Consider the following 57,671-nt stretch of genomic DNA (forward strand, 5'->3'; position numbering starts at 1 on the left):
AGAAACGGCATATTGGCCTGACGCTGTTGCTCGAGATTGCTCGCGAAGGTGGCTGAGATCGTAGGGTCGTAAGGAGTGCCGTGGATGGGGTTTTGTCCGGAGGTCAAAAGCAGCAAAGTGAGGTGGTCAGACTTTGCGACGATGTTGGTAACGGCCTCCCAAATAACCGAAAGCTGCGGTGATTTTTCGTAAGGCTGGTTTTGCAGCACTCGAGCAAAGGTCAGCCCCAACAACTGACGCGTTTCTGGAGTCCAGGTTTGCGCCGGCAGTTTTCCGGTCAACAGTTGGTCATTAAAGGTCCACAGTCCGAGAGAGGCGCGCGAACCCATTTGCCCGTTCAATCCAGCCGCAATGATGTTGGCAACCAGGCGTTGCGTGTTTTCCGCACGCTTCTGCATCGGCGCGGAAGTTTCCACGATAAACAGAAATCGCTCGAGGGCGGGAGCGTTGGTTTCGGTCGTCGGCTGGGCTGGCGCAATCCCGCCAAGCGAAAGCAGGCTTAACCAGACGGCGGAGCGTAGGATTTTGAGCAGTGACATCAACTTTGTCGAAAACGCTTTTGTTCGTTGCGATTATATTGTTTCACATTTTCATTCAAGGTCTGCAATGCGCTTTCCACCATGCCGATGAAATTCAGGCAGGAAACTGTCAAGCCGCCCGAGGCATTCACGGTATCGCGTTCGGCCCGATCGTTCGTCACCACCAGAACTTCACCGTATTCCTGAAACCGGTGCGCCGCGCGCTCGATCAAGTCGTCCGCCGTGCGCCCCCCGCTCGAAAACAAAACTTCCACCGGGTTGGTGGCGTCTTTCGGCGTGTGCGGTGGCGCGCCGCTTCCATCGAAGAAAATCGTCACCGGCGTATTCGCCGCGTCCTGGTACTGGGTCAAAATCCGGATGAGTTCATTCCGGGCGGCGGCCGAATGCGGCGGCTGGCCGCGAATCAGCGTCGGCCAACTGTGCAGCAGACTGTAACCATCAACCAGAATCCGAACCAAAGCCATGCGCCCAGTTTAATCACTGGCGGCGGCGCGGACAACTCCGGCGCCGATGGGCCAGGGGTGGACTGGTCTGGATTCTTGCCGCCGGGATACCGCTGGTCTAGTCTCGGGTCATGGCCGGGCGAATCGAGGTCAAGAAGACTTACAAACTTTACATTGGTGGCAAGTTCCCGCGGAGCGAAAGCGGGCGTTATCTGGCGGCGCGATCGGTTCGCGGCCTGCACCTTGATAATTACAGTCACGCTTCGCGCAAAGACCTGCGGGAAGCCGTCGGGGCGGCGCGTCAGGCGTTGACGGGATGGAGCCGGGCCACCGCCTACAATCGCGGTCAGATTCTCTATCGTGCCGCGGAAATGTTGCAGAATCGGGCGGATGAGCTGGTGACCGAGATTGTGCGGGCGACCTGTTGCCGCCCGGCCGGCGCTCGGCGTGAGGCCACTTTGACGGTTGACCGGTTGGTGCATTTTGCGGGTTGGACGGACAAGTATCAGCAGGTTTTCGGCAGCGTCAATCCCGTGGCCAGTTCGCATTTTAATTTTTCCACACCGGAACCAACCGGGGTGGTGGCACTGCTGGCGCCGGATGAACCGGCGTTGCTGGCGCTGGCTTCGCTGCTGGCGCCCGTAATTTTAAGCGGCAATACGGCCGTCGTAGTGGCTTCAGAAAAATTTCCACTACCCGCCGTGACCTTTAGTGAAATCCTGGCCACCAGCGATGTTCCCGGCGGCGTGATCAACATTCTCACGGGGCGGCGCGATGAATTGGCGCCGCATCTTGCTTCGCACCTGGACATCAACGCGATTGTGGACGGCGCCGGCGACCCGGCGCTGCGTGCGGTTTTGCAAACCGGTCCCGCAGTCAACTTGAAGCGCTATGCCAATCGGGCGTTGCCGACCAAGGCGTGGTTCACTGCGCGCGGCGAGGATGCCTACGCCATTCTGGACACGGTGGAGTTGAAAACCGCGTGGCATCCGATTGGTCTGTAACGATGCGACGGGCACCGCTGAGCGCGATCATTCATGAAACCATTCGCCCCGGAACTGGCGAAAAATCGGCCCGGGCAGAACCGGAAGTTGGAGGCCGGGGTTGCCTTGGATCGGGAAACCATCGCTGGCGTCATTGAATGTTTGCGTCTATAATCGGTCGAAATAACGCCGGGTTCATTCATTTATGCTCAAGTTACGACGATTCAGAGTTTTAGTGGGGTTATTGTTGATGGCGCTCATGCCGTTGGCTGGGGGTTTATTCGCCGATCAGATCGGTCCCGATCCAACGCAAGTCGCTACGAAACTGCTCGCGCCCACGCCGGATGACGGTGAGATCGCCTACATCACCGCCCGCGTGCTGGAACAGGGGCATTACCGCCAACATCCCTTCGACGACACTTATTCGGAAAGATTTCTGCAAATGTATCTGCAGGCGCTTGATCCACAGCGATTGTATTTTACGCAAGCTGATCTCGCGGAATTCGCCCCTTATCGGGATCGGCTGGATAATTTGACCTTGGGTCGGCGTCTGGCGGCAGACACCCGACCGGCTTACCTCATCTTCAATCGGTTCCTGGAGCGACTCGACCAGCGCGTCGCCTACGTGCAGGAATTGTTGAAGACCGAACAGTTCGCCTTCGAGGCGGAGGAAAGCATCGTGGCCAACCGCAAGGAAGAACCGTATCCGGTTGATTTGAATGAGGCGCGGCAGCTTTGGCGGCAGCGGCTGCGGAGTGAGTATTTACAGGAAAAAATCGCCAAATATGCCGAACGGCAGAAAGCCGCGCGCGATGCCAAGAAAAAGACGACGGCAACAAGCTCCGCAACCAACACCAGCACGAACCTGGCGAAAGCTTTCGATGCACCAAAAAAAACCGACGCGGAAGAGATTGTGGAAAAGCTGAACAAGCGTTACACGCGCAACCAACACATCTATCACGAACTGGATGAGCAGGAAGTGTTGGAGTTTTACCTGACGGCTCTGGCGCACGTGTACGATCCGCACTCGGATTATTTCAATCCGCGCCAGGCGGACAATTTCGCCATCGGCATGAACCTGTCCTTATTTGGCATCGGCGCGGTCTTGCAGGCGGATGGCGAAGGGTATTGCAAAATTGCGGACCTAAAGCCCGGTCCGGCTTCCAAGAGCGGCAAGATCAAAGTGGGAGATCGGATTGTCGCCGTCGCGCAAAGCAATGCGCCCCCCGTGGACGTGGTGGACATGAATCTGAACAAAATCGTGCAACTGGTGCGCGGACCGAAAGGCTCGCAAGTCCGCCTTACCATGGTGGGAACCGACAATACTTCGGATCGCTGGGAGGTGACCCTGATTCGCGAAGAAATCAAACTGGACGACCAGGCCGCCAAGGCAAAAATCATTGATCTGCCGAACGCGGACGGCCAGATCGTCCGGATCGGGGTGATTGATCTGCCGTCGTTCTATGTGCCGATGGATTTGGGCAGCAACTCCCGCGGCCCAGCAAAAAACGACGACGCACATTATACCTCGCGCGACGTCGCGCGGCTCCTCACGAAGTTGGAAGCGGAAAATGTTCAGGGGATCATTTTGGATTTGCGACGGAACGGCGGCGGCTCGCTCGAGGAATGTGTCAAATTAACGGGCTTGTTCATCAAGGACGGTCCGGTGGTGCAAGTGCGCGGCCCCGGCGAGGAGCAACCGCCATTCATTGACAAGGACGACGACGCTTCCATGCTCTACGGCGGCCCGTTGATTGTATTGACCAGCCGGTTCAGCGCGTCGGCCTCGGAGATTCTGGCCGGGGCTTTGCAGGATTACAACCGCGCGCTCATTGTGGGCGATTCGTCCACACACGGCAAAGGCACCGTGCAACAGTTGAATCCGTTGCGCATGTTTATTCCGGAAGCCGACATGACCAACAATCCGGGCACGCTGAAGATCACCAAGGCGAAATTTTATCGCGCCAGCGGAGCGTCCACGCAATTGAAAGGAGTCACTTCGGACCTCGTGCTGCCGTCCAAGTTGAATTACGCGAAGGATATCGGCGAAGCGGCGTTGGAGAATGCGCTGCCATGGGATGTCATTCGGAGCGCGCGGTACGAGCGGTTCAATCTGGTGCAACCGTACCTGTCGGAATTACTGGAGCAATCGAGTCAACGGTTAAGCACCAACCAGGAATACATTTACATTCGCGAGGACATCGAACAATTCCGCAAGGCCCAAGCGGCGAACTCCGTTTCCTTGAACGAGAAGCAACGCATTCAGGAATGGGACGAGGACGATGCGCGCCAACGGGCGCGGGACAAAGAACGGCTCGCGCGCCAGACAACTCCGCCGACGGTTTACGAGTTGACGCTCAAGCAAGTTGATCTGCCGGGGTTACCCCCGCCGGTGGTGGCCACCAACCTGACCAGCGCCACCGTGGAAAGTGATTTGGCGGCGGATGAATTGGAGCCGGAAACGCCGCCAGCCATTGACGCGCCGCTGGAAGAGACCCAGCAGATTTTGTTGGATTACATCAAGCTGCTCTCGTCGAAAGACGTGGCGCTGCGCACGCGCAAAGCCAATCCGTGAACCGCATGAGGAGGATACGATGAAAACTTTGATGCTCTCTGGAATGATCATCGGGCTGGTTTACTCCAGCCTGGGGCAGGCGGGACAAGCGCTGCAACGCGCCCGCGAGATTTCCAATCAAAACAACGTGCGTCAGGGCGTGCCGTCTCCGGCGCCTCAGCCGGCCGCGCCGGTTCGCCCGGCTTCGGGCACAAATAGTAATGTTGTAACCCAGGCGCAAAGTCTTGCGGCATTGCAGGCCGATTTGGCTGGATTCAAAACGGGCGCGATCGCCAGCGAGGAACAGAAACAACAGTTTACCATCAACCTGGCCAAAGCGGTGCGCGGCAATAAACCCTCCCTGGCCAGCGTGAAAAAATTGGTGAATTCACTGACGGCTGGATTGGCCAGCGCCACTCTGGCCGATGAATCGCGCAATCGTCTTGCGCTGGACTTGGACGCGGTTCTGAACAGCCGCGGGCAGTCCGCGGCGCAGTTCGATAAAATCATCGCTGACGTGCAGGCGATTTTAGAGGTGGGCACCGTCAAGCGCAGTCAGGCGGTGAGCATCGCTAATGACCTGAAAAAGATCGGCCAGGAAATCCGCCGGTAAATGGGAGAACCATGGCCACGCCCCGGGTCAAATGTCCCACCTGCCGGAAATCTGGCGATTGGTTTGCCGGTCCACATGGTCCGTTTTGTTCGCGCCGCTGCAAATTGATTGACCTCGGCAAATGGTTCGGAGAGGAGCACGTTATCGCCACCCCCTTATCACCCGAGCAGACGGCGAATATCATTCAGGTGACCGCCGACGAAAATCCGAACCAATCAAGCGAACCGGACTTGTAACGCTTGCGTTCGCTTCCTTTCCTTCATGAAATATTGCTTCACTCTGGGTTGGTCGGCGGTGGTGTTTTGCGGAATGATGGGTTGCCGTCCCGATCCGGGGACGCCTTCAATACTGAATATGAAAACGTCTGTTACTTCCAATGTTCCCACGGAATTGGCCACGCTTGGTGGCGGATGCTTCTGGTGTACTGAAGCCGTGTTTCAAATGCTGCCGGGAGTGGTTTCCATTACCAACGGTTACGCGGGCGGCACCACGCCCAATCCCACCTACGAACAAGTTTGCAGCGGAAACACCGGTCATGCGGAAGTCATCCAGATCGCCTTTGATCCCACCCAGGTCAGCTATGAAAAGATTCTGGAAACATTCTGGGAAGCGCACGACCCCACCACGCTAAATCGCCAAGGCAATGACGTGGGGACTCAATATCGTTCCATCATCCTCTATCACGATGCGCGGCAAAAAGCCGAGGCCGAACAATCCAAGGCCAAAGCGCAGCGGCATTTCGAGCAACCCATTTTGACCGAGATTGTTCCGCTCACGAAATTTTACCCCGGCGAGGATTACCACCAGAATTACTATCGCGCGAATCCTGACCAACCTTATTGCCGGGTGGTGATTCGCCCGAAGGTGGAAAAATTCAGTCGGAAATTGGACCAATCTCCACAATAAAAAACCCGCCAAGATGGCGGGTCTATTGAAAATACCACCCGTTACGGCTCGGCAATGATTTCGGCGCGCTGCCGGTGATATTCCTGCGGAGTGATCTGATCCGCTTTGTAACGGTTCAACAGCGCATCCAATTTCTGCTGTTTCGCCGCGGAGAAAGGCGACGGAATCAAATCATTATGAAGGGGCGCGGCCGTGAACCGGGCGGGCGATTGCGTGCTGGCAACGGTCTTGCCCGGACTGGTTCTGGCGGGAGCGGGTTGCGCCGGAGCCGCCGGTTGCGCGGCCATCGCTTGGCGAAGCGCTTCCTCCATTCTGGCGGTGGCATCGTCAGCGCCCGCGTTGGAAACATTGGAGTATTGATTGCTGCTGGGCGGGGTGCTGATGGCTGGTGCTGGAGCTGGCGCGGTAATAACCACTGGCGTGGCAGCGGGTTTAACCACTGTGGCCGCCGTTGGCGATTCAGTGCCCAACGATTGTCGCAGCGCCTCCCGCATTCGCGCGGTATCGGCATCATCCGCCGGTTCGATCCAAACCGGATCAGCAGACTTGTTTTGCATTTTAACCACCGGCGCCTCAACCGGTATCGGCACCACCACCGTTGGCGCGGGGGCTGGCTTGGCTTCTTTGACTGGTGCCGGAGGCGCTGGAGTGACAGCGGGAGCGACTGCACCTGGTTGACCCAAGGCCTGTCGCAGCGCTTCACGCATTTTGGCCTGTTCATCCGTATCCGGTCCGGCCAGCAATGCAGTCGTGGTCAGGCCCATGGCGGCGGCAGATAGAACCGCGAGAAATTTGGTGTTTTGCATACGATTCAACGATCTCAAGATTTTCCTTACGTTTACGTCATATCGGCGCGATGCGCAATAGGTTTCCCGCAGTTTCCCCCGGACATTTTGGCAACGGCGCCGCGCACTCAAGAAAACTTCCCCGTCAAAGCCGCGTAAAAACTTGTGTTTTTAACGCTTTGGCCGTCCCCAAATCCCTCTGACCAAGAATCTCGTGCGCTCACTGACTGAAACCCGCCAAGCTCCGCCAAGCCCCCGCGAACGGGTAGTAAAGAATCGAGTGCGCGACAACCTTTCGCACTTCCGCTCGCGACACTTTAATTCGGGGGTCGGTCAAAATATTTCCGGCGCGCAGTCGCGTCAGGGTTTTTACACCGATGAGAATTGGCCAGGCGCAGGCCAACCGCACCCGCATTTGCGAACGCGGAATGGTGTTGGTGTAATTCCACCCCGCACGTAAATGCGCCTCCGCCTGATCCAACCAATGTTGATACACGCCGCGAAATTTTTCTTCGCTGGTTGGCCGCAGCAGATCGGCTGGCTGCAATTCGGCGCGGGCCAATTGATCGGCAGGCAAATAGCAGCGCCCTTTTTTCAAGTCTGCCGGCAGGTCGCGCAGGATATTGACCAATTGCAACCCTTTGCCGAATTGGACCGCCTGCGCCAGGAATTGCGCGTCGTCCAACGGCGCGTTGGGAAACAAATAGGCGCGGCACATGCCCGTCCAAAATTCGCCGACGCAGCCCGCCACCCGATAGGTGTAATCGTCCAATTCGGCTGCGGTCTGCAACGCGATGATGTTCTCGCGCGCCGCCCCCGCAAAGCGGCGCAGGTCCAGTTCCTGACCGCTGATGATGATTTCCAACACCTGCCGCACCCGGCAGCGGTCCGCGCTGGTCAGATTTTGCAAAGCGCCCAACGCCAGTTCCACTTCCGTCAACAAACGCCGCTCAGCGGGATCACCCTGTGATTGGCTTAGCGTTTCCAGACTCAGCGGAGCTTGATCCGTCGTTAAAATGCGGGCGCGCAATTGTTGCAAGCTTTGCAGGCGTTGCTCCACCGGCACGATTTCCGTATCGGCAATCGTATCCGTGGTGCGCGCCAGTAGATAGGCCAGGCTGATCGGAAAACGGATGGCGCGTGGCAACGCCCGCAAAGTCAAATAAAACGAGCGGGAAGTTTGCTGAAGCAGCGTATTGAACTGTGGCACATCGGCAGCCGTAATCCCAGACACGCCGTGACTATCTTGAATGTGACGGGAAAAATCCAGCGTGGAGCCGGTTCAGTTTCTGACCCTCCATCCGGCGGTCGGGACGGACGCCCGCCGAATTTCGACCCGCGGTCACTTCGGCAGCGATTGAATGAACCGATCAGACTCAGCAATACTGGCGTTCATCTGCTGCAACAATACCTCGATTTGCTGCTGGATGCCCGCCGCCTCGCCCTGCAACGAGCCGATGGCCGCCGCGTTCAAATTGTGTTTCAGGAACAACACATTGTCCTTGAGCTGACTGAGCACCGGCTGCATCGAAGCCTCGGCGGCCCGAACGGTTTGGGCCAATTGGGCGTAACGTTCCCGCGTTTGATGTAATTGCTCGCGACTGGCCGTCGCCAGATTGGGATTGCTGTATTGCTGTAATTCCTTTTCCCACTCGGCAAACATGGATCGGGCGATCTTTTCCATTTTTTCAATGCGCGACCGCACCTCCTCAGCCTGACTTTCACAGCGTTCCGAGGCGGTTTTCATCTTTCCGTAGAACGTTTCCAACTTGCCGCCGTCGAACGCGTACAACGCTTTGATCTGAGTCAGCGCATCCGTGAATTCCTTTTGCGCGTCCTTTTGTTCCGCCTGCAGCGCGGTGACGGATTTTCTGAGCAGCTCACGTTTCTCGTAACCGAAAACATGTTCCATCGTGGTGTTGTAAATGGACGAGCAACCGGGGGTGAGCAGCAATGGCAGGCCGATGAGGCCAAGACCAGCGAGCAGGACACGAAAGTTTCTTTTCATAAATCGGGCCGAACCATTCTGTTCAAACCGCCGCGCCAGTAAAGCGCGATCAACGCGGCCGCCGGTCCACACCATCAGCAAATGGCACATCAACATCTTGAAGTGCAGTGGCCTGCCATCGCTGTTAGGCACCCAACAACTTCCGCCAGCGCGCCCGTTGCTTCGCCATTTCCTCTGTGCTGTCGGAGCGAGAGGCCAGGCAGGGAAGGTCAAAGCGTTACCTCTTGCTGACTGGCTTCGACGGCGTGCTCATATTGCTTTACCAGCCAATCATAACTTAAAAATTTGACGCGCCCGTTAATGTCACAAAACGAGGAATACCGCAGCTTACTCTCGAATTCCTTTCTTCTCTGCTGGTCCGCAACGATAAACATTTCAGTATGAAAATCTCGGAGGTCGTTGAACTTCAGCAGAGAGTTTTGGATGTCTGTGGACTGTTCGATTTCAAAAAAGCGACTGGGCATTTCACGTTGATTAAACCAGATCACATCAATCGTCTCGCTGCGCTTGACCAGCTTGGGATATGAAAAGCCCGGTATCGCGTTAAGAGTTCGCAATGACTCCAAAGAAGTATCAAGAAATCGCTTCCGCTTATCCTGGTTGGGAGACCAGCAACGAAACCCCTTCAGGTTTCCGAGTAATAGCAACAAGCCCTGGTAATAGGAGTGATCCACTTTTTTGACCGTTTCCGATTCCTTGTGGCCACTTTGCGCAATCAATCCTTTGGATTCCAACTCGTTTCGCTTGCTCGCCAACGCATACAGTCCTGGTTTGATTTTCAAAATCTCAGGTCGCAACTGCACAATCCTTCTGATGCTGGCAAACGGCGTCTTTGTACCCCATGCGCAATCTGAAATTTCAGAAACACGCTGGTACAGCTGCCCCAAGGTCGCCACGCCACCGAGCTTTTCCAAAGTGAGGATTACGGCTTCATGCTGTTTCATAGCTCAGATGTTTTCAAACAGCCTGGAGAGCTTGACGTTGAGCGCTTGGGCGAGTTTGGCAAGTCTGTCCAGCGAGATATTTTCCCGACCCCGCTCGATTTCCGAAAGGTAAGGCCAGCTCAAATCCGCTTTCTCCGCCAGTTGCTCCAGCGTCAGACCCGCGTTGGTGCGGCAGGTGCGGATGTTACTCCCCACAATCTCCCGATGTTTGCCAACATGAGCCACTCAACCAGCAAACTCGATTTCGTGCGCCGCCAACATTCGACATATCTAATGTTTAAGCTTGATCCCACTTCACAGATCGGGATCGATCTACATGAATGTCTGGATCGTCCCGGCGAAAGCGCTCGTCTTCCAAGACCGCCAGCAAGAAGCGGCCGGATCAGCGATCTGATCAAAAACTGCGACAAAAACCCCTCTATCGTACAAAGCCACCGAAACCTGCGAGCGCTGGACTTGTCGCCGCCACAACCATCGTTCCGGCGCATTTTGAACTTCGCGAAGACGGTACCATTAATGTCGAACGCAACGACGCGAAGCGCGCTCCGGTTCTGACCTTCACCGATTCCGCTCGCAACGTGTGGCTTTACCAAGGCAACTGCTTTGAATTGCTCGACGCGATTGCCGCCAAATATCCCGAAGGCCGCTTTGACTGCATCTTTGCCGACCCACCATATTTCCTCTCCAACGGTGGCATCACCTGTCACGCGGGGCGCATGGTGAAGGTGGACAAAGGTGATTGGGACAAATCGCAGGGCGCGGACGAAAATCACAACTTCAATCGCGAATGGCTGGCTCGTTGCCAGCGCGTCCTCAAACCCAACGGCACCATTTGGGTGAGCGGCACGCACCACGTCATTTTCTCCATCGGCTTCGCGATGCAGCAACTCGGCTTCAAGATTCTCAACGACATTGCGTGGGAGAAACCCAATCCGCCTCCCAATCTTTCCTGCCGCTACTTTACGCATTCCACAGAAACCGTTCTCTGGGCGGCCAAGAACGAGAAAAGCAAACACGCCTTCAACTATCAGGAGATGCGCAAGGTTACGGGCAAGCAGATGAAAACCGTCTGGCGCCGCGCTGAATTCTCCCGCGACGAAGCTGCTCTTGACGCCATCTGGACGATGACCGCGCCCGGAGGCGATGAAAAAACACACGGCAAACATCCCACGCAAAAACCCGTCGCACTAATCGAGCGATGCCTGCTCGCCTCCACTGGTGAAGGTGATTTGGTGCTTGATCCATTTCTTGGGGGAGGAACAACCGCCGTCGCTTGTGTCAGAAACAAACGCGGCTGCGTCGGCATCGAGATGGATGAAGCACACATGAATCTGTGCGTGAAGCGGATCAAAGCGGAGTCGGCAAAGGGTGAAGGAGAACTGTTTTAGTGGAGCGGAGCGAAGCAGTACAAAGGCTGCGGGCATTGCAAGGTCAAGACTTGCGCCCGCTTGCGGACCGCTACGAAGTCACAGTATGGCGAGCTGATAAAAAGAACAAAGGTTGGGCGGGTCATGTCATTGAACGGTATTTAGGACTTCCCATAAATTCTTCACAGTCGCCAAACTTTGGCTCGTGGGAATTGAAAATGGTTCCACTAAAAATAAACAGCAAGGGCCAGTTGCGGGTTAAGGAGACAATGGCCATTACCATGATTGACAGCTACAACGTCGCCCACACGCCATTCGATCGGAGCCATTTGCTGGCAAAGCTCCGCAAGGCGGTTGTCTGCGCTCGCATTTTTGAATCGCAGGCTGACGAACACAGTTTGCTTGCCCGAGTGGCCACTTTTGATTTGAGTGATCCGGAAATTCTCAACCAGGTCCGCGCAGATTATGAACTCGTTCGTTCTGCCATTCGCACCCGAGGCTTTGAATCATTGACTGGAGCAATGGGCATTCTCGTTCAACCCCGAACCAAAGGGGCCGGGCATGGTAGCACCAGCCGTGCGTTTTACGCCCGAACCCAATTTGTAACGCGAATTCTTGGCCTTGAGCAGCCACGGCAATAGCCTTTGCTCTGCCCGTGCGAAACCAAAGCGCCAGAGGGCTGGCGCACTCCAGGATGCTGGCGCGCGCTTTGAAAGCGGCTCGACAAATGCGAAGCAGTCTTGAACTGCGGTGGCTCTCCACCACTTTTTACACACTCAACAACTTCCGCCAGCGGGTCAGTTGCTTCGTCACTTCCTTCGTGCCGGGGGCGCCGGGAAGATTGCGTTTGGTCATCGCGCGATTCAGATCGAAGATGGTCAACGCATCGCGCTCAAAGGTTTTATCAATGGATTGCAGGTCGGCGAGCGCGAGTTGGTTTAACGCCTTGCCCGTGCCTTCGGCCAGCGCCACCACGGCGCCGACGATGTGATGGGCTTTGCGGAACGGCAGACCCTTTTGCACGAGATAATCGGCAAGGTCGGTCGCGAGCAGCGCGGGGTCGCTCGCGGCGGCACGGCAGACGGATGGATTCACGGTCGTGTTCAGCAGCATGGCGCTCATCAACCGCACGCAGGCGCGCACGGTGTCGGCGGTGTCGAACAACCGTTCCTTGTCCTCCTGCAAATCGCGATTGTAGGTCATGGGCAGGCCCTTGAGCAGCGTGAGCAGCGCCAGCAGGTTGCCGTACACGCGCCCGGTCTTGCCACGCGTCAACTCCGCCACGTCGGGATTTTTCTTCTGCGGCATGAGCGACGAGCCGGTGGTGTAGGCGTCGGCGATCTTGATGAAGTTGAATTCCGCACTGGCCCAGAGAATCACATCCTCTGCGAGGCGCGACAGGTGCATGGCAATCACGGCGGCGGCGGCGCAAAATTCAATGGCGAAATCACGGTCGCTCACGGCGTCCATCGAGTTTTGCGTGAGTTGCACCTTGCCGTCGGTATCCACAAAGCCGAGCAACTTCGCGACGAGCGCACGATCCAGTTTCAGGGTCGAACCAGCAATCGCACCGCTGCCGAGCGGACAGACATTCACGCGCGAATGACAATCCCAAAGCCGCTCGCAATCGCGTTCGAGCATCTCGACGTAGGCCAGCAGATGATGCGCAAAATAGACGGGCTGCGCGCGTTGCAGGTGCGTGTAGCCGGGAATGACGACGGCAGCGTTGGCGGCGCCGAGGGTCACCAGCGTGCGTTGCAGGCCGACGATTTCGCCGAGCAGCGATTTGATTTCGTCGCGCAACCAAAGACGCATATCCAGTGCGACCTGATCATTACGCGAGCGGGCGGTGTGGAGTTTCGCGCCGGCGGGAACACGTTCGGTGAGCGCGGATTCGATGTTCATGTGAACGTCTTCGAGTTCCGGTTTCCACTTGAACGTGCCGGTGGCAATCTCTTTCCCGATTTTGTCCAGCCCGGCGATGATGGCTTTGGCCTCGGCGGCGGTGAGCACACCGATTTTTTGCAACATGGTGGCGTGGGCCATGGAGCCAAGGAGGTCGTGCTCCCACAACCGCCAGTCGAAGGAGATGGATTCGGAGAACGCGGCGACATCCGCGCCCGGCCCGGAGCGGAACCGGCCACTGCGCGACACTGGAGATTTCTTCGTCATAAAAGCGGTCTGAATTTGGGGCGAAATCCGGGCGAAGTCACGCGGGGAATCGCGCGGATGGGTGAATCGTTAAAACGTTGCCGGCCAGGTTGACCGCTCTCCCCAGAATCGAAGGACGCGATCGCCCCCGGTCGCAGCGACGGCCAGCGGCGTCACGGATATTTCTGTCCGCAGCCGGAGGCATTAGGTAATTTGACCTGGGCCGAATGACCGGGATTTGATCATCCGCAGTCCGTACGGCCACCAACCCGCATTATGAGAAAAACCAAGATCATCGCCACTTTGGGGCCAGCCACCAGTTCTGACGAATTGATCGGCGCCTTGATGGAGGCCGGAGTGGATCTCTTCCGCCTCAACATGTCACACGCTTCACATGAATGGACTCGCGACGTGGTGGCCAACATTCGCGCGGGCAGCGCGGCGCGACGGTGTCAGGTGGGGATTTTGATGGATACGCAAGGCCCGGCCATTCGCACCGGCGATCTCTCCGTGCCGCTGCCGTTGCAGCCCGGAGAACACTTCACTCTGACGGTGCGCGGCGAGCGCAGTGAAGAGGAACATTCCGTGGACGTGAACTATGAGAATTTCATCAACGACATCAACGTGGGGGACGTGGTGTTGCTGGACAACGGGATGATTCAGATGAAGGTGCTGGCGAAGGCCGGCAACAAGGTGGAGTGCAAGGTGCTCACTGCGGGAACTTTGGGCAGTCGGCGCCACATCAATCTGCCGGGGGTGAAAGTCAGTCTGCCCGCGTTGACCACCAAGGACATTGCCGACGTCAAACTGGGTCTGGAACTGGGAGTGGATTTCATCGCTCTATCCTTCGTGCGCAAGGTGGAGGATTTGCGGGAGCTAAAAAAACAATTCCCCGCCCGGGGCGCGCAGCCGCAGGTCATTGCCAAAATCGAGGATCAGGAAGCCATCGCCAATCTGGAGGCGATCATTACCGAAGCGGACGGGGTGATGGTGGCGCGCGGAGATCTGGGCATTGAGATTCCGTACGAAGAATTGCCCATTGTCCAGCGGCGCATTGTAAAAACCTGTTTGCGCCACGGCAAACCGGTGATCGTGGCCACGCACATGCTCGAAAGCATGATCAAAATGCCCATGCCCACGCGGGCGGAAGTCACCGACGTGGCCAACGCGGTTTATGAACAAGCCGACGCCATCATGCTCAGCGGAGAAACCACGGTGGGCAAATATCCGGTCAAGTGCGTCCAGGTGTTTGACCGGATTGCGCGACGGATCGAACGCAGCGGCGGCGCGAACTTTCACGAGCTGGCGGCGTTGACGCAGGTGCGGCAGAAGATTGTGAAAAGCGCGGTGGTGATGGCGAATGAGTTGCGTGCGGAAGCCATTCTGGTTTTTACGCGGCACGGCAGCATGGCGCGTTACGCCAGTTGGATGCGACCGCGATTCTCCGTCATTTACGCCCTCTGCGCGCAGGCGGAGGTGGCGCGACACCTCAGCTTAAACTGGGGCATTACTCCGGTGGTGATTCCCTTTGACGTCATCAATCCGCAAAACACCATTGAAGCGGCATTGCGTCATCTCCGCGAGCGGGACTGGCTGCAGACCGGTCAGACGGCGGTGATCATCGGCTCGACGCTATCGGGGGATCAGATCATTGACGCCGTGCAGATGCGGGTGGTGGAGTGAGGACAGCGGGTAAGGTTGATCCCCATTTGAACGATAAAAAGGCTTTTAGGTAGATCGAATAAAAACCATATTTGCGGCCAGTCCGAACCGATTAACATATAAAATCCACCTTGAATGAGTACGACCAAGTTCAATGCCGACATCGGCAATCAAGTGTTCCGGGATAAAGTTGCGGCAATTTATGGCTGGTCCACTAAAACCGGGACGTTGGATCCCCGGCTGATGTATTATCTGCAGTTGGTTGACCAGACAGGCTCGCTGACCGCCGGCAAACATTTGGTGGATTTAGGTCCCGGATTGGCGGCCTTTGGTCCGGTGGCGCGAGCGCTGGGACTGGAGGTCACACTGATTGATGACTTTGCCGGTGGCGGCGGGGTGGATAGGGAACAGCGTGAAAAGGCGATGCAGATCATGGCGGCCTTGCGGGATCAACTTGGCATTCAACTGCTTGAAATGGATTTTTTGCAAACGCCACTGCCTTTGGCTGACGCCAGTGTGGATGTGGTTACCTGCTTTCACAGCTTGGAACATTGGCATCATTCGCCGAAGCGACTTTTTGCCGAGATCACCCGTGTGGTGCGGCCCGGTGGCTTTTTAATTTTGGCCACCCCTAATGCCGTCAATCTCCGCAAGCGCATTTTTGCGCTGCTGGGAAAATCCCCGGTCTCCAGCCTCAAGGGCTGGTATCACGACGGAGATCCCGTCTATCGCGGTCACGTCCGTGAGCCGGTGATTCGCGATCTGCACCAGATCCTGCAATGGAATGGCTTTGACGTGATCAGCACTCAGGGGCGCAATTACATTGGCGGTTACAGTATCGCGCTGCGGTTCCTGCCGTCCAAATGCGTTCGCTTGATTGCGACCGGGGCGAACTATCTGCTACGCGCTTTCCCTTCGCTGTGTTCCGATATTCACGTGATCGGCCAGAAGCGACGTTAACCCGTCCGTACGCGCCGTCATTTGGTTGTTCCAATCATTTAAGGGCGGATGGGAATTGAATCTGACCGCAATTACGTGATTATCTTTGCCGGAATATGGGTACGAAACAATTTGCAGTAGCCGGAGCGGGCTTTGCCGGAGCGGTGATCGCGCGCGAGTTGGCGTTGCACACGAACCGCCGGGTGGTGGTATTCGATGAGCGTCCGCACGTGGCGGGTAATTGCCATACTGAACGGGATGAAGCCACCGGCGTCATGGTGCATCGGTACGGCTCGCATATTTTTCATACGGACCGGCAGGACGTTTGGGATTATGTGAATGCTTTCATGCCGTTTCGTCCGTATGTGCATCGCGTGTTGGCGCAAACTCCGCGGGGATTATTCTGGCTGCCGATTAATTTACTGACCATCAACCAGTTCTTCGGGAAGTCCCTGCAACCGGCCGAAGCCCAAGCCTTTCTGGAAACCTTGGGCGACCAATCGCTCCGAGAACCTCGAAACTTCGAGGAACAGGCGCTGCGGTTTCTGGGGCGGGAGTTATACGATAACTTCTTCCTCGGTTACACCAAGAAACATTGGGGTTGCGAGCCCACGGAAATTCCCGCGTCAGTTTTGAAGCGATTGCCGGTGCGCTTCGACTGCAATGACTGTTATTACAACAGCTCGTTTCAAGGCATTCCGGAACACGGCTACACGGAATTGGTGCGGCGGATTCTGGACCATCCGCAAATCGAAGTGCGGTTGGCTGAAAAATTTGTTCCGGAAGCTTGCGGGGAGTTTGAACACGTCTTCTTCACGGGCCCCATTGACGCGTTTTTCAACTTCCGCCACGGACGGCTGAACTACCGCACGGTCACGTTTAAGCGGCACGAAATAAAAGGGGATTTTCAAGGTACCGCCGTGGTCAATTACACGGACTTCAGCGTGCCCCAGACGCGCATTCACGAATACAAACATTATACTCGCTGGGAACAACATGATCGGACCGTGGCTTTTTCCGAGTACAGTCAGGCGACGGGGGAGGGGGATATTCCGTATTACCCGGTGCGCCGGCCATCGGACAAAACCTTGCTGCGCCAATACTACGATCTGGCGGTAGCGACGCCGTCCATCTCTTTCCTCGGTCGCTTGGCGACCTACCGGTACCTGGACATGCACCAGGTCATTGCCGAATCGCTCGACTTCGCCAAAGTGTTCCTCGCGGATTATCAGGCCAAGGCCAGGTCTCTTCCGAAATTCACGCCGAAAGTGGCGGAGATGATTCAGGCGCAGACGCTATGAGGACTGGCCAGGCGCCGAAGGTGCTGATGATTGCTTATGCCTGTAATCCCGAAGGCACCGGGGAACACTGGCTCGGCTGGGGTTGGGCCGAACAGGCGGCGAAAAATCACCGTGTTTATTTGATCACCACTCCCAATGCGCGCGAGTCGGTTGAACGCAACGCCAAAATTCACGGGATCACTGTGCGCTTCGCCTCAGTTTCCACGCGGTTACGAAAACTCACGGACCGCTGCGGCCGGCTTGGCTCGTGGATGCGAAAAATTGTCTGGGCTTATCAAGTCGAACGCATCGCCGCGGAATGGCATGCGCAGGAGCAGTTCGCTCTGGTTCATCAAACCACGTTTCACTCGTTTCGCTTTCCATTTTTAGCCAATCGGTTGGGCGTTCCCTCGGTCTGGGGACCGATAGCGGGTGGTGAACATGTTCCGAGTGGATTCTCCGGCTACATCCGCCCGGTCTATCTGCCCGAACCGCTGCGCCGGATTGGAAACCGGCTTTGGTTGCTCTGGCCGCCGGTGCAACGAGCGTTGCAGCGGACCGATGTCCTTTTCGTTTCCAATCGTCAGACCTTGAAATTTCTGGGCGCCAAACTGGCGGTCAAGAGCGTGGTCGTCGCTCCGAACGCACTGCGTCCCGAAGACGAAAAAAGCGTGACGCCACCCAACGACTCCCGGCCCGGTTCGCCGGCGCCAGGCGCAGCCGCTGACGACCCGGCGCGCGGTCTGAAATTGCTTTATGTTGGCAATTGTTTGCCTACGCGAGCCATGGCCATGGTGTTCGCGGCACTCGCGCAGGCCGCGCTGAAAAATTGTGAACTGACGATTATTGGCGGGGGTGACGGTTTCAAATTCTGGCAGTCACAGGCGCGCAAGTATGGAGTCAGTGAATCGGTAAAATTCCTTGGCCGGATTCCCCATGCGCAACTGGCGCAATACTATCAGCAAGCTGATTTGCTGGTGTTCCCGGCCTTGCGCGATAGCGGTGGCTCGGCGCTGCTGGAGGCGATGTCCAAAGGGGTTCCGGTCCTTTGCTTTGACTGGGCCGGTCCCGCTGAAATGGTGGATGCGGATTCAGGTGTTAAAATTCCCGTTACCCATCCGCAGGAAACCATCCGCGCGCTTGCGGGCGCGTTGGTTCAACTGGACCAAGATCCGGCGCGGCGCAAACAGCTCGGTCAGCGAGCGCTGATCCATGCGCAAACCCATTTTACCTGGGCGGCCAAACGCGAATTACTGGAGCAAACCTACGAACGCTTATGGGCCGCACAATGAGTTCTCGCCGGGCGCTTCTCGAAGCCTGCTTCCGTTACTTTGATCGGCAGCAAATTCCTTATTGTGTCCAGCGAAACTACGCCGAGCTATTTGACGATCCGACGTCCGATGTGGATTTATTGACCTTGCCCGGACGAGTTGACGACCTCTTGACCGGTTGCATCATCGCGGCAGAACAGGTCGGCCAACGCCTGGTTCAGAAAACGCGGTTCGTCAATCACTCGCTCGTATTTTGGGATGGAACCAGCGGATTCGTCCGGATTGATGTGGACGTCAGCAAACGCTGGCACCGCTACCCCCTGCTGAGAGCGGAGGAGATCCTGCGGGAACGCCGCCGCCAGAACGGTTTTGACGTTCCGTCTCCACGGCACGAGTGTGTCATCGTTCTGATTCAGGCGCTCTGGCAGGGACAATTGAGTGACCGCTATGCGGCACGCCTACAAGAGTTAAAGCGCGAGCGGGCGGATTCAACGGAACTGATCGCCATATTCGAGGCCGCGTTCGGTATCCGTGAAAACCTTCTCGACAAGCTCTCCGATCCGATGCTGGTTCAGCGGTTGCGATGTGCGGTCCGCCGCAACACGTTCTTGCGGCCCACGCGCGCGGCGCGTTTGATTGGCCACGGTTTCGAGGATCTGGCGCGTTTGTATCAGCGTCTTAAAGCTCCGCCGGGCCTCGCGTTGCGAAGCATTGGCGCTGCCGAGGCGCAACTGCTGGAACTGCGCCACCGACTCGCCGTATTGTTCCCGCTGAAAAAGGGCTTCGACGCGGGCAAACCGACGCAACCCGGAAAGTTTCGTAAAGCATTATTCAAGGGAGGTTTGGCGATCGAGTCCTGGCCCAGCTCAGACCGACCGGCGCCAATCATCCGCCGCCGGTGGCTCAACCTCAATCGGAGTTTTGCCGTCCTGCGCGAAGCAAACGGGATTTCCCATTGCATGCACGTGGCGACCGGGGCCATGGCAACAACGGACAATTTTGCCGACGGTCTGGCCGACTTTATCTGTCGGACGCTCGCCAAGTCGCTTTCCGATCAACGACCAAGTGGCCGGGGCGCGTTCCTGGCCCTGGTGGGTCTGGATGGTTCCGGCAAGACTACACTGGCCCGCAATCTGGCGCATCGGGTTACGAGCGATGCGCGGTTTGCGGGCGTGCGGTATTTTCACTGGTTGCCAACCCCCGGTCAGACCGTCGAATTTCCGCTCCCCGAACCGGGGAATCAACCGCGCAACCGGAAGCAGCAACGCGGAGTCTGGGCGGCAATGCTTTCAATCCTGCGCCTGCTGAAAAACCTTATTCGAGTCCGACTGGCTTGGTGGCGAAGCTTGCGTCCGTTACTACGTCGCGGTGGGTTGGTGATGCTTGATCGTTACTACTTTAATTACTACCTGGATCCGGTTTCCGTTAAGTTTTTCGCCTCCAAACGGTGGCTTGACCAGCTCTGCCGATTTTTTCCACGTCCGGATTACGTCATCCTTCTGCGGCCTCCAATGGAAGTCCTGACCCGGCGCAAACAGGAACTATCAGCTGCGGAAATAATTCAGCAAAACACACAACTTGAAGGCATGCGGTTTGATGGCGCGCATATCATTGAGGTGGATGCAACCCAAGCGTCAGAAAAAATCGCCGATTACATCTTGGATACAATCCGGACTTCGACTGAAAGGCATCCGTCTGCGTAAAGTTGCGCCGCTCAAGTCCCGGGTCGCTCGCCGTAATTGATGCTCATGGCGCCGCCAAGAAGATTTTCAATGCGGACGTGGATCAACCCCAGCTCCCGCATGTGCGCGGCAACGCCGCGTTGCGCTGGATATCGTTGCAGCGATTCCAGAATGTAAGCGTAGGCGCTGGGTTTGCCGCAGCTTAACAAACCTAAAATCGGCACGCCGAGGCGCAGGTAGCCAAAGTACAAGGCGCGCCAAAGGGCGTGGTCAGGTTTGCCGAAATCGAGAATCAATAAGCGCCCGCCGGGTCGGGCCACGCGCATCATTTCCGCCAAACCCAATTGCCAACTCGCCAGATTGCGCAAGCCGTATCCGACGGTGACCACGTCGAAGGACTGATCCGCGAAGGGAAGTTTTTGCGCATCGCCTGGTACAAATACCGGGTTCACGGTTTTGGTTCGCGCCTGGCGCGCGGCCGCCACGGCCAGCATTGATCGGTTAAAATCCAGGCCAGTGACTGCAGCGCCGGCTTGCGCCAGCGCAAAGGCCAGATCGCCGGTGCCGCAACAAACATCCAGAGCCTGCTCGCCGGGTTGCAAACGGGCCAAACGAACCAGCCGACGTTTCCAGCGACGGTGCAAGCCCAGGCTTTGCAGGTCGTTGATGAAATCGTAATGAGGCGCAATCGTCGTAAACAGCCGATTGACTTGGGCGGCGCGTTCACGGCCAGGATGATAAAACTCGTTCCCCATGTTGGGCAGAATCGTCCCAATACTGGCCAGAGACATGGCTGGAAGCGACCAAATTCGCCCCGCCATTAGGTCGGATACATAATGCGTCGAACGTCGCGGCATTGGGCCACGCGCGGCGGCGGGTTGTCAGTTCGTTTCCATCGAGCGCGTCGTTCATCGGCACTGGTTTGATTATTGCTCTTTCAGAATCGTTTTGAGGGATTAATGGAATGAACGCGAACAAAAAGAAAATTCTCATTGTGGATGACGATCCGGTTGTGCAACAAGCCATGGCCATCACTCTCAAAACGCGCGGTTACGAGGTGCTCACCGCTTCCGACGCCGCCGAGGGAGTCAACATTGCGCGCACGCAGCGGCCCGACGCCATCTTGCTCGACATCAATTTTCCCAATGATTTTGGCAGCGTTGCCTGGGATGGATTGAGAATTTTGGAATGGCTCAAGCGGATTGATGAAGCCGCAAAAACACCGGTGTTTATCATCACGGCGGGCAACCCGGACAAATACGTCGCTCGCGCTCGTGAGTTGGGCGCGGTGGGTTTCTTTCGCAAGCCAGTGGCGAGCGCGGAATTGGTCGCCGCCCTGGATCGCGCCTTCACCACCGAACCAGCCACCGTTTCCTGAATCCTCCACCGTTATGAGTAATTCCCATGATCCCATTGTCTTGACCCCCAGTCAGGTGGAGACGTTAAACCAACAGCTTTCGATGATGCGCCATTCCGTGAACAACCATCTCTCGCTGGTGATGGCGGCGGTGGAATTGGTGCGGCGCAAACCGGAGGCGGTGGAACGCATGTCCGGCACGCTGACCGAGCAGCCGGATAAAATCGCGGAGGCGATGAAGAAATTTTCGGCAGAATTCGAGCTTGCGTTAGGGATCAAGAATCACCGAATGGTGTAACCCGATTACTGGGCCAGCGTTGAAGCTGCCACCCAGTGCGACTCGAGCGTTCGCGGAGTAACGGATTCAATCAGGCCCGCGGTTTTTGATTCGAGGCGCGCGATTGATCAGACGCCGAACCGGCGCACCGGTGAAAAAAAATTCTGCCCAACTATGCCGGCGCACGAGGTAAATTTTGCCTGTTCAAACGAGCCGCAGCCCAGTGATATCAGCAGGTTTGTTCGTGAATTGAGCAGGTTTCCGAGTCTGAAAATTTATCCCGGAGCTGGCACAGGATTGGCTTGGTTAAGGGCATTACGTGGCGTTTCGACGCGAGAATTTTGATGCCGCGACAACAAAGACAAAAACTATGCAAACAGTAAAATGGTTCGTTATCGGCACGGTGCTGGCAGCTCTGTCTTGGGTGCCGACCCTGCGCGCGCAAGAGACGGAAACGGTTAATTACCGGCCCTTTGGAATAAGTGTGGACGCGAGTTCACTCGGTTTTGGGGTTTCGGCCAATTGGCGTTTCCATGATCACTTTGGCGCGCATGCCGGGATTCAACACTTCGGAATTTCCAAGGATAACAAAAAGATTGAAGGCATTTCATACGATGCCGATTTGCGGCTGCTCTCCGAACCGCTGGCGCTGGATTATTATCCGTGGGCCAGCAATCCCTTCCGCATCTCTGCGGGCATCCTGCTCAATCAAAGTCGTTTGAAGGGCGATGTGCCACAGGACCCCGTAGCGGGTCGGACCATGCTGAACATCGGGGCCAATGTTTATGATTCTTCAGCAATCGGCAATCTGGACTTGAAAATTGATTCGAAGGCCGTCGCTCCGTTTGTCTCCATTGGCACCAGTGTTTACCTGGATGCAGCCAAGCACTGGTCTCTTAACGGCGAATTAGGTATCGCCTACACCGGGTCTCCGGAGGTGATTCTGGGCAACAGTGGTCCGGGCGTCGTGACGCCGCCGGACCTGGCCATGGAAGCCAGCAAAATCAAAGACGACGTCTGGAAGGTTTATCCAATTGTCAGACTCGGCGTGAGTTTTTCCTTCTAACTCCTCAGGTGTTGAAATGAGTTTGAGCGCGGCTTAGTCCAGTTGACGGCCGCGCTCGCTTAACATGCGATCAAAGCTCAAATACATTTTCATCGCGGGAATTGCCCTGGCAATCGTTGAAGGGGTGTTCAAATTTTCCTCGCCGCGTTCGCTGTTTCGTTTCGGTTCAGTGCTGGAAGTGCAACCGCTGCCCGTCCAGGCGAAGGAAACCACGCACACTGCCAGCACGGTCCCGCCACCGGCTGACTCGGCGGAAAATCGCTGGTCCACGCAGATGGGTACCGTACTCACGAGCGAAAATTCTCCCACGGCCAAGGCTATCACGCTGTTGGAACTGTTTCCCAGCCTCCCGCCACAGGCGCAATTGGAGGCGGCGCAGCACACCAGTCACTTGTTGGCGGACGACTACTACGGAGCGCTGGGGGCACAATTAACCAATGCGATGATCACTCCCGCGGCGCGGCGCGTCATCTTTGCCGATCTACTGACGCGCCGACCAACCGTCAAGCTGCCATGGTTGGTCGCTGTGGCCAGCGCGGATCTGGAAGGGGAATCCGCCGAAGCGCTGGCTCTACTCAAGACGGTTTTACGCGAAGATTACGGCACGGATTGGGCAATGTGGCGGGAACAAACCACGGCGTGGTTGACCATGCATCCAGAATGAAGACCTGCAAAATTGCGGATAATCTTCGGTACTCCACGGCGCGAAAATTGATTTGCCGGGAACCATTTTGCGTTATCTTCGACCTACGTTTTACAGAGTAAAATTAAAATCAAATGCACGATAAAATTCCTTATCTCGACCTGCCGGCGCAACTGCGCCCGTTACGCAAAGAAATTGATGCCGTCATCGCCCGCACGATTGATAACTGCTCGTTTTGTCTGGGCCCGGACGTCGCGCAATTCGAGAAAGACTTTGCCCGCTATTGCGGCGCCGAACACTGCGTGGCTTTCAATACCGGCACTTCCGCCCTGCACGTCGCGATGTTGTTGCTCGGCATTGGCGCGGGAGACGAAGTCATCAGCACCCCGCATACGTTTGTGGCCACCAGTTGGGCGATTTCGTACGTGAATGCCAAACCGGTGTATGTGGATATTGACGACGCCACCTTTAATTTGGACCCGCGACTCCTTGAAAAGGCCATCACGCCGCGCACCAAGGCCATCGTGCCAGTGCATCTTTACGGCCATCCGTTCAATCTGGACGGCGTGCTGGCCGTAGCCCGAAAGCATAATTTACCTGTGGTGGAAGACGCCTGTCAGGCGCACGGCGCCAAATACAAAGGCCGCACCATCGGCACGTTCGGCGCCATCTCCTGCTACAGTTTTTATCCCGGAAAGAATCTCGGCGCCGCCGGTGAAGGTGGTGCGTTGGTGACGAACAACGCCGACTTTGCGCGCCGCGCGCGGTCGCTGCGTGAGCATGGTTCTTCGGTACGCTATTATCACGACGAAGTGGGCTTCAACTACCGCATGGAAGGCATCCAAGGCGCGGTGCTGGGCGTGAAATTACCGCATCTGCCCGCGTGGACCGCCGGACGCCAACGAGTTGCCAGGCGGTATGCGGAATTGCTGAAGGACACCCCGCTGCAACTGCCTGTGCAGGCCGACTGGGCGGAGAGCGTCTGGCATTTGTACGTCGTACGGCATCCCCAGCGTGACGCGCTTAAAAAGCATCTCGAAGCGAACGGGGTGGGTTGTGCGTTACACTACCCGTTGCCATTACACCTCCAAAAATGTTACGCAAGCCTCGGCTACCGCGCGGGAGATTTTCCGGTGTCGGAAAAAGCCGCGCGCGAATGTTTGAGTTTGCCGATTTATCCGGAACTGACCGACACGCAAATCGAGCGCGTGGTTGCCGTCATCAAGGATTTCTTCAAGAAAAATTGAGGTTGGTAACGGGCACCAGGCCATTGCGTCGGCAGCGGACGGGCGTACGCTAAAACGTGGTCATTCCCATCCGGCGATCCCGCAGTCACAACTGCGGTGTCTCGACGGCTGCCGTTATGACTTCAAGCTGCGCTGCCACAGCTCCAGATGATATAACGCCACAGTAACGAGCGAGTGATGGATTTGCTTTCCGGCAATCAATCGCGGCAGGTCGGCGAGCGGCACGAGTTTGGTGATCAAGTCTTCCCCCGAATCGAACGCGACAGCCCCGCGCGGTTCGCAATTCTCAACCAGCACCGTGTAACATACGTTGTTCATGATCGCCGGGTTGGGAAAAATTTCGCCGAGAATCCGGGCGTTGGCGCCTTCGTAACCCGTTTCTTCACGCAGTTCCCGCACGCCGGCGGCGACGGGCGAAGCGTCGCTCGTTTCAATCATGCCGCCCGGAATTTCCAATTCCACCGTGTTCGTGCCGTGACGATACTGCTCCACCATGATGAGCTGTTGATCCGGAGTGATGGCGGTGACATTGACCCAGTTACCGGCTTCAATGACGTAAAAATCGTGAGGCTGATGGGTGCGGGGAGAAACTTTGCGGTCGTTGCGAACGGTGAAAATTCGGAAATTACCAACCGACTGAGAGCTGAGTTTGGGCCAAGGTTGAATCATGCGATTTCAGATTTGTGATTTACCAGGGCGTGGATGATTGCGACCCCGCCAAGGCGCAAATCGTAAATCCAACCTCGCCAATTCAGAAGCCCTTTTCTTTCGCCGCCCAGCCTTGCCGCATCAAACCGAGCAAGTGAGTCAGAGCGTCCTCGTAGGAGCGATTTTTCTGCGTTGCCAACTGTTGCGCGCGGCGGTCCAGTTGCAGTGCCATTTCCTCGGCCCGATCAGTGGGGCACCCGAGCGAAACCAAAAGCTGCGCGAGTTGTCCCGAGTTCATAACCCACAAAATACCGCCAATCCCGCTTCGCTCGTCCAGCTCTCCGTGTCCACCGGTGCTGCCTCAAGCCGCTGCTGGCACAATCGAAATACTTTCGATGTGCATTCGTGTCACCGGACGATCTCCCGGCGCAGTCTGGGTCGTGGCGATTTTTTCCAGCACTTCGTCGCCCTTGATCAACTGACCAAACGCGGTGTATTGCCGATCCAGGAATCGCGCGTCGGCGTGACAAATGAAAAACTGCGAGCCAGCCGAATTGGGATCGCTGGAGCGCGCCATCGAAAGCACGCCGCGCACATGCGGTTTGTCGTTGAACTCGGCTTTGATTTGATAACCGGGGCCGCCCGTGCCCCACCGGCGCTGCTGGCTTTCCTCCTTGGTCAACGGATCCCCACCCTGGATCATGAAATTTTTGATCACCCGATGGAAACATGTGCCGTCGTAAAAGCCTTGTTGGGCCAGTTTTTTGAAATTCTCGACGTGACCGGGCGCGACGTCCGACCAAAATTTCAAGTGAATTTCTCCTTCGGAGGTTTTGATGATGGCAATTTCGTCCATGACAAAAGCGGATGGGTTGCGGGTTATTTGATGGAATCGGCCGGGACGATGGTAATGCTTTCGATGTTCGCGCGTTTGATCGGGCGATCCGGACCTTCGGTCGGTGTGGTGGCGATTTTATCGAGCACGTCCTCACCTTTGATCAACTTGCCAAAAACAGTGTATTGGTGATCCAACTGTCGTGGGCTGCCGTGACAGATGAAGAATTGCGAGCCGGCCGAGTTGGGATCGGGTGTGCGGGCCATGGACAACGTGCCGCGCACATGCGGCTTGTCGTTGAATTCGGCATTGATGGTGTATCCCGGGCCGCCTTGCCCCCAAAGACTCTTCTTGCTCTCGTCCTTGGAATTCGGATCCCCCGCCTGGATCATGAATCCCTTGATCACCCGGTGGAAGCATTGGCCGTCATAAAATTTTTCCTTGGCGAGTTTCTTAAAATTCTCCACGTGCTTCGGGGCGACCTCGGGAAAAAATTCCACCACCATGACGCCTTCGCTGGTGGTGATAACGCCCACTTCTTTGACGGGGGCCGCTTCCTTTTTGGTTTCCGTTGGCGCGGCGGCACTATTGGTTTCCGCCGCGGTTACCAAGGAGGCGCTCAGGAACAAGGCGAGCGCGCCGCAGAACACATTTTTCATAGCGGCGGGAGAATTTCACGAATGTTCCGCAAAGTCACGCGCAGAATTAGGTTCAATTGAGTGCGTCATGCCCGCCCGGCGGCAGGTGGTGCTGGGACCGAGCGTGTTAAAACAAGTTGCCCGCCAGGATGCCCAGGACGCTCAGCGGTCCCTGGTCTTCCAAGCCTTCCGTCATCTTGTCCACTTTCTGCAACGTGAGCTTGGCGTTGCGATAAAATTCCTGGTCGTTGACCAGTTTGCCGATCGTGCCCTGGCCCTGGTTTATTTTTTGCAGAATTTCCTTCAGGTTCACCATGGACGCAGTGGTTTCGTTGTAGAGCGCTTCGTCTTTGACCAGTTTGCCAATCGTGCCCTGACCGGCGTTCACGTCCTGGATGATCTTGTTGGCATCGCCCAACGCGGACTTAATTTCGTCGCCGGTGGATTGCAGGTTGGAAACCGTGTTGAGCGCGGTGGTGTAAAGGGTTTCATCGAAGATCAACTTGCCAACGGTGCCGTGGCCGGAAGCGATTTGCGCGGAGGTTTCGCTCAGGTTGGAAATGGCTTTGGTCATGGGTTCGCGATTGTCCTGAATGAAGCCGATGAGCGGTCCGAACAAGCTGTCAATTTTATCGCCGGTGAAGCTCTTGGTCAGATTCTCCACGCCGGAAGCCACGTTATCGAGTTTTTGCATGATGGCGCTCAAGTCCGGTTGCTCGACCGTGGTGAGTTGCGTGCCGTCAGTGGCCAGCGGCGCGTTTTCCGAACCGAATTGCAGTGCCACATAATTCTGTCCCATCAAACCGGCAAATTGGATGCGCGCGATCGTGTCCGTTTTCACCGGAACATTGGGGTGCAATCGCATGATGACGCGCACCTTGTTTTGCTGCGGGTCCAGGGTGATTTTTTCAACCTTGCCAACCTCGACGCCGGCCATTTTGACGCGCTCGCCCAATTTGAGTTCCTGGACGGATTTGAACAGCGCCTCCACGCGGATGCCGCCGCTGAATTTTTCAAAGCCGCCGAGAATGAACATGATGATGAAGGCCGCCACGACAATGAGCGCGACGAACAGGCCGAGGCGGGTTTCCAAAGAATTTTTCATAGGTTGGTTCGTTCAAGTTTGAAGTCTGCGTTGAGAAAATTGCGAACAATCGGTTGCGAACTGGCTTTGATTTCGTCGGGGACCCCGAGCGCCACAATGCGACCATCGTTGATGATGGCGATCCGGTGACCGATCCCAAACGCGAGGTCACGATCATGCGTGACCACGATCGAGGTTACGCCCGTGCGTTGGTTGAGCTTCAAAATTTCCTCGCCGACGACGACCGATGACACCGGGTCCAGTTCGCTGGTGGGTTCGTCGTACAGAATGAGTTGTGGCTCGATGATCAGCGCCCGCGCAATGGCCACGCGCTTTTTCATGCCGCCGGACAGCTCACTGGGCATTTTGTCTTCTGTTCCCCTCAAACCGACCACGGCCAGCTTCTCGGCCACAATCCGGGCGATTTCCGCCGGCGACCGGAGCCGATGTTCCTGGAGATAGAGGCCCACGTTTTCTCCGACGGTCAGGGAGTTCAACAACGCGCCGGATTGAAACACCATGGCCATGCGGTATTGATCCGCCACCTCGGGAGTTTGAATGGATTCGCCATTGATCAGGATCTCGCCAGCATCAGGCCGTTCCAAGCCGATCAGGTGCCGCAGTAAAACGCTTTTGCCGCTGCCGCTGGGGCCCATGATGACGAAAATTTCACCGGCCAGCACGTCCAGGTCAATTTTCTTGAGCACCTCCTGCGTGCCGAAACTGCGGCACAAGCCGCGCACCTGCACGGCGACTCCCGGTTGAATAGATGCGGTTGCGCTCATTTCAGAATGCCGAAGCTGCTCAAAACCACGAAGAATCGAGTTAAGGCAAAGTCCGAGATCACAATCAACACGATGGCATTGACGACCGCTTTGGTGACCGAGCGGCCAATGCCCCGCGGCCCACCGCGCGTGATCAGGCCTTGATGACAAGCCACGATGCCAACGATCCATGCGAAGCAAAAGCCTTTGAAAATGCCGTGGGCAATGTCTTCCAACTCCACCATGGCTTTGAGGTTTTCAAAAAAGGATTGAATGGGGATGTCAATTTCCGCCGTCAGGCGGGCGACGACCGCGCCCCCCAGCCAGGCCACCAGAATCGAGAACGTCACCAACATGGGCAGAGCCACCGTGATCGCGACGAGTCGCGGCAGCACCAAATAATGCACGGGATTGATGTTCATGGTGCGCAACGCGTCAATTTCCTGATAGACCCGCATCGAGCCAATTTCCGCCGCCATGGCGGAGCCGATGCGACCGGCGATTAAAATCGCCATCATGATGGGTGCGAGTTCGCGCGCGACGGAGAAACCCACGATGCCGCCGACATAATTGCCCAGTCCGCGTTCGACCATGGTGGGACCGGTTTGCAGGGTGAGGACGCCGCCAATGAAAAAGGAAAGCACCGTGACCATGAGCAAACTGGCATTGCCAATTTCGAAAAACTGGTCAAAGACCTTTGCGCGCTGCCGCCAGGTCAAAGGCAACGCGCGGATCGTCTGCCAGAAAAGCAGCACTATTTCACCGATGTTCTGAAACATACGCGGATACGGTCGAGGATGCGTTTCGAGGTAGATAAAAGAATCGCCACCGCCGGTTCGCCCCGGTGGATTCATACTGAAAAAGACCGAAAAGGAGCGAGACTTTTTTGGTCGGCGGCTCAAATGGCGTCACCGGTGGCAGCGCCAACTCGGCGGGCGCGGGGTCCGCGGCGGCCAGGGTCGAGAAAGCCGAAAGGAAATTTCCCGCCGACATCGGTGCCGGTGGGGGTGCGGGGTCCTCAGCAACCGGTGCCGGCACCACCTCGCGACGATAAAGATTCCACAGGAACGATTGCGAACTCGCGCCGGTCACGGGGTTTTCCTCAGAGCGCCATAGACTCCATAGCGGCGAATAATTTCGTTCGATGCTTTTGCTGGCGGGCAGGATCGGCTCGAGCGGCGCGAGCCATTGCCGTCGCGTGCGCCCCTGCCAATCCTGTTGTTGCGTGAAGAAGGGCCAGAGATCGGTGCGGGTGCGGGTCTGACCCGTCTCCCGGTTTTGTTCTTCCGTGTGCGAAAACAAAAAGAAGAAGGAGCGTGTCCGCTGGCGGTCCAGCGCCGCTTCAAAAGTGCGCTTATACGTGTAAGCCGGCCAGAGATAGAAATTACTTTCCAGGGTTTTGGTGTGCGCCTGGCTGAACAACGGCCAGACGCGCCGCGTGGTTTTCCCTTCGCCCCAGGCGAAGACGATGAGCGGCCAGGGGCAATCCACTTCGCGATATCCGCGCTCGCGATCATCGGTCAGAGCCAACCCGAATGGCGTCAGGTAGCCGGTGGAATCGCGCAGCGGTGAACGCAAGCGATGGTAGAACGGAAAACAAAGTAACTCCGTCGCCGGATTCGCGCCGCCAATGTCGCGGTGCTGAAATTCATAAAAGGGCCAGAGGATGAATTGTTTGTCGTGACCGGGAATTTGTTCCACCTCATTCCAGTCGTTGGTGAGGAACGAAATGTCCTTGTGCTCGGTGCCGAACAACGGCCAGAACTGCCAGCCGAACAACGCGTCGCCATATCGCAGATGGAAGAACGGAGCGAGGAAATTGAACGTCGTAATATCGCCTTGCCGCGCTTGAAACCATTGGAACGGGGGATTGGGGAACAAGCGCGAACTTGATACGGCGAGCGAGCGGCGTTTGACGGTTTTGACGTAAAGCGGCCAGAGCGCGAAATCCATTTCACTGCGAAACAAGCGGCCCTTCAGATGGCCGTAGAACGGAAACAGCGCGGTGTAGTTTTGATTGGTGTCCGGCGAGCGTTGTTGGAAATAGAGTGGAAAGATCGTGAACCGGTGCCGCGGTTCGTCGGTCTGAGTCTGGCCGCCGGAGAAGTTGAACAACTGCAATACTTGCCAGCGGTATTCTTCGCCGTAGCGGTCGTAGGTCAGGAGGGGATACCCGAAATCATATTCGGTGGCGTGCCCGTCAACCCAGTCGGTGTAGGAAAAAAACGGCGGCGCCGCCCAGGTGTGGGCAAGTTCGCCGTGGTGCTCGTAATACAGCGGACCGACGGCTTCGGTGCGAAAACCGGATTCCAACGTCAACGCCGAGCGATCGAAAGCAAAGCCCGCGTGCAGGAGATTTTCCTGCCCGATCCCCGTGCCGACGAAACCGAAGATCAGCGCCATCAATCCGGCTTTGCACCCGCCGAGGCAGCGGTGCCGGGCGCTGGAAATTCCCAACCGGCCCGCGCCGGTTTCATCAGAATTAAATTGAGCGTGGCGTTGACTTCGAGGCGCGCTCATTTAGTCTTTTTCCTGCGCTGGCAAGGTCGGCGTAGAGTTGATTCTTTCATCTCGGTTCCTCTCGACCCAGTGGTGATTGTGCATTGTCGCCACTGGGTTGATTCTTGTCCGTGGTTCGTCGGAGTAACAGGGTTAATACGGCGGGCAGAAAGGTCAATGCCACAATCATGCAAGCCGCCACACCGATGGCCATGACCAGGCCCAGACTGGCGATGCCGCGATGTTGGGCGACCATCAAACTGCCGAAACCGGCAATCGTGGTCAGTCCCGATACCAGGACCGCCTTGCCAGTGCTCTTGCCAAGAATGCTGGGCGTGTGCTCCTCGGCAAAGCGATTCAGGATGTGGATGCCGTTCGTCACGCCAATTCCCAACACCAATGGCAGCAGCATGATGTTGGCGGGATTCAACGAAAGGTGGAAACCGCCCATCACTCCGGCCAACCAAAGACTGCCGATCGCCACCGGCAGCAACGCCAGAATCACCGAACCGATACTGCGGAAATGAATCAGGATGAGCAGCGCGATGGCGCCCAGCGAATAAAGCGCGGCGTGTTCGTAACTCTCCTTCAACAAAGTGATGTATTCCAGCAATTGCACCGGGGTGCCCGTAACGTCCGGGTCGAGCGTGCGCAGGTCTTCGACAAATTGCTTTTGATTGTCGTGCTGCCAGACATCTTTCTGAGGATAGACCTGCAGCAGAAATTTCCGGCCGTTGACGCTGACGAAACGGTCGCGAATGGTTTCCGGCAAATCGGCAATGCGCAGGCGGCCACGGTTATCCTGCTGCTTCAGGGCGTCGAAGGTGTCGCGCAGATCGTCAAACAGAGCGCGCTGATAATTTCCGAGCTTGAGGGCGGCCTGGGTCTGGTCTTCGGATGAACCGCGCAGCATCTCGACCCGCAGTCTTTCAATCGCCCGACCGAGTGAGGTCAACTGCTGACTGGTTTCCGAGTGGGGATCGTTGATTTGTTGGACCGCCAATTTTGCGAACCCGCCCAAGGCGAACAGGCTGCGACTCAGATCCGCCAGTTGCGCCGGATTCGGATCGGTCGCCTGAAAATTGAGCGACTGCACTGCGGCTTTGATTTCGCCGATGAGCTGAAGTTTTCGCGTGGCTTCATCAGCCAACAGCGGAGCAATGGATTCCACGCGTGCCACGGAGCCCAGTTGCTCCACGCGATGTTGCAAGGCCACCGCGTTGGTAAGGGAATCGGTGACCATGACCGCGAACAACACCGAACGTCCCGACTCGTTGGTGTTGGTTGTCGAGCCCGTGGGCTTGGAAGTCGCGTGCAGCAATTTTTCCTGAAATTCCACCGCGGGCAAACCCGCGCTCTGCATGTGAAGCAGGTTGTAATCAAAAAAGACTTTCGGCACCTGAGTCAAACCAGCCACGGAAAGACAACCGATCACGACGATCGTGCCCAGGGGCCGCTGCAACCAAAACCGTTCCAGATGTGCGCGCCGCTCCGGTTGATTGGCATGAGCGTGATCAATCACATTCTGCCGCCCCCGCAACAACCACACCGGCAACAGCGTGGTCATCGGAATCAAACACACCAACAGACCGCCGCCGCAGATGATGCCCATTTCCTGAATGCCGCGAAAATCCGTGAATGCCATGGCCAGAAACGCGCCCGCCGTGGTGAAAGCGCCGGTGAAAATGCCTTGTCCGGTAAAGACCAACGCCAACGTGATCGCCGCTTCCGGTGATTTGCCGTGCCGCAGTTCCTCCTCGTATCGCGTAACCAGATGCACGCCAAAATCAATCGCCAGGCCAATAAGAATGGGCACGAACGTGATGGTGAGAATGTTCAAGTGGCCAATGACCAGCGTAGTGAAACCCAGGGTGTAACCGATGCCCACGATCAAACACGCGGTGGCTTTCAGTGGCCGCCCGGTTTGGTGATAGCCGTAAATAAAAATCAACGCGCAGACAATGAGCGAGATGATGCTGGCCACCGTGGTGTCTTGTTGTGATTGCCGCAACTCATCCAGTTCGAGCACCGATTCACCCGTGAGACCGACGTTGACTCCGGGGACTTCCAGTTTGGTTTCAGCGATCAACTCGCGCAGACGCTGAATGGCTTCGTGGTTCAAATCCTCCGTCAGTGGTTGGGCCGTCAGCAGGTAAATCTGTCCGTCCGCATAGGTGAGATAGATGCTCTGTTCCGCCTCCGGGCTGGCGTCGAACAACGCAAACACGCCCGGAGAAGGCGGTACGCCGCCGCGCTGTAATGAGGCGGTGGCTTGCGCGATGATTCGTTCCAGCGCCGGCAGCGCCTTGACCAAGGCATCGTTCTCCGCACTGGCTTCCGGCTTGGCGTTGGCAAACCGCCGATTGATCAGGTTGATAAGCGAAACCAGATTGGAGGTCTGCGTGAACGGCTGAATGAGCGGACGGTATTCCTCGATGGTTTCCTGTAGCCCCACCAACTTGTCCTCGGCAACGAACAGCAGCGCCTTGTTGCCGAGCAGTTTCAGATCGCCCTTGTAGAAAATCCGCGTGTACAGGTTGGTGGCGCGGGTTTCCAGCGCGCCGGGACTGATCGGAAGGGCGATGGTGGCCGCTTCAACCTTGGCGCCCAGGCGTTCGACGAATTGCCGGTTTTTTTCGGGATTATCGCTTTCGACGATCACCGCCAGATCGTCCCGCACGGCGAAGTCTTTTTTGTATTGGAGAAAATTGTGATGGTAGCGTTTGTTCGCGCCAACCAACGTGCTGCGGTTGGTGTCAAACTGCAGATGCGTGGCGGTGTAAAAGATGCAGGCGACGAACAATCCCAACTGGGGAATGACAAACCAGCGGGGCCGCTGAATCACCCGCCGTGCCCACCCCGTCAAAAACCGGGCGAACAACGTCTCGGGAGCGGAAGGATTCATGCCAACGCGGCGCAATGGTTACATGGGGACGCCCGCTTCCACCACCACCGCCGTTCCATAGCAAATGACCTCGGTAATGCCCGATCCGATTTCGGTGGCGTCATAACGCACCCCGATCACGGCGTTGGCGCCCAACGCCCCGGCGTGCGCCAACATGATGTTGAACGCCTCTTCACGCGTCCGCTCGCACAAGTCGGTGTAAATCGTGATGTTGCCGCCAAACAACGTCTGGATGCTCGCGCCGAAATTACCGATCACCGAGCGCGAACGCACCACGACCCCGCGCACGACGCCCAGCGATTTCGCCGTGCGAAAGCCGGGCAGGTCGAAGGCCGTCGTCGTCAATGGATGGGTTTGGTTCATAGCCATCCTGATTCAACACGAGTTGCGCTCGCAGCGAAAGAATCTTTTATAATTCCGAACGGCTGAACAGCTTGCCGGTTCGCGCGCCGAACGTCCGGGCGTGACTATTTGATGGGTTGTGGATCACGCCAGACGTGACCGGCCTGCGCCAGCAGTTCTTCCGCGGCAATTGGTCCCCAGGTGCCGGCGGCGTAAAACTCGCGGTTCGACAGTGGTTTGCCATCCCAGGTCTGCCGGATGGAATCCACAATTTGCCAGGCGGCTTCCACTTCGTCGCGGCGAATAAACAGCGTTGCATCGCCAACGATGGCTTCCAAGAGCAGCCGTTCGTAGGCTTCCGGCGTGTACGCGCCGAATTCCGAATCGTAGCTGAAGTGCATCCGCACGGGGCGCGCGCCGACGCGAGGTCCAGGAATTTTCCCGTTGAACCGCAGCGTGATGCCTTCGTTTGGTTGCAGCCGCAGCGTCAGCGAGTTTGGATCGAGCATCCCGTTACTGGCGGCGGAAAACAGCACGTTGGGCGTGGGACGAAATTGCACCCGCACTTCGCTCGCTCCCAGCGGCAGGCATTTGCCGGTGCGCAGATAAAATGGCACGCCGCTCCAGCGCCAATTATCAATGAACAATTTGGCGGCCACGTAGGTTTCCACGTTGGAATCCGGTTTGACTTTGGCTTCCTGCCGATAGCCCACCTGGGGTTTTCCTTCGATCACTCCCGCAAAGTATTGTCCGCGCACCACCTGGCGCGCGACGCTTTCCGGCGTGAACGGGCGAATGGATTTGAGCAGCTTGACCTTCTCGTCGCGAATGGCCTCGGCTTCCAGCGAAACGGGGGGCTCCATGGCCACGAGCGATAATACCTGGAGCATGTGGTTTTGCAGCATGTCGCGCATGGCTCCCGCTTCCTCGTAGTAACCGCCGCGCGTGCCGACGGCGTGTTGCTCACTGACGGTAATTTGGACGTGATCAACGGAATCACGACTCCAGAGGCGTTCAAAAATGGAGTTGGAAAAGCGGAACATCAAAATGTTTTGCACCGTTTCCTTACCAAGATAGTGATCAATGCGAAAAACCTGCGCCTCGTGCGCGTAACGGGTCAATTCATTGTTCAATGCGTGGGCTGAAGCCAGGTCGTGGCCGAAGGGTTTTTCCACGACAATACGTTGCCAGCCGCCGGGACCGGGGGGTTTGAGCATGCCGGTCTGATGCAGATTTTCCACCGCTTCACCGAATTGGCTGGGCGAAATGGCGAGGTAAAAGAGGAGATTATTCCGCAACTCGGCGGGATTGAAGGAAGCCAGTTGCCGTTCGAGCTTCCGATAGGCTTCCCGATCCGTCAAATCACCCCGGCAATAGAAAATATGTTCGGCGAACGCCGCCCAAACCTCATCATCCACCGGTTTCGTGCGGGAAAATACGTCGAGCGCTTCCCTCAATTCAGCTCGGAAGGAGGCATCGGTCTTGTCCCGGCGCGCAAAACCGACGATCCGGAAGGCCGCTGACAGTTGGTGTTCTTTAAACAGATGGTAAAACGCGGGGACAAGCTTGCGGGCGGTCAAGTCACCGCTCGCCCCAAAAATCACGATGGAACACGGGTCCACCACTTTGCGTTGACTGTCCAGACGGTTGGCGGCGGGATTCTCCAATTCGACACTATTCACAGCCTCCAAGCATGAGAGATGCGCGATTCAAAGACAATTCCAGAGGTGCATAACTTTAATAAACCGGCAATTGACAGTTTCGCTCTTACTTGTTTAATCTTCTCAAGATAGTCGAAACAAACGGATTTATATGCTGATGCGGATTAGTCTGATCGTGGCCATCATCGCCGGACTGGCGGCGGGTGGCTTGGGTTTCGTTAAGGTCAAAGAAAAAATTGACGGCGTGGTGGCCGAGCGTAACGACTGGAACCACCGGTTCGTCCAGACCGATGCCGAATTGACGGAAACCAAGGGCACGCTGGCCAAAACGGAAAAGGAACTGGGCACCACCAAGGATGCGTTAGTCAAGTCAGAACAGGAACGCACCGCCGCCGTGGCCGAAGTTGATGTCCTGACCAAGAAATCCAGTGAGTTGACCGAAAAGCTGGCGCAGACCATCCGTGAGCGCGACGATGCCAGCGCGAAGCTCGCCTCCTACGAAGCCACCGGTTTTACGCCACCGCAAGTGCTGGCGTTGGGCAAACAATTGCAGGAAGCCCGCCTGGAATACGAAGTTTCGTTGACGGAGAAGAGAATTATCCAGAGCGAGTTGGATAAGACCCAGGAAAGGCTGGCCAAGCTGATTGATCCTGATCATGTAGTGCGCATGAAAGCCGATATGCGCGGCAAGGTGCTGGTGGCCGATCCGAAGTGGGAATTTGTCGTACTCGATGTCGGTGAGGCTGAAGGTGCCAAACTAGATGGTGAATTGTTGGTCAGTCGGGGCGGCCGCCTGGTCGCCAAGGTGATCATTCGGGAAGTGCAGAAAGATCGGGCGATTGCGAACCTGTTGCCGGGGTGGAAATTGGCGGATGTTGCGGAAGGCGATCAGGTGATTCCCGCCAACCCAGAGTCGTGAAGGTTCGGAAAATTTCTTACTGCGGCGCGAGCATCCTGCTTTTGCTCGCCTTGATGCTGCCCCTTACGGGTTGCAGAACAGTTGATCCAGACAACTCGTCCGTTCGACCATGGAATGCGCCGCAGGGATGGGAAAACGGATTGCCCAGCGGAATGATGGAAGGACGTTGAAGCGGTTTATCGGCTTGGCGCTGCGCCATTCAGGGTGGCAAAATCATTTGGCAACTTCAATGCACCGGACTTCCCGGATGACGGTGACCCGAATCTGTCCCGGATATTGCAGTTCGGCTTCAATTTTTCCAGCAATGCGCCGCGCCAGACTGAAAGCTTGTTCGTCACTGATATTCTGCGGCTGCACGAACACCCGCAACTCTCGTCCCGCCTGTAGCGCAAAACATTTTTCAACGCCGGAAAAGCCGAGACCGATCTGCTCCAGTTCTTCGATCCGCTTGAGGTAAGTGGTCAGACTTTCTGATCGCGCTCCCGGGCGGGAAGCGCTGATTGCATCCGCCGCACTGACCAACAGTCCCCACGGACCAATCGGAGCAATGTCGTTATGGTGCGAAGCGACGCAGTTCACAATGACGGGACTTTCACCATAGCGTTGGATCAGATCAGCGCCCACGATGGCATGCGGTCCTTCGACTTCATGCGTCAACGCCTTGCCAATATCGTGCAGCAACCCCGCGCGGCGAGCGGTCGGCGCGTCCAGACCCAACTCCGCCGCCATCAGGCCGGCCAACTGCGCAACCTCGACGGAATGATCAAGTTGATTTTGCGCGTAGCTTTGCCGGAAGAAAAGTTTGCCAAGGTACTTGGTCAGTTCGGGGTTCAGCAAAGTGACCCCGGCCCGCGCCGCCGCTTCTTCGCCCTTGCGGATAATGGTATCCTCCATCTCCGACTTGACCTCTTGCACGACTTCCTCAATGCGGGTGGGATGAATGCGTCCGTCTTGGATCAATCGCGCCATCGCCTCACGCGCGATTTCACGGCGCACCGGATCAAACGCGGACAACGTCACCGCTCCCGCCTCGTCATCAATCAACACGGTGACGCCAGTGGCGTTTTCAAAAGCGCGAATGTTTCGACCTTCACGCCCGATGATGCGGCCCTTAATGTCTGAGCTTTGCAGGATGATGGTGGCCGAGGAACATTCAATGGCCTGATTCCCCGCATAGCGTTGGACGGCCGTGATGATGATTTTCCGCGCCTTTTCCTCGGCGTGAGCCTTGGCGTCTTCCAAAATGTGCCGGGAAATATTGGCCGCATCGGCCAGGGATTCTTGCTCCACCTCCTTGAGAAATTGAGCCCGGGCGGCTTCACCGCTGACGCCGGAAAGTTTTTCCAATTGCTGGCGCCGCTGTTCCGTAAGCTGCCGCAGCCCGGCCTGGCTCTGCTCCAACTGAGCTTGCTTCTGGTCCAAGAGCTCCCGCTGTTGTTTGGCCTGCTCCTCGGATTGAAGCACTCGATTCAACTGGGTGTTGAGCAGAGATTCGCGTTCGGCCAGATATTTCTCGCGCTGATCCAGTTCCTGGCGCCGCGTAACGGCGTCCTGATTGGTTTGCGTCTGGATTTGAACGATTTCCTGTCGCGCCGTCGCGCGCTCCTTTTCCAATGCGGCCACCGCTTCACGCTGGTGTTGGGCCAGCCGTTGACGATTCCTGGAGATAAGAATCATCGCGCTCAAAGCCGCGCCCGCGGCGCCGCCGGCCAGTACTGCCAATATATTCCAGACCAAGCTCATTTCAGAACCGACGCGGCTCAGGTCTTAATCCAGCGCGTCGGCGTTAAGATGCAATCCAATCCAACGTCGTGAGGTCCAACTGGGACGGCGGGAACAATCTGCTCATCGAAGGCCACGCCGCATTTTATGCCTCGCGCGCGTGCCAACAGCCGATCGTAAAAACCTTTGCCACGACCCAGCCGGTGGCCTTGCGCGTCAAAAGCTACTCCAGGCACCAAGAGCAAGTCCAGATGGTTCAGCGGAATTTCTGGACAATGGACGGCACATTCCCGAATGCCGAATTTTCCAATGACCAAATCGGACGCGGGATCAACAACGCGCCGCGCCAGATAACCCTGCAGCTGGGAAGCGTAACCCGGCAAGGCGCAGACCTTTTTTTCAGCAAGCGCCAAATCCAATAACGGCCAGATATTCGGCTCGTCGGGTAACGGAGCAAAAAACAACACGGCTTGCGCGCGTTGCCACACGTCAGCTCGCTTGAGCGGATCGCACCATGCGTCCGGCCATTGGCTGGAGGCCGACGGTCCGAACTGCCGGGTGCGCATCTGTTCCCGTAGGGTCGCTTTTGCTTGTAGTAGATCGTTCCTCATGCTCGCGCGGTGCGGCGGATATTATTTTCAAGGTCGGCCCGGGTCTTTCCTGCATTGCCAAGTTGCGGCAAAAACCGCTAGAAATATCGTGATGTCAACGGTTGCTGAACAATTACGCACCGCGCGCGAAGCTCGGAATCTTTCGATCAACGAGGTGGCGGAAATAACCAAAATCCGCACCGATCATATTCGCGCGCTCGAAGAAGGCAACTTTGATGTCTTCGTCGCGCCGGTTTATATCCGCGGTTTTACCCGGACTTACGCGACTCTATTGAAACTGGAGGTGCCGGCGGTGATCAAGGCGCTGGAGGTGGAGTTGAGTCGCACCGAAAAATTCGCCGAGCCGCCGTCGTTATCGGATACTGATAAAAGCGTCGTCAATTTCCTCACGCTCCAACTCTCGAAATTGAATCTGCACCGGCGCGAACTGTTGGTGGGCGTGGGAATTGTCGTTGCTGTGATGGTGGTCATCTTTGTGTTGCGCCAACAACGCAAGCCGGCAACGCAACCGGTGGTGCCGCCGGCGCGCGTGCAAACAGCGCCGCAGAATTCCGGACAAACCTTGCCGCTGCCCGATCGCGCTCCCGCGCGACGCTGAGGCTCACATATCGTTCAAGTAAAGCTGCCGGTTCCGCCAGAGATAAAGGATGCCTGAGGTTGCCGTCAGCAGCACGGTCAACCAGAGCACGGCCAACGCAAAGAACGGAGTCCACGGACTGAATAAGTTGTGCAACCAGGGCCACCATTCACCGTAGGCATCCATCACCAGCAGGGCGATAATCGCGGCGATTTGCGAAATCGTTTTGTGTTTGCCATAACCCTCAGCCGCCAGCACGACATTCTTGGATGCCGCCAATAATCGTAATCCGGTAATCCCCAATTCCCGCGCGACAATGATGATGACCATCCAAGCCTCAACCTTGGCGTAAATGGGATGATTACCGATGGTGAATACGGCGGGCAGATCGCCATGCACCAGGCTGTAAGCATGTCGCTCGGCCAACGCGATGAACGCGGAGCAGGTTAAAATTTTATCGGCCAACGGGTCCATCAGCACCCCGAAGTTGGTGATTAAGTTGCGGGCGCGGGCAATGCGGCCATCAAGAAAATCGGTGAGGCTGGCAATGCAAAAGAAAATCAGTGCCAAGGTGTCGTTCAATGCCGAACGCGAAAGCATCGCCCACAAAAACGCGCCCGTGAGCACGAACCGCGAGATGGTTAATTTATTCGGCAGGTTCATGCGGGTTGCGCGATGAGATCGTAATCGGTGTGGCCGACGATTTTTACTGAAGCGAATTCGCCAATTGGGAGTTCACCGCGAATATAAACGCGTCCGTCAATGTCCGGAGCGTCCGCTTCTCCGCGCGCCACCAGGAATTCGCCCGTTGATAATTTTACGCCGCTGGTATCGTGCTCACGAATCAAGCCGTGCTCCCATGAGCTGACGTTGGCTGTCGCCAGTTGTTTTGCGCTGGCTTTGCTTTCAATCAACACCTTGAGGGTGCGGCCGACAAATGCTTCTGAAACTTCTCGGGCAATTTTGTGTTGTGCCGCCATGGCGAGTTTGCGGCGCTGTTGTTTGAGCCGGGTTGGAATCTGCCCCGCCATCGCCCCGGCGCGCGTTCCAGTTTGTTGGGAATACGCAAAGACGCCCAGCCGCTCAAATTTGGTTTCAGTGATAAACTGCACCAGTTCATCAAAGTAAGCTTTGGTTTCACCGGGAAAGCCAACGATAAAAGTTGTGCGCAACGCGATGCCGGGAATGCCCGCACGGATGCGTTGGAGCAGATCCATGATAAACTGTTTGGAAGTTTCACGCCGCATACGTTCCAGCATGTTGTCGTGAATGTGCTGTAGTGGAATATCCACGTAACGAGCCACTTTGGGACATTCACGAATGGTCTGGATCAACTCGTCGGTCCAGTGCGCGGGATGGGTGTAAAGCAAGCGAATCCAGAAATCACCAGGCAGGGCGTTGAGTTCGCGAAGCAATGTGCAAATTGTGGTGGCGTTCGCAGGAAGTGTTTTTGCCACGGAACTGAATTTTTCCGGCGATGAGATGGCGCGACTATGGTTTGGACGCAGATCCAGACCGTAGTAGGTCGAGTCTTGCGAAATCAAATTCAGCTCTTTTACGCCGCTGGCCAAAAGCGCCCGGGCTTCCGCCACAATATCACTTTGTGAACGACTGCGATGCGAACCACGCATCCGTGGAATCAAACAAAAGCTGCAGGGATGGTTGCAGCCCTCGGCGATTTTCACATAAGCAAAGTGCCGGGGCGTCAAACGGAAGCGGGGGGTCGCGTAATCCGGAATGTAGGTTGGGCGGGCCGTGACCTCCAAGATGGGCGCGGCCGCCGACGTGAAGTATTGTTTGGTTTTATTCAGTCCGACGACCGTTTTCGTATGGCCAAATTGGTCAGTGCCGCGGATGGCAGGTTCATCGCCATGTCGAGCCTGCTCCGACTGATTTTCAAATTTCGCCAGTTGCGCAGTAATCTTGGATTTTCGAACCCGGCTCGCTGGGCGCAATCCATTGATCTTTTCTTTCCGATGTTGATGCGCCTGCCGGACGATTTGTGTAACTTGGGTGACTTGGTCAATACCCATGAACACGTCAACTTCCGGGAATAGTTCGGGCAATTCATTGCGGAACCGCTGTGAAAGACACCCGGACACGATCAGTCCTTGCTGGCGATTGCCGGCTTCGCGCACCTCGGCGGATTCGAGAATGGCATCCACACTCTCCTCCTGCGCAGAATCAATGAAGGAACAAGTATTGACGATCACCACGTCGGCCTGTACCGGATCGTTAGTGACTTCAACGCCATCTTTGAGGAGTGCGCCAAGCATAATCTCGGCATCCACCAGATTTTTTGCGCAACCGAGTGAAATCAGTCCGACTTTGAGTGGGTTGGCAGGTTTTATCGTCTCCGTCACTTTAGGAAGCGTATGTCAAAAAATTCTGAGTGGCAATCTTGGCGACGATCACGCGTTTAGCGTATTGTCGGAATGTCGAGTAATCGCCAAAACACCATTTTGATACTTGATGGGCTTAAGATGAAGGTATCGGTAATTGGTTGATGTGTGTAACAATTTGAAGTTGGCAAAGCCAATCAAGATCAGTGAACTCATCAAGCGCAACGTATTAGTACTTTTTATGATTAAATTCAGAAGTTGGCTTGAACAATGGGATCAAGACAAATACTAAAGCATGATTTTTGTTAATATGTGAACGTGAATAGCTTAAGGAACGTAATTTAAAATCACAACCATCTTTCACAATTTAAGAGCAGTCATCCTCATAATACTTTCATGTTCGATTACCAAAAAGCGTATGATGTAATTGTCGTCGGTGCTGGACACGCTGGAATTGAAGCTTCGCTTGCGGCTTCGAGGATCGGGGCACAGGTATTATTGCTTACATCGAATGTTGATACGATCGGCCAAATGTCTTGCAATCCATCTATTGGCGGATCAGCAAAAAGCCATTTAGTCCGTGAAATAGATGCTCTCGGCGGCGAAATGGGAAGGACTACTGATCTCACCGGAATTCAGTTTAGAACCTTAAATAAAAGTAAAGGGCCGGCAATTTGGGCAACTCGAGCACAATGTGATAAAAAGGCTTATCAATTGAGGATGAAATGGATCTGTGAGAGACAACCAAATCTCGACTTAAAACAGGAACAGGTAACGTCCATAGAGATTAAAGACGGAAAGGTTGTAGGTATCACGACTGCGAACCAGACAAGATATCGCGGTAGGACGATTATCATTACTACGGGTACATTTTTGCATGGCTTGATCCATATTGGGAAAAGCCAGCATAGCGGAGGGCGCTCAGGAGAATTGGCGTCTGTAGGAATATCTGAATCATTACGCGGAATAGGTCTCAAGCTAAAGCGCCTGAAAACTGGCACACCACCAAGAATTCTCCGTCGGTTTATTGATTTCGGCGTCACTGAAGAGCAACTAGGAGATACTCCGATTCCGTTATTTAGTTTTTGGCCTTATGAATTGTTCCATGTGGAACAAGGCGCGCATAATTCAAAAGAGGCTAGAACTAATAGTGAGTTTCCAATAGGCTCAATTCTTCAAAGAAATGGCTGTCAATTAAGCTGCCATCTGACGCAAACAACAAGCAAAACCAAGGAGATTCTTAAAAAGAATCTACACTTGTCTCCGATGTATTGCGGGCAAATTGAAGGGGTAGGTCCTAGGTATTGCCCATCTATTGAAGATAAAATTGTTAAATTTTCGGATAAGGAAACGCACCACATATTTCTTGAACCGGAAGGGATAGAGACGGATGAGTTTTACCTAAACGGGCTTTCTACTTCGCTACCATACGAAGTTCAGATCCAGCTAGTCAGATCAGTCATTGGTCTTGAAAATGCAGAAATACTACGTCCGGCTTACGCAGTAGAATACGACTTCACTCCGCCCGACCAGATTTTTCCATCGTTAGAAAGTAAAGTTTGCGAGAATCTCTTTCTAGCTGGCCAAATTAACGGCACTTCCGGATATGAGGAAGCCGCAGCCCAAGGATTGATAGCCGGTGTAAATGCAGCAAGACGGTGTGCAAACAAATCGTCAATCATCTTTAAGCGAAATGAGGCCTATATCGGGGTCATGATTGATGACTTGATTAACGTAGAGGTCAAGGAGCCGTATCGCGTTTTTACTTCGAGGGCTGAATATCGCCTGTTACTCAGACAAGATAATGCCGACCTTCGACTGTGCGACACGGGGTACGAAATTGGTTTACTGCCCCGAAAAAATTATGAAATGTTTCTGCGAAAACGTGAACTAATTAGCGACGAACTTCACCGGCTGCGAACAAATCGCTCGGGATCACTAACGCTGGCTCAGTTGCTTCGACGACCGGAGATCACGTATCACAGTTTACCAGATCGTAACGACTCATTGCCAAAAGAAGCCATAGACGCGGTCGAAGTCGAAATTAAGTACGAAGGTTATATCGAAAGGCAAAATCTAGAGGTACAAAAACTTAGAAACGTCGAAAGCAAGCAAATTCCAGGCGGATTTAATTATGAATCTGTTCTAGGCTTAAGCAATGAGGCTCGACAAAACCTGCAGAAAGTGCGCCCACTATCGGTTGGTCAAGCCGCACGCGTTCCTGGAGTGACATCCACTGACCTCGGCCTGATAGCCATCTGGCTCAAACGCGGTGAAGCGACGGCTAAAGTAAATTGTGATTGATGCCTATACAGCAAACCAAATGAAGTAATGATTTCTACCCTTGATGATCCTCAATCAAGTAATGAGCTTGTTTCGCTGACTAAGCAGATATTTTCCGAGACGGGCGTGCTAGCCAAGGCCAGCAATTTTGAATATCGCCCCGAGCAACAGCAGATGGCGATAGCGGTCGCCAAGGCTTTGAATGCTTGCGAGCATCTAGCAGTGGAAGCCGGAACTGGTGTCGGTAAATCGCTGGCCTACCTCATTCCCGCAATACTTTTTGCCGTCGGCCATAAGAAAAAAGCCATTATCTCCACCCACACAATCAATTTGCAGGAGCAGCTTATTGACAAGGACTTGCCAATGATCGCGGCAGTACTTGATTTACTGCCGAACCCGGTTCATTTCACTTACACCATGCTCAAAGGCCGTGCAAATTACCTTTGTACGCGCCGACTTCAAAAAGCGATCCAGCAAAGTAAAAATCTGTTCACCTCATCGGAAGCTCAAGAATTGCAGCGCATCTATGAGTGGTCGAAGGAAACGGACGACGGCAGTTTATCGGACTTCAAGATCGAGCCGGATCCAAAAGTGTGGGCTCAAGTTTGTTCGGAGCGCGGCCTTTGTTCGCCAAAAATTTGCGGTTACCAATCCGATTTTGCCAAGGACCACGAGCTGTGTTTTTTTCAAAAGGCTCGCAGTCGCATTCTATCCTCCGACGTTTTGATTCTAAACCACACGCTTTTTTTCACGCTGCTTGGTGGTATTGATGAGGAAAACGATGAAGGTATTTTGTTTAAGAACGACTTTGTGATCTTTGACGAGGCGCACACGATCGGGCACGTCGCCTCGAAGCATATTGGATTGAGCGTTTCAAGCGGGCAAATCCGTTGGTCACTTAATCGTTTGTGGAATCCCAAAACAGGAAAAGGCCTGCTGGCCACCTTGCGACAAGGTAAAGCCGTCGAACTCGTGGATGAGACACTCAACGCCGCAGACCGTTTCTTTGAGCATGTCGAGGCCGCCTGTGAAAAGCTGCACCAAAGCCCTCGACGAGGCCCGACCACGAAATCCGGAGCATCGCGCGGATGGACTGAGCTGCGGATCCGGAAAACAGAATTGGTGGATGACAACCTGACGTTGCCAATCCAGCGCTTGCGTGAGTCCGTCAGCGACCTCGTCAAAATGAGCGAGGACAAGGAAATCGGGCAAGAGCTGATCGAGTGCAACCGTCGCCTCGGTGAAATTAAATTGGAACTCTCAGAGTTTCTGAATCACCACGCCGACGATCAGGTTTATTGGGTCGAGCGCTCGGGGAAAGCGCAGCGAAATCTCTGTCTCAATGCTGCTCCCATTGACATCGCTCCGTACCTGCGCCGCCGACTATTCGAGAGCAACACGAGCGTTATTCTGACCAGCGCGACCTTGGCCACAACCAACAAAACCAATTCCGAATCGAAGCGCACCGGAAACTCGGCTCGTCACGGTGGCGCAACTCATTCTCAACCAGATAGTTGCCGCGCTGATTTGAGTTATTTCACCCGGCGTGTTGGCGCGGAATCCGCCGTTCAGATGCAGCTAGGTGCGCCGTTTGATTATCAGCGGCAAATCAAACTGTTTGTTGTACGAAAAATTCCCGATCCCCGTGAAGCCGGATTTTCAGAAGCGTTGGAACATTGGATCAAACACTTCATCCGCCAGACGCACGGCAAGGCGTTTGTCTTGTTCACCAATTTTAAGCTGATGCAAACCCTGGGCGAGCGCATGCAATCCTTCTTCGATGAATTGGGGATCGCGCTTTTCGTGCAGGGGACCGGCATGCCGCGCTCGACCATGTTGGAAAAATTCAAGGACGACGTGGATTCCGTCTTGTTCGGCACGGACAGTTTCTGGCAAGGCGTGGACGTGCCCGGCGTGGCGTTGAGTAATGTCATCATTACGCGACTTCCGTTTGCCGTGCCCGACCATCCCTTGATTGAAGCGCGCATTGAAGCGATTGAAGCGCGCGGCGGTAATTCGTTCAGTGAATTTTCCCTGCCGGAAGCGATCCTGAAATTTCGCCAGGGTTTCGGACGTTTGATCCGAACCAAAACCGACACGGGGATTGTCGTCGTCCTCGATAACCGGGTCCTTGGCAAAAAATACGGTCAAGCCTTTCTGGATGCCTTGCCGGAGTGCCCGATGGAAATCGTATAATCAGAGGTCAAGCCAATCCCAGATTCCGCATCACCTGCAACGTGGCTGCGGCTTTATTCAACGTGTAAAAGTGCAATCCAGGAACTCCTGCCCGCAGCAATTCCTCACACTGTTTGGTGCAATACTCAATGCCGAATTCTGCGGCAGCGGCGTCACTATCGCCCAACGCATCCAGTCTGGTTGCCAGCGCGGCGGGAATCTTCGCGCCACAAGTCTGCGCAAACCGGCGAATCCCCGAAGCGCTCACAATCGAGATCATTCCCGGAATCAATGGCACGGTGACGCCAAGCCGCGTCAAATGATCGCGAAACTCAAAATAATCATGGTTATCGAAGAACAACTGGGTGATCACAAAATCCGCGCCGGCATCAACCTTCGCTTTTAGATGCTTCCAGTCCGTGTGTTTACCGGCCTTGCAAGCCACATGCCCTTCCGGAAAACCCGCGCAGCCGATGCTGAAGCCACCCTGCGAGCGGATGAAGGTGATCAACTCGGAAGAAAACTCGAAGCCGCCCGGTGTGGCCTTGAACTCACCGCCGCCCGGAGGATCACCGCGTAACGCCAGAATATTTTTACAGTCGGCGTTACGAATTTTCTGGAGCAACTCCTCCAGTTGTTCGCGGGTATGATTCACGCACGTCAGATGCGCCAGCGTGGTCAATTGATGTTCACGTTGCAGGCGGGCCACGATTTGCAACGTCTTATCGCGCGTGCTGCCACCCGCACCGTAGGTCACGGAACAAAAATCCGGTTTTAGCGCGGCCAACGCCGGAACGTGCTTCTCAAATAACGCAACATCGCCCTCGACCGTTTTTGGCGGAAAAAATTCCAGCGAAATCACTGGTTTGCCAACTTGGCGTTTGGCGTCGTAAATGTCGCGAATCAACTGCATGGCCGCGCACTATGCCTGAAGCACCACCGAAAACCAAGTCCGGGGAAATGCCGAGCCGTCCAGCCAGAGCGCGCAAGCTTTGTTTGGGGAACGCGCCCGCCCCGGGCGCAGTTTTCCGCGCCCTCGCGGAAAACCACGAACGGGCAAGCCGGGTTCAAGCGTTCCGGTTTGGTTCGCGCGTACCCACCAGCAGCAAGGCGATGATGTAGTAAAAGCCCGGAGCCATAATTTAATCCGACCGCGAATGGAAACGCCTGAACTTCATTACCGACAGCCTAAGCCGACGGCAAGCCGCAGTTGTCATGGTTTTGCAAAATCCGTTCTCCAGCGATTCCTTTGCCGAACATTCTCTTGCCCGAACCGGGAAAATAAAAGGCAAGGGAAGGTTCGGCAGGGGAATAATTTATCCGGATGGTTTTGTTCCCTGACTGCGGGCGAAAGTTCACTCGTGACGCAACGCCTCGACCGGGTCCATCTGCGCGGCGCGGCGGGCGGGATAAATTCCGAAAATGACTCCGACGAACGCGGAAATCGTAAAGGCGACCAGCGGCGACCAGAAGGTGATGATCGTTTTCATGCCGGCGACGTGGCTGACGATGAACGGAATCGTAATGCCGAGCAGAACGCCGATGACGCCGCCCACCCCGGCCAGCAAAACGGTTTCAATCAAAAACTGGAGTACAATGTCCCGACGGCGCGCGCCCAAGGCGCGACGAATGCCAATTTCACGGGTGCGCTCAGTGACACTGGCCAGCATGATGTTCATGATGCCAATGCCGCCGACCAGCAGTGAAATCGCGGCAATCGAACCAAGCACGATATTGAAGATGCGCTTGGTTTCTTCGGCGCGCTTCAACAATTCCAATGGCACCACCACGTCGTAATCTTTCTTGCGATGATTGTGCTTCAACACCTGCTTGATCGCTTCGGCGACGGGGCGCACGCGGTCCAGCGCCTCAACTTTTACCGTCACTTCGTGCAGTTGCACCCGTTCCGCCTCAAAGCTGCCGCTGCGCCGCCGGGCGAGGATTTCGCCGTAACGCATCCGGGCCGTTTCCAATGGGATAAACATCCGATGGTTGGCCAGTTTTTCGGTCGCCTCGCCGCCGGAAGCCTCGGTGGGAGTGGTCACCGGCGACATGATTCCGATCACCTGGTAGTAATCGCCACCAACGCGCACATGCCGGCCCAGCGGTGATTCCAGAGGGAACAGCGCGCGCACCAGACCCGCCCCCAGCACGCAAACACTGGCCTGGCGGTCCATGTCGAGATCATTGAAAAATCGCCCGACGGATACCTGCTGGTTGCGCATTTGTGGATACCACGGAACGGTGCCCACGATTTCGCAATCTACTCTCCGACTGGTGTTCCAGACGTAATCGCGGATGTTGCGCTCCGGCAACACCACCATGACGCCGGGAATCGTGGCGCGGATTTGTTTGGCGTCGGTGTAGGTCAGTCCGTATTGCAGCACATAACTTTGCGATGCCTTGTCGGAGACTTTTTGTTCCTCGGGCGGCTTGATGCTGCGCAGAATAATATTCTGACTACCCAGGCTTTTGATCTGCTCCTGCGCGTTGAAACTCGCCCCCTCACCGATCGCGAGCATGGCGATGACGGAGCACACGCCGAAAACAATACCCAATACCGTCAACAGCGAACGCAACCGATGCAGCCAAAGGCTCTTGAACCCCAGTCGCACGCTGCGGCGCAAATGCTCGGCGGTCAGTCCGGCGAAAACCGGGCGAGCGGTACTGGAATTATTGGCGGACATCACTTTCAATTTCTCCATCTCGCAGGCGGAGCGCGCGCCGGGAACGCTGCCCCACGCTGGTGTCATGCGTGACCAGAATCAGCGTCTTTCCGGCGGCATTAAGCTCGTCGAACAATTTCAAAATCTCCGTTCCCGAAGTCGAATCGAGATTGCCGGTGGGTTCATCAGCCAGAATCACCAATGGATCATTAACCAGCGCCCGCGCGATGGCGACGCGCTGTTGTTGCCCGCCGGAAAGCTCAAAGGGCTTGTGCTCCAGCCGATGTTCCAAACCCACGCGCGCGGCAAACGCCCGAGCTTTGACGCGGCTCTCACTTTCAGAAAGTCCTTGGTAATACAGTGGGATTTCAATGTTTTCAACCACGGTGAGCTGTTGAATCAAATTGTAGGACTGGAAGACGAACCCCAGTCGCGCGCCACGAATTGAAGACAGATCGTCGTCGTTCATCTGCGACACGTCGGCATCGCCAAGTAGATAGCGTCCCGCAGTCGGGCGATCGAGACAGCCCAGCAGGTTCAACAACGTGGATTTGCCGCAACCCGACGGCCCCATGATGCTGAGATATTCGCCGGCGTTGATTTGGAAATTGATGTCGCGCAACGCGGGGACGGTGACCGGGCCCATCTGGTAGGTCTTGCAGACGTTTTCAAATCGCACGATGGGCTGATCGGGCTGGTCCATGCGGATCAGGCTTTGGTGGGTTTGACTGGAACTTCCGCAGCCCGGTCCGCCGCGCCCGGCTCACTTGCGGGAGCGTCAGGCGGTTGCGGCCCGATCGCACCAGGCGTGGTCAGTTGCCCTTCCGGCGGACTGAGCAATACTTTTTCGCCAAGCGCCAAACCTTTTTTAATTTCGATGAACTCGTCATTGAAGTCGCCGATCTCGACCTCGCGCCGCTCCGGTTTGAACGCGCCGGCGACATAACACACTTGCTTGCCGTTATCCGGAATGATGGCTTGCACCGGCACATAAACGACGTCGGCGAGGTGGTTGACAAAAATCTCCACCTTGGCGCTCATCCCCGGTTTGACCCAATCGTGCGAGCCGTCAATTTCGACGGTGGTCAAATACACTTTCAGATCGGGGTTCATCCATCGGTTTTGCGAATCCGGTAACACCGCCACTTTGGTCACTTCGCCGGTCAGAACTTCATCTGGAAACGCGTCCACGGTGATTTTGGCTTTCAACCCCTTCTTGATTTTTTTGATGTAGCTCTCGTGGATTTTTACGTTGACCGCCATACGGGTGAGATCCGGGATGGTGATGATGGCCTGCCGCTCGCGCACGGTGGCACCTTCACGAATCGGCTCCTGATTGCCATAAAAAACCTCCTGATCGCGACCACTTCCGTACACCACCAACCCCTGGCGTTCCGCGCGCATCGTGCATTTTTCAAGTTGTTCCTGGAGATCGTGGCGCTGCCGCGATTGGACGTCATACTGGCCCTTGGCCGAGTTCAATTTCGCCCGGGCCTGGGCCAGTTTGGAAATGGCCACCCGTCGCGCCTTGTCCAGCTCCCGGGCGGCTTCCGCAAACGCGGACATGGACTGCTCCGCGGATTTCACAAATTCGTACTTTAGATAAAGCGCTTGGGCCGTCTCCGCGCTCTGCACTTTCAACCGCGCGCTTTCAAAGGAAATTTCGTCACGCGTCACCTCGGTCTGCGGCACGAAGCCCTTGGCGAACAACCGCCGCGTGCCTTCCAAAGTGGTGCTGGCCTGGCCGCCTTCTTTTTGCGCCACCCGCAAGTCATCTTCCAATTGCCGGAGTTTTTGTTTGGCCTCGCCGTCACCGAGAATTTCGATGTCGGCATACTTCATAAAATCAATCCGCGGCAGCTTTATCATTGGGGACTCGATCGGTTCTTCGGTTGGCTCGGACGACGGCGGATTTCGAGTCGCAGCCAATGGCGCGGCAATTTCCGGCGTCAACGCCACCGGTAATCCGCCCGCCGCCGGCATCACTTGGGGCGCGGCCTTGCGTGGCTCGCCGGGAGTCATTGATATGGCTGGCGCGTCTGGCGGCACGGCTGGTTCTGCGACCTTGGTTGTGGTCAAGTCGTTGGTGCTGATTTGCTCCAAATAGTGATCCAGTCCCAACTCTGTGATGATTTGCTCGGTTACCCGGTCGCCCAGGAATTTGTCAAAATCCATCCGGGCGAAGCGCGCCTTTTGTTCCGCCGCTTTCACGTCGCTCTGATTCTGGCTGATCTGGATCTCGTAATTTTGTTCGGCATCGGTCAGACTGGCGGCGGCGGATTGATACTGAATTTCTTGCTGAACAATTTGTTTCTGCAAATCGGAGGAATCCAGTTCACACAACACTTTTCCATTTTTCACATCGGCTTCCGTGACCAGATAACCTTCATCCACGATCTTCAGAATTTTTGTGCCTTGATAGCCCACCCGCACCTCGCACTTGAGTTCTTGAAATTCCAAAGCTTGCAAGCTGCCGCCTTCCAGCACCGTGATATCCAGCGGCCCGCGCCGCGCGGTAAAAGTCGGGGCGTTGTGACTCGTCTGGTTGCCGTGGCTCCACCAAAACAGCCCCACGAGCAGCGCCACCAGCAGCCCCCATAACCAACGATGGCGCGCGGGATGAACCGCACGCCAGATTTCATTCAATTTTTTCATTTGGGTTCTCCTCCCATTGTCCGTTGTCCTTGATGTACAAAATACCCATGTTGTTCCAGAACTGCAGTCGGGCGATGGTATGCGTGACCAACGCCCGCGTGCGCTCGTTCTTGGAATCAATCAGCGCATTTTGTGCGTCCACCTGATCCTGCGCCTTGGCACGACCCACTTCCGCCAATAAATCCTGCTCCTCGACGCGCCGCTCGGCGAGCTTCACGCCGATCTCGCTGATCTCGAAACTGCGCTTGGCCTGATCCAGTGTGCGCCAACTTTCGCGCACCTGGAGTTTGATTTGATCCTCCTGTTGCGCCACCGCGCGCGACGCGCGCTCCCGGTTGATCAAGGCGCCGCGATAAGAGTTGCGCTCCGCCTTGCGATCCAAACCCGGGTCCAATTGCAGACCGGCGTTCCAGCGATACCGGTCCCACTCGGGAAACTCGAAGTGCCCATTCTTGCCGGGGTTGCTGTCCACCGCGACGGCGGCGGTCAAATCGAGCCGGGGGCGCAACATATTTTCCGCCAGCTCCACCTTGCGTTGTGCATCGTCAAATTCGTCCTTGAAATTAAGGAAATCCAGCCGCCCCGCGAGTGCGACCGCAATGGAATCTTCCACGCTGAGGTCGGGATGACGCACGGTCAACGCTTCCAGCTCATGGTCATCAAGAACGATGTTGGCTTCCACGCTCAAGCCGAGCTGAAATTTGAAATTATCGAGCGATTGCTGGTAATTGCGGACGGCGTTCACCCAGACACTTTCGGCGCTCAGTTCCTGCTGCTCGTAACGCCCCAGGTCGGCGGTGGTGATGCGGCCTTCCTGCACCATGGCCCGGGTGCGCTCGGCATTCTTCCGGGAGCTGCCCAAATTGAGAAAACTGTTGCGCGCCTGATCGCGATTCCCCAGCACCCCATAGTAAGCCGTGGCGATCTGCACGCTGAAATCCTTTCGGAATTGCGCGAAGTCCCGCATGTCGTAAAGCACCTGGCGCTCGGTTTGGATCAACGCCTCCTGTTCCTGCTTGAACGCCGCGTCACGCAGCAACGGACGCAGAAAGGTCGCGCTTAGTTGAGAGGACGACGTGACGCGCGAATCGCCGGTCACGTAGCGCAGAATATCCCCGGTGAAAGCGGTGGTGACGCGGCCCAAATCGCGAATCAGCCAACTGGCATTCACCATCCCGGACCCGCTGACGTGATGGGTTTCAACCAGATTGTCACTGGTGATGACCGTGGGATTTCCAGTGATCGGATCAATACCCACGGCCGTTGCCTGCGCGGTTTGCACGGCATAAGTAGCGCTGCCGTTGCCGGAAAAAATCGGGACAAAATTATGCCGTGTGAGCGTCAGGGCGAGCGCGGACAGATAAAGCTGTTCCTTGCGGTTTTGATAAGTTCGGCTGTGATGCACGGCAAGGTCCAACGCATCCTCCAGACGAAGGATGTGCGCGTTTTGCTCGCGGGCACTGTCGGGACCGAGATAATTCGCCGCGTGGGCCACCGTTGGGTAGGCTTCCAGCGAAATCTGATTCGTCTGCGTGATGGAGAAGTGGCCGTCCATGTTGCGAACTGATGGCGTTTTGTCCGCGATGACTTGATAAGCTTCGCGATCCGCCGAGCGGCGGTAATAACCGTTGGTGCAGCCAGCCAATAACAGCGCCAAGAGGCTGCTGATATATTTACCGCCGCTAAAAGTCCGGTTCATGTCTATGAATCGCATTTTCGACCCAGTAATTGCGCTGGCGTTCATTTTCCGTGTTCAGCGGAAGCGTTCGTCCTGCGGATTTTAACCCCGCCACTGCCGTCTGGCACACGTATCTGCGTCGCGATTCTCGTCATTAGCAATTTGGAATCGCCATTATTCGACCCCGCAAAATCAAAAAGGTCACGCACAAATTCGTGGAAATCAGCGAACCCAACGACGGCAGGTAAATTTTTGTGATGAATTGAAGGCAATCAAGCCTCATCCACGGCAAAGAGTGCGGTGTCACCCACACCTTTGGGAACGTCCCGAGCAAACTTGGGCGTGTTGGCAACAAAAGATTGACGGAAAAGTCTGGCAATTCCGGGCGGCCACAGGTGAATATCAACGCCATGAGCACACGCAAAAAATCCCAATCCCCTCAAACCGCTGCCGCCATCAGTCGGCGCACGTTTCTTGCCGGTACCGGCGCATCCGTGCTGGCGTTCACGGTGGTTCGACCACAAATAGTCCGCGGCGCAGAAGCAAACGATAAAATCGCCATCGGGTTGATCGGTTGTGGCGGGCGCGGGCGATGGATTGCCAACTTGTTTCAAAAACACGGCGGCTACCAATTGGTAGCGGCAGCGGATTATTTTCAGGATCAGGTGGACGCCGTCGGGGAACAATTCCAACTGCCAGCGAATCGGCGTTTCACCGGGCTTTCCGGTTATCGCCGGCTGTTGGAACAAAAACTGGATGCCGTCGTAATCGAAAGTCCGCCGTATTTCCACCCCGAACAGGCGGCAGCCGCAGTGGCCGCGGGGAAGCACGTTTATCTGGCCAAGCCAGTCGCGGTGGATGTGCCGGGTTGCCTGACCATTGAAGATTGTGGCCGTCAGGCGACGGCAAAAAAACTCTGCTTTCTCGTGGATTTTCAGACCCGCGCCAACCAGCTCTATCAGGACGCGGCCAAACGAGTGCAGGCAGGTGAGTTGGGGAAAATTGCGCTGGTCGAGGCGAACTATCAGTGTGGCCCAACATTTACGGAGCGGGACCGGTTGCTGCGCGCAAATCCCAATAACCCCGAAGTCCGTCTCCGCGCGTGGGGAGTGGATCCGATTTATTCAGGCGAGGTGATCGTGGAGCAAAACATTCATGCATTGGATGTGGCGTGCTGGATGTTGAATGCTCATCCGATCAGCGCCTTCGGCACCGGTGGTCGGGTGCGGGAATTCGTTGGGGCCTGTCTGGATCATTACGCGGTGGTATTTCAGTTTCCTGATGGTGTCATCACCAGCTTCAACTCCCACCAATACGGATTCGCCTACGACGATATTCTGTGCCGGGTGTACGGATTGACCGGCACGGTGGATACGCACTACTTCGGCAAAGTGACGTTCAAGTCCACGGAGTTTTCCAGTTCGGGCGAGGTCGGGAATCTCTACCAGACCGGCGCGGAGGCCAACATCGCCACGTTCCACGAACGGATTCGCAAAGGCGAACACGACAACCCGACGGTGGCGGAAAGTGTACGCAGCACCCTGACCGCGATTCTGGGTCGCACGGCCGCCTATCAAAAGGGTGCGTACGCCACCTGGCAGGACATGATGCGCAAGCAGGAAAAATTCGAGGCAGATCTTAAAGGTTTGAAAGCCTGAGCCAAAAGCGTGTATGCACCACCAGGAAACCCATTTCCAGTTGACGCGCCGGCAAATGTTCCGTCGCGCGGCCATGGTTGTCGGCGGGCTGGCGCTTACGCCAAGTTTCACGCAGCGGCTGACCGCCGCCGAGCGGCACCGAATTAAAATCGGCGCCTGCGATTGGTCCATTGGAAAACTGGCGGATCCGGGAGCGTTCGCCGTCGCGAAGGACATCGACTTGGACGGCGTGCAAGTGAGTCTCGGCACGCTGGCGAACGACATGCACCTGCGCCGTGCCGAAGTGCAAGAACAGTACAAGGCGGCGGCGCGGGCGAGCGGGGTGGAGATCGCCTCGCTGGCCATTGGCGAGTTGAACGAAGTGCCGTACAAACGCGATCCGCGCACCGTGGCGTGGGTCAGTGACGCCATTGACGTTTGCACCACATTGGGAGTGCGCGTGGTTTTGTTGGCATTTTTTGGCGCGGGTGATTTACGCGACGACCCGTCGGGAGTGGATGAGGTCGTGCGGCGACTCAAGGCGGTCGCACCGAAAGCCGAAAAAGCCGGCGTCATTCTTGGTCTCGAAAGCTGGCTGAGCGCCGAGGCGCATGAGAAAATCATGGACCGCGTGGGCTCGCCAGCCGTGCAGGTCTATTACGACGTCTGCAACTCGAATGATCGGGGCTATGACATTTACGCGGAAATTCGTCGGCTCGGGAAGCGGATCTGTGAAGTACACGCCAAGGAAAACGGTGCATTACTTGGCCAAGGTAAAGTCAACTTTCCCAAAGTGCGCGCAGCACTCGACGCAATCGGCTATTCAGGTTGGATTCAGATCGAAGGTGCCGTACCACCAGGCAAGCCGATGCTGGAAAGTTACCGCGCGAATCGAGAGTTTCTGAGCCGGACCCTCGCCTAGCTGCTGGCGACCGATGTTCGGTTACCAGGGATGCACCCGAAACTGCTCCGCTGCCAATACGCCGCCCGTGAACCGGTCCCGGCACGCGCTTCACCGACTATGCCGACGAACTGTTCAAGGGCTACGCCACTTTGTTGATTGAATAAATCCCACCACCAGGATCACGACGCCCACCGCTTTTCCTAAAATTGGTTTGGGGAAAAAGGAGAACACATTCGGACAGTTTTTGTCCCAGCGCTTCCGGCAAACTTGCGCTTGTGAACAAAATGTCATGGTCCGCGCGTGGCGCAGCGAGCAATCCGGCGAATCGTTTCGAGCCGATTCATCTGGAGCGCGACGCGGATTGGAATCCCGACGAGGACGCGCTGCCAACAACAAAATTTTTCCATGACCGTACCCAGACGATTCTCAATCGTAACGACAGCCCGGACATCGGCTTCACCTACAGCCTCAATCCCTATCGCGGTTGCGAGCACGGCTGCATTTACTGCTACGCGCGACCGTTCCACGAATATCTCGGTTTTTCCGCCGGACTGGATTTCGAGACGCGCATCATGGTGAAGACGGACGCGCCGCAATTGTTACGCGAAGAATTGTCATCACCCAAGTGGCAGCCGCAAACCATCGCCATGAGCGGCGTGACGGACTGCTATCAGCCCGTGGAGCGAAAATTGAAACTCACGCGTGGCTGTCTCGAAGTGCTGGCGGAATTTCGGCAACCCGTCGGCATCGTCACAAAAAACCAACTCATCACGCGCGACGTGGATTTGCTGGTCGAACTCGCGCGGCATCAGGCGGTGGTGGTGTGCGTTTCCGTGACCACGCTCGACACGGATTTGCGCAAAGTCATGGAGCCGCGCACCACGCCGCCCGCCGCGCGACTGGCGACGATTCGCAAACTGGCGGACGCGGGCGTGCCCGTGGGCGTGATGGTCGCACCGATGATTCCGGGGCTGACGGATCATGAGATTCCCAATCTTGTCGCGGCGGCGACGGATGCGGGCGCGAAATTTGTCGGTCACACCGTGCTGCGCCTGCCGTATGCGGTCGCGCCATTATTCGAGCAATGGTTGGAACGACATTTCCCCGATCGGAAAGAAAAAGTGCTCCACCGACTGCGGGCGCTACGCGGCGGAAAACTTTATGATGCGCGCTTCGGTCAGCGCATGACGGGTGAGGGTATTTTTGCGGCGCAAATCGAGCAGATGTTCAACGTCGCCTGCCGCCGTGCGGGCATCGCGGACAATCACGTTCAACTTTCCACAGCGGCATTCCGGCGCCCGGGGGGACGGCAGTTGAGCTTGTTTGAAACCGGTCCGGGTTGATCGGGGGCGATTTCAAAATTTAGAGCCGACTCACGTCGGCTGCTTCAGTTGGAGCGGGGCAGCGGG

General features: G+C 56.1%; 53 protein-coding genes (1 of these 53 running past the window's edge). 24 read left to right on the forward strand and 29 right to left on the reverse strand.

The genetic code is table 11. The annotated features are described in order from the left end of the window. Nucleotides 1-539 carry the 5' portion of a hypothetical protein gene (locus M9920_06525; GenBank protein MCO5051939.1) on the reverse strand. Its footprint begins 535 nt before the window's first position, so 539 of the gene's 1,074 nt are visible here — the first part of the coding sequence; the start codon lies at nt 537-539; the stop codon falls past the left edge of the window. Next, nucleotides 539-1,003, reverse strand: coding sequence for an NYN domain-containing protein (locus tag M9920_06530; GenBank protein ID MCO5051940.1), 465 nt, complete (start codon nt 1,001-1,003; stop codon nt 539-541). The genes M9920_06525 and M9920_06530 overlap by 1 nt, the downstream gene beginning before the upstream one ends. A 110-nt stretch (nt 1,004-1,113) precedes the next feature. Between M9920_06530 and M9920_06535 the strand changes: the two genes are divergently transcribed. The 5 genes from M9920_06535 to msrA all read left to right on the forward strand — a co-directional run bounded on the left by M9920_06535 (nt 1,114) and on the right by msrA (nt 6,038). Beyond that, a complete protein-coding gene (locus M9920_06535) occupies nt 1,114-1,986 on the forward strand; it encodes an aldehyde dehydrogenase family protein (GenBank protein MCO5051941.1) in 873 nt (290 codons plus the stop codon). Nucleotides 1,987-2,170: 184 nt separating this feature from the next. After that, on the forward strand, nt 2,171-4,540 hold the full coding sequence (locus tag M9920_06540; GenBank protein ID MCO5051942.1) for a carboxy terminal-processing peptidase: 2,370 nt from the start codon (nt 2,171-2,173) through the stop codon (nt 4,538-4,540). 28 nt (nt 4,541-4,568) lie between these two features. Then, a complete protein-coding gene (locus M9920_06545; protein ID MCO5051943.1) occupies nt 4,569-5,132 on the forward strand; it encodes a hypothetical protein in 564 nt (187 codons plus the stop codon). A gap of 11 nt (nt 5,133-5,143) precedes the next feature. Continuing rightward, nucleotides 5,144-5,368, forward strand: coding sequence for a DNA gyrase inhibitor YacG (locus M9920_06550; protein ID MCO5051944.1), 225 nt, complete (start codon nt 5,144-5,146; stop codon nt 5,366-5,368). Between the two features lie 118 nt (nt 5,369-5,486). Beyond that, nucleotides 5,487-6,038 (forward strand): peptide-methionine (S)-S-oxide reductase MsrA, encoded by a 552-nt coding sequence (gene msrA / locus M9920_06555; GenBank protein MCO5051945.1) that lies wholly within the window; start codon nt 5,487-5,489, stop codon nt 6,036-6,038. 41 nt (nt 6,039-6,079) lie between these two features. Here the strand turns inward: msrA and M9920_06560 are convergent, their stop codons facing one another. From M9920_06560 to M9920_06580, 5 genes are all read right to left on the reverse strand, one after another. Continuing rightward, complete coding sequence (locus tag M9920_06560) at nt 6,080-6,844, reverse strand: hypothetical protein (GenBank protein ID MCO5051946.1); 765 nt, start codon at nt 6,842-6,844, stop codon at nt 6,080-6,082. Nucleotides 6,845-7,043: 199 nt separating this feature from the next. Then, nucleotides 7,044-8,057, reverse strand: coding sequence for a squalene/phytoene synthase family protein (locus M9920_06565; GenBank protein ID MCO5051947.1), 1,014 nt, complete (start codon nt 8,055-8,057; stop codon nt 7,044-7,046). A 108-nt stretch (nt 8,058-8,165) separates the two neighbouring features. After that, a complete protein-coding gene (locus M9920_06570; protein ID MCO5051948.1) occupies nt 8,166-8,831 on the reverse strand; it encodes a DUF2959 domain-containing protein in 666 nt (221 codons plus the stop codon). 209 nt (nt 8,832-9,040) lie between these two features. Next, entirely contained in the window at nt 9,041-9,775 is a 735-nt protein-coding gene (locus tag M9920_06575) for a hypothetical protein (GenBank protein MCO5051949.1), read from the reverse strand. 3 nt (nt 9,776-9,778) lie between these two features. After that, nucleotides 9,779-10,000 carry a helix-turn-helix domain-containing protein gene (locus M9920_06580; protein MCO5051950.1) on the reverse strand — a complete coding sequence of 74 codons (222 nt, stop codon included), beginning with the start codon at nt 9,998-10,000 and terminating at the stop codon, nt 9,779-9,781. A gap of 95 nt (nt 10,001-10,095) precedes the next feature. Here M9920_06580 and M9920_06585 point away from each other — a divergent pair, with 95 nt between their 5' ends. Further along, on the forward strand, nt 10,096-11,163 hold the full coding sequence (locus M9920_06585; GenBank protein MCO5051951.1) for a site-specific DNA-methyltransferase: 1,068 nt from the start codon (nt 10,096-10,098) through the stop codon (nt 11,161-11,163). Next, nucleotides 11,163-11,783 carry an MvaI/BcnI family restriction endonuclease gene (locus M9920_06590; protein ID MCO5051952.1) on the forward strand — a complete coding sequence of 207 codons (621 nt, stop codon included), beginning with the start codon at nt 11,163-11,165 and terminating at the stop codon, nt 11,781-11,783. The genes M9920_06585 and M9920_06590 overlap by 1 nt, the downstream gene beginning before the upstream one ends. A 127-nt stretch (nt 11,784-11,910) precedes the next feature. On the opposite strand, the gene argH is transcribed toward M9920_06590, so the two are convergent. Beyond that, nucleotides 11,911-13,314 (reverse strand): argininosuccinate lyase, encoded by a 1,404-nt coding sequence (gene argH, locus M9920_06595; protein MCO5051953.1) that lies wholly within the window; start codon nt 13,312-13,314, stop codon nt 11,911-11,913. A gap of 255 nt (nt 13,315-13,569) precedes the next feature. Here argH and pyk point away from each other — a divergent pair, with 255 nt between their 5' ends. From pyk to M9920_06620, 5 genes are all read left to right on the forward strand, one after another. Next, nucleotides 13,570-14,976: a pyruvate kinase gene (gene pyk / locus M9920_06600; GenBank protein ID MCO5051954.1), complete on the forward strand. Its 1,407-nt coding sequence runs from the start codon at nt 13,570-13,572 to the stop codon at nt 14,974-14,976. Nucleotides 14,977-15,090: 114 nt separating this feature from the next. Further along, nucleotides 15,091-15,915: a methyltransferase domain-containing protein gene (locus M9920_06605; protein MCO5051955.1), complete on the forward strand. Its 825-nt coding sequence runs from the start codon at nt 15,091-15,093 to the stop codon at nt 15,913-15,915. Nucleotides 15,916-16,010: 95 nt separating this feature from the next. Further along, a complete protein-coding gene (gene glf / locus M9920_06610) occupies nt 16,011-17,195 on the forward strand; it encodes a UDP-galactopyranose mutase (protein ID MCO5051956.1) in 1,185 nt (394 codons plus the stop codon). Continuing rightward, the gene (locus M9920_06615; GenBank protein ID MCO5051957.1) at nt 17,192-18,466 is read left to right on the forward strand and encodes a glycosyltransferase; all 1,275 of its coding nucleotides are present in this window, start codon (nt 17,192-17,194) and stop codon (nt 18,464-18,466) included. The genes glf and M9920_06615 overlap by 4 nt, the downstream gene beginning before the upstream one ends. After that, entirely contained in the window at nt 18,463-20,148 is a 1,686-nt protein-coding gene (locus M9920_06620; GenBank protein MCO5051958.1) for a hypothetical protein, read from the forward strand. The genes M9920_06615 and M9920_06620 overlap by 4 nt, the downstream gene beginning before the upstream one ends. Nucleotides 20,149-20,159: 11 nt before the next feature. Here the strand turns inward: M9920_06620 and M9920_06625 are convergent, their stop codons facing one another. After that, entirely contained in the window at nt 20,160-20,918 is a 759-nt protein-coding gene (locus M9920_06625) for a ubiquinone/menaquinone biosynthesis methyltransferase (GenBank protein MCO5051959.1), read from the reverse strand. Between the two features lie 173 nt (nt 20,919-21,091). On the opposite strand from M9920_06625, the gene M9920_06630 reads away from it, so the two are divergent. The 5 genes from M9920_06630 (at nt 21,092) to M9920_06650 (ending at nt 24,717) form a co-directional block, all read left to right on the forward strand. Continuing rightward, entirely contained in the window at nt 21,092-21,505 is a 414-nt protein-coding gene (locus M9920_06630) for a response regulator (protein MCO5051960.1), read from the forward strand. Nucleotides 21,506-21,518: 13 nt separating this feature from the next. Next, a complete protein-coding gene (locus tag M9920_06635; GenBank protein ID MCO5051961.1) occupies nt 21,519-21,782 on the forward strand; it encodes a hypothetical protein in 264 nt (87 codons plus the stop codon). A 349-nt stretch (nt 21,783-22,131) separates the two neighbouring features. Then, complete coding sequence (locus M9920_06640) at nt 22,132-22,827, forward strand: hypothetical protein (GenBank protein MCO5051962.1); 696 nt, start codon at nt 22,132-22,134, stop codon at nt 22,825-22,827. Between the two features lie 64 nt (nt 22,828-22,891). After that, nucleotides 22,892-23,491 carry a hypothetical protein gene (locus tag M9920_06645; GenBank protein MCO5051963.1) on the forward strand — a complete coding sequence of 200 codons (600 nt, stop codon included), beginning with the start codon at nt 22,892-22,894 and terminating at the stop codon, nt 23,489-23,491. Nucleotides 23,492-23,604: 113 nt separating this feature from the next. Next, nucleotides 23,605-24,717 carry a DegT/DnrJ/EryC1/StrS family aminotransferase gene (locus M9920_06650; protein MCO5051964.1) on the forward strand — a complete coding sequence of 371 codons (1,113 nt, stop codon included), beginning with the start codon at nt 23,605-23,607 and terminating at the stop codon, nt 24,715-24,717. 114 nt (nt 24,718-24,831) lie between these two features. Here M9920_06650 and M9920_06655 read toward each other — a convergent pair whose 3' ends face one another. The 11 genes from M9920_06655 to zwf all read right to left on the reverse strand — a co-directional run bounded on the left by M9920_06655 (nt 24,832) and on the right by zwf (nt 36,114). After that, on the reverse strand, nt 24,832-25,386 hold the full coding sequence (locus tag M9920_06655; GenBank protein ID MCO5051965.1) for an NUDIX hydrolase: 555 nt from the start codon (nt 25,384-25,386) through the stop codon (nt 24,832-24,834). A gap of 82 nt (nt 25,387-25,468) precedes the next feature. Next, on the reverse strand, nt 25,469-25,663 hold the full coding sequence (locus M9920_06660) for a hypothetical protein (protein MCO5051966.1): 195 nt from the start codon (nt 25,661-25,663) through the stop codon (nt 25,469-25,471). A 63-nt stretch (nt 25,664-25,726) separates the two neighbouring features. After that, nucleotides 25,727-26,221: a peptidylprolyl isomerase gene (locus M9920_06665; protein MCO5051967.1), complete on the reverse strand. Its 495-nt coding sequence runs from the start codon at nt 26,219-26,221 to the stop codon at nt 25,727-25,729. Between the two features lie 23 nt (nt 26,222-26,244). Then, nucleotides 26,245-26,706 (reverse strand): peptidylprolyl isomerase, encoded by a 462-nt coding sequence (locus M9920_06670; GenBank protein ID MCO5051968.1) that lies wholly within the window; start codon nt 26,704-26,706, stop codon nt 26,245-26,247. A 259-nt stretch (nt 26,707-26,965) separates the two neighbouring features. Next, entirely contained in the window at nt 26,966-27,943 is a 978-nt protein-coding gene (locus tag M9920_06675) for an MlaD family protein (protein MCO5051969.1), read from the reverse strand. Then, nucleotides 27,940-28,707 carry an ABC transporter ATP-binding protein gene (locus tag M9920_06680; protein ID MCO5051970.1) on the reverse strand — a complete coding sequence of 256 codons (768 nt, stop codon included), beginning with the start codon at nt 28,705-28,707 and terminating at the stop codon, nt 27,940-27,942. Before M9920_06680 ends, M9920_06675 begins: the two co-directional genes overlap by 4 nt. Then, nucleotides 28,704-29,465 carry an ABC transporter permease gene (locus tag M9920_06685; GenBank protein MCO5051971.1) on the reverse strand — a complete coding sequence of 254 codons (762 nt, stop codon included), beginning with the start codon at nt 29,463-29,465 and terminating at the stop codon, nt 28,704-28,706. Before M9920_06685 ends, M9920_06680 begins: the two co-directional genes overlap by 4 nt. Then, on the reverse strand, nt 29,446-31,206 hold the full coding sequence (locus M9920_06690; GenBank protein ID MCO5051972.1) for a hypothetical protein: 1,761 nt from the start codon (nt 31,204-31,206) through the stop codon (nt 29,446-29,448). Before M9920_06690 ends, M9920_06685 begins: the two co-directional genes overlap by 20 nt. A gap of 46 nt (nt 31,207-31,252) precedes the next feature. Then, nucleotides 31,253-34,090, reverse strand: coding sequence for an MMPL family transporter (locus tag M9920_06695; protein ID MCO5051973.1), 2,838 nt, complete (start codon nt 34,088-34,090; stop codon nt 31,253-31,255). Nucleotides 34,091-34,108: 18 nt separating this feature from the next. Next, nucleotides 34,109-34,453, reverse strand: a complete 345-nt coding sequence (locus M9920_06700; GenBank protein ID MCO5051974.1) for a YbjQ family protein — start codon at nt 34,451-34,453, stop codon at nt 34,109-34,111. A 104-nt stretch (nt 34,454-34,557) separates the two neighbouring features. Continuing rightward, complete coding sequence (gene zwf / locus M9920_06705; protein MCO5051975.1) at nt 34,558-36,114, reverse strand: glucose-6-phosphate dehydrogenase; 1,557 nt, start codon at nt 36,112-36,114, stop codon at nt 34,558-34,560. A 136-nt stretch (nt 36,115-36,250) separates the two neighbouring features. Here zwf and M9920_06710 point away from each other — a divergent pair, with 136 nt between their 5' ends. After that, nucleotides 36,251-37,012, forward strand: a complete 762-nt coding sequence (locus tag M9920_06710; GenBank protein ID MCO5051976.1) for a hypothetical protein — start codon at nt 36,251-36,253, stop codon at nt 37,010-37,012. A gap of 213 nt (nt 37,013-37,225) precedes the next feature. On the opposite strand, the gene rny is transcribed toward M9920_06710, so the two are convergent. Next, on the reverse strand, nt 37,226-38,755 hold the full coding sequence (rny, locus tag M9920_06715; protein ID MCO5051977.1) for a ribonuclease Y: 1,530 nt from the start codon (nt 38,753-38,755) through the stop codon (nt 37,226-37,228). Nucleotides 38,756-38,772: 17 nt separating this feature from the next. Further along, nucleotides 38,773-39,345, reverse strand: coding sequence for a 5-formyltetrahydrofolate cyclo-ligase (locus M9920_06720; protein MCO5051978.1), 573 nt, complete (start codon nt 39,343-39,345; stop codon nt 38,773-38,775). Between the two features lie 91 nt (nt 39,346-39,436). Here M9920_06720 and M9920_06725 point away from each other — a divergent pair, with 91 nt between their 5' ends. Beyond that, nucleotides 39,437-39,943: a helix-turn-helix domain-containing protein gene (locus tag M9920_06725; protein ID MCO5051979.1), complete on the forward strand. Its 507-nt coding sequence runs from the start codon at nt 39,437-39,439 to the stop codon at nt 39,941-39,943. A 3-nt stretch (nt 39,944-39,946) separates the two neighbouring features. Here the strand turns inward: M9920_06725 and pgsA are convergent, their stop codons facing one another. Together pgsA and rimO are read right to left on the reverse strand one after the other, a co-directional pair. Then, nucleotides 39,947-40,585 (reverse strand): CDP-diacylglycerol--glycerol-3-phosphate 3-phosphatidyltransferase, encoded by a 639-nt coding sequence (gene pgsA, locus M9920_06730; GenBank protein MCO5051980.1) that lies wholly within the window; start codon nt 40,583-40,585, stop codon nt 39,947-39,949. Beyond that, on the reverse strand, nt 40,582-42,198 hold the full coding sequence (gene rimO, locus M9920_06735; GenBank protein ID MCO5051981.1) for a 30S ribosomal protein S12 methylthiotransferase RimO: 1,617 nt from the start codon (nt 42,196-42,198) through the stop codon (nt 40,582-40,584). Before rimO ends, pgsA begins: the two co-directional genes overlap by 4 nt. A gap of 462 nt (nt 42,199-42,660) precedes the next feature. Between rimO and M9920_06740 the strand changes: the two genes are divergently transcribed. Both M9920_06740 and M9920_06745 read left to right on the forward strand, forming a co-directional pair. Then, nucleotides 42,661-44,568, forward strand: coding sequence for a tRNA uridine-5-carboxymethylaminomethyl(34) synthesis enzyme MnmG (locus tag M9920_06740; GenBank protein ID MCO5051982.1), 1,908 nt, complete (start codon nt 42,661-42,663; stop codon nt 44,566-44,568). A gap of 27 nt (nt 44,569-44,595) precedes the next feature. Further along, nucleotides 44,596-46,743 carry a DEAD/DEAH box helicase family protein gene (locus M9920_06745; GenBank protein ID MCO5051983.1) on the forward strand — a complete coding sequence of 716 codons (2,148 nt, stop codon included), beginning with the start codon at nt 44,596-44,598 and terminating at the stop codon, nt 46,741-46,743. Nucleotides 46,744-46,750: 7 nt separating this feature from the next. Here the strand turns inward: M9920_06745 and metF are convergent, their stop codons facing one another. The 5 genes from metF to M9920_06770 form a co-directional block, all read right to left on the reverse strand. Beyond that, entirely contained in the window at nt 46,751-47,635 is an 885-nt protein-coding gene (gene metF, locus M9920_06750; protein ID MCO5051984.1) for a methylenetetrahydrofolate reductase [NAD(P)H], read from the reverse strand. 442 nt (nt 47,636-48,077) lie between these two features. Continuing rightward, nucleotides 48,078-49,409 (reverse strand): ABC transporter permease, encoded by a 1,332-nt coding sequence (locus M9920_06755; GenBank protein ID MCO5051985.1) that lies wholly within the window; start codon nt 49,407-49,409, stop codon nt 48,078-48,080. Next, on the reverse strand, nt 49,396-50,091 hold the full coding sequence (locus M9920_06760; GenBank protein ID MCO5051986.1) for an ABC transporter ATP-binding protein: 696 nt from the start codon (nt 50,089-50,091) through the stop codon (nt 49,396-49,398). Before M9920_06760 ends, M9920_06755 begins: the two co-directional genes overlap by 14 nt. Before the next feature lie 5 nt (nt 50,092-50,096). After that, on the reverse strand, nt 50,097-52,043 hold the full coding sequence (locus tag M9920_06765) for an efflux RND transporter periplasmic adaptor subunit (protein ID MCO5051987.1): 1,947 nt from the start codon (nt 52,041-52,043) through the stop codon (nt 50,097-50,099). Beyond that, nucleotides 52,027-53,742, reverse strand: a complete 1,716-nt coding sequence (locus tag M9920_06770) for a TolC family protein (protein ID MCO5051988.1) — start codon at nt 53,740-53,742, stop codon at nt 52,027-52,029. The genes M9920_06765 and M9920_06770 overlap by 17 nt, the downstream gene beginning before the upstream one ends. A gap of 389 nt (nt 53,743-54,131) precedes the next feature. Here M9920_06770 and M9920_06775 point away from each other — a divergent pair, with 389 nt between their 5' ends. The 3 genes from M9920_06775 (at nt 54,132) to M9920_06785 (ending at nt 57,605) form a co-directional block, all read left to right on the forward strand. After that, on the forward strand, nt 54,132-55,379 hold the full coding sequence (locus tag M9920_06775; protein MCO5051989.1) for a Gfo/Idh/MocA family oxidoreductase: 1,248 nt from the start codon (nt 54,132-54,134) through the stop codon (nt 55,377-55,379). 13 nt (nt 55,380-55,392) lie between these two features. Continuing rightward, the gene (locus tag M9920_06780) at nt 55,393-56,280 is read left to right on the forward strand and encodes a sugar phosphate isomerase/epimerase (GenBank protein MCO5051990.1); all 888 of its coding nucleotides are present in this window, start codon (nt 55,393-55,395) and stop codon (nt 56,278-56,280) included. A gap of 266 nt (nt 56,281-56,546) precedes the next feature. Further along, entirely contained in the window at nt 56,547-57,605 is a 1,059-nt protein-coding gene (locus M9920_06785; GenBank protein ID MCO5051991.1) for a PA0069 family radical SAM protein, read from the forward strand. The last annotated feature ends 66 nt before the right edge of the window (nt 57,606-57,671 follow it).

Source organism: Verrucomicrobiia bacterium (assembly GCA_023953615.1).
In the GTDB taxonomy this organism is placed as follows: Bacteria; Verrucomicrobiota; Verrucomicrobiia; order Limisphaerales; family JADLHS01; genus JADLHS01.

Excerpts from the sequence above, each read along its gene's own strand:
- M9920_06530 (MCO5051940.1), bottom strand. The coding sequence starts at position 1,003 with ATGGCTTTGGTTCGGATTCTGGTTGATGGTTACAGTCTGCTGCACAGT.
- M9920_06535 (MCO5051941.1), top strand. The coding sequence starts at position 1,114 with ATGGCCGGGCGAATCGAGGTCAAGAAGACTTACAAACTTTACATTGGT.
- M9920_06540 (MCO5051942.1), top strand. The coding sequence starts at position 2,171 with ATGCTCAAGTTACGACGATTCAGAGTTTTAGTGGGGTTATTGTTGATG.
- M9920_06550 (MCO5051944.1), top strand. The coding sequence starts at position 5,144 with ATGGCCACGCCCCGGGTCAAATGTCCCACCTGCCGGAAATCTGGCGAT.
- msrA (MCO5051945.1), top strand. The coding sequence starts at position 5,487 with ATGAAAACGTCTGTTACTTCCAATGTTCCCACGGAATTGGCCACGCTT.
- M9920_06560 (MCO5051946.1), bottom strand. The coding sequence starts at position 6,844 with ATGCAAAACACCAAATTTCTCGCGGTTCTATCTGCCGCCGCCATGGGC.
- M9920_06570 (MCO5051948.1), bottom strand. The coding sequence starts at position 8,831 with ATGAAAAGAAACTTTCGTGTCCTGCTCGCTGGTCTTGGCCTCATCGGC.
- M9920_06575 (MCO5051949.1), bottom strand. The coding sequence starts at position 9,775 with ATGAAACAGCATGAAGCCGTAATCCTCACTTTGGAAAAGCTCGGTGGC.
- M9920_06585 (MCO5051951.1), top strand. The coding sequence starts at position 10,096 with ATGTCTGGATCGTCCCGGCGAAAGCGCTCGTCTTCCAAGACCGCCAGC.
- argH (MCO5051953.1), bottom strand. The coding sequence starts at position 13,314 with ATGACGAAGAAATCTCCAGTGTCGCGCAGTGGCCGGTTCCGCTCCGGG.
- pyk (MCO5051954.1), top strand. The coding sequence starts at position 13,570 with ATGAGAAAAACCAAGATCATCGCCACTTTGGGGCCAGCCACCAGTTCT.
- M9920_06605 (MCO5051955.1), top strand. The coding sequence starts at position 15,091 with ATGAGTACGACCAAGTTCAATGCCGACATCGGCAATCAAGTGTTCCGG.
- glf (MCO5051956.1), top strand. The coding sequence starts at position 16,011 with ATGGGTACGAAACAATTTGCAGTAGCCGGAGCGGGCTTTGCCGGAGCG.
- M9920_06615 (MCO5051957.1), top strand. The coding sequence starts at position 17,192 with ATGAGGACTGGCCAGGCGCCGAAGGTGCTGATGATTGCTTATGCCTGT.
- M9920_06620 (MCO5051958.1), top strand. The coding sequence starts at position 18,463 with ATGAGTTCTCGCCGGGCGCTTCTCGAAGCCTGCTTCCGTTACTTTGAT.
- M9920_06625 (MCO5051959.1), bottom strand. The coding sequence starts at position 20,918 with ATGTCTCTGGCCAGTATTGGGACGATTCTGCCCAACATGGGGAACGAG.
- M9920_06630 (MCO5051960.1), top strand. The coding sequence starts at position 21,092 with ATGAACGCGAACAAAAAGAAAATTCTCATTGTGGATGACGATCCGGTT.
- M9920_06635 (MCO5051961.1), top strand. The coding sequence starts at position 21,519 with ATGAGTAATTCCCATGATCCCATTGTCTTGACCCCCAGTCAGGTGGAG.
- M9920_06640 (MCO5051962.1), top strand. The coding sequence starts at position 22,132 with ATGCAAACAGTAAAATGGTTCGTTATCGGCACGGTGCTGGCAGCTCTG.
- M9920_06645 (MCO5051963.1), top strand. The coding sequence starts at position 22,892 with ATGCGATCAAAGCTCAAATACATTTTCATCGCGGGAATTGCCCTGGCA.
- M9920_06650 (MCO5051964.1), top strand. The coding sequence starts at position 23,605 with ATGCACGATAAAATTCCTTATCTCGACCTGCCGGCGCAACTGCGCCCG.
- M9920_06655 (MCO5051965.1), bottom strand. The coding sequence starts at position 25,386 with ATGATTCAACCTTGGCCCAAACTCAGCTCTCAGTCGGTTGGTAATTTC.
- M9920_06660 (MCO5051966.1), bottom strand. The coding sequence starts at position 25,663 with ATGAACTCGGGACAACTCGCGCAGCTTTTGGTTTCGCTCGGGTGCCCC.
- M9920_06665 (MCO5051967.1), bottom strand. The coding sequence starts at position 26,221 with ATGGACGAAATTGCCATCATCAAAACCTCCGAAGGAGAAATTCACTTG.
- M9920_06670 (MCO5051968.1), bottom strand. The coding sequence starts at position 26,706 with ATGGTGGTGGAATTTTTTCCCGAGGTCGCCCCGAAGCACGTGGAGAAT.
- M9920_06675 (MCO5051969.1), bottom strand. The coding sequence starts at position 27,943 with ATGAAAAATTCTTTGGAAACCCGCCTCGGCCTGTTCGTCGCGCTCATT.
- M9920_06680 (MCO5051970.1), bottom strand. The coding sequence starts at position 28,707 with ATGAGCGCAACCGCATCTATTCAACCGGGAGTCGCCGTGCAGGTGCGC.
- M9920_06685 (MCO5051971.1), bottom strand. The coding sequence starts at position 29,465 with ATGTTTCAGAACATCGGTGAAATAGTGCTGCTTTTCTGGCAGACGATC.
- M9920_06690 (MCO5051972.1), bottom strand. The coding sequence starts at position 31,206 with ATGAGCGCGCCTCGAAGTCAACGCCACGCTCAATTTAATTCTGATGAA.
- M9920_06695 (MCO5051973.1), bottom strand. The coding sequence starts at position 34,090 with ATGAATCCTTCCGCTCCCGAGACGTTGTTCGCCCGGTTTTTGACGGGG.
- M9920_06700 (MCO5051974.1), bottom strand. The coding sequence starts at position 34,453 with ATGAACCAAACCCATCCATTGACGACGACGGCCTTCGACCTGCCCGGC.
- M9920_06710 (MCO5051976.1), top strand. The coding sequence starts at position 36,251 with ATGCGGATTAGTCTGATCGTGGCCATCATCGCCGGACTGGCGGCGGGT.
- rny (MCO5051977.1), bottom strand. The coding sequence starts at position 38,755 with ATGAGCTTGGTCTGGAATATATTGGCAGTACTGGCCGGCGGCGCCGCG.
- M9920_06720 (MCO5051978.1), bottom strand. The coding sequence starts at position 39,345 with ATGAGGAACGATCTACTACAAGCAAAAGCGACCCTACGGGAACAGATG.
- M9920_06725 (MCO5051979.1), top strand. The coding sequence starts at position 39,437 with ATGTCAACGGTTGCTGAACAATTACGCACCGCGCGCGAAGCTCGGAAT.
- pgsA (MCO5051980.1), bottom strand. The coding sequence starts at position 40,585 with ATGAACCTGCCGAATAAATTAACCATCTCGCGGTTCGTGCTCACGGGC.
- rimO (MCO5051981.1), bottom strand. The coding sequence starts at position 42,198 with ATGCTTGGCGCACTCCTCAAAGATGGCGTTGAAGTCACTAACGATCCG.
- M9920_06740 (MCO5051982.1), top strand. The coding sequence starts at position 42,661 with ATGTTCGATTACCAAAAAGCGTATGATGTAATTGTCGTCGGTGCTGGA.
- M9920_06745 (MCO5051983.1), top strand. The coding sequence starts at position 44,596 with ATGATTTCTACCCTTGATGATCCTCAATCAAGTAATGAGCTTGTTTCG.
- metF (MCO5051984.1), bottom strand. The coding sequence starts at position 47,635 with ATGCAGTTGATTCGCGACATTTACGACGCCAAACGCCAAGTTGGCAAA.
- M9920_06755 (MCO5051985.1), bottom strand. The coding sequence starts at position 49,409 with ATGTCCGCCAATAATTCCAGTACCGCTCGCCCGGTTTTCGCCGGACTG.
- M9920_06760 (MCO5051986.1), bottom strand. The coding sequence starts at position 50,091 with ATGGACCAGCCCGATCAGCCCATCGTGCGATTTGAAAACGTCTGCAAG.
- M9920_06765 (MCO5051987.1), bottom strand. The coding sequence starts at position 52,043 with ATGAAAAAATTGAATGAAATCTGGCGTGCGGTTCATCCCGCGCGCCAT.
- M9920_06770 (MCO5051988.1), bottom strand. The coding sequence starts at position 53,742 with ATGAACCGGACTTTTAGCGGCGGTAAATATATCAGCAGCCTCTTGGCG.
- M9920_06775 (MCO5051989.1), top strand. The coding sequence starts at position 54,132 with ATGAGCACACGCAAAAAATCCCAATCCCCTCAAACCGCTGCCGCCATC.
- M9920_06780 (MCO5051990.1), top strand. The coding sequence starts at position 55,393 with ATGCACCACCAGGAAACCCATTTCCAGTTGACGCGCCGGCAAATGTTC.
- M9920_06785 (MCO5051991.1), top strand. The coding sequence starts at position 56,547 with ATGTCATGGTCCGCGCGTGGCGCAGCGAGCAATCCGGCGAATCGTTTC.